A 52,115-nucleotide genomic window follows, 5' to 3' on the forward strand; every position below is an offset into this window, starting at 1 on the left:
CGATCTCCACCCGCGGCGGCATGCTCGTGAGCGCTGCGAAAGTGGGGCGCAGGCTGCCGTCCAGATAGTGGGCGCGAGTCAGCGTGCGCGTGGCCGCGCCGGCGGCCCACGGGACCACGCGCGGGACCCCGTAAGCGTCCAGGCTGATGGACGCGGTGAGCGTGCTCATGCGGGCGTCGGCGCGCTCCCAGCCCGTCAGCGCCGGGTCGAACACTTGATCGGACCACGCCGCGCCCGCCGTCAGCGCGTCGATCTCGGCCACATCCATGTCGTCGATGTGCGCCTGCAGATTGTCCGTGCAGTGCAGCGTCACGACGCCCGTGTCGGGATCGATGCTCGGCGCGTCCACCACGCCTGTGAACCGGCGCACGGGCACGCCGAGCAGCACCGCGTCGATGATCACCGGCCGGCCGACCAGCGCCAGCAGATCGAGCGGACCCGGCTCGGGCCGGTACGACACGTCCGCGAGCCGTGCAGCGCCTTCGGCCGCTGAGATGGCCGCGGGGCCGGTGATGCGGCCCGAGATGTCCTCGCCGGCCAGTGTCACCGCCAACGCCCAGGTGGCGCTCGCATGCGGCAGCGCGATCGCCGGCGGCAGGATGACCAGCCGCAGGACGGCCTGGGCGCGGCCTGCGCCCCCCAGGCGCAGGCGCAGCGGGATGCGGGCGCGACCGGACGGGAATGCGAGTGAGAGCGCGAGCGGCATCGACACCGAGCCCACAGCCCGGAGCCGCAGCCGCAGCGGGATGCGGGCGCTGCCCAGCAGCGGCGCCGGAGCCAGCACCAGCGCCAACGGAATGCGGGCGCGCCCGGTCTGCGGACCGCCGCTCGGGGCAGTCGCGCCAATCGCAGCGGCCGCGATCGCATCGGCGCCGATCGTCATGCTAGCTGCCGACCCACATGAGTCCGGTGCCGATCATGTGGCAGGCCCACTCCCAGTCACCCGTGGTGCTTATCACATTGACAACGATGCCGCCCAGGCCGGCGGCGATCGTCGCCGATAGCCCCGCGCCCCCCGACCCATCTATGACATCGACGGTCGGCGAGCCGCCCACCAGGGTCACATATCCGGTATCGACATCCACCGCCGCTCTTGCAGTGCCGAACCAGCTCCCCCCGGAGTCGTTTCGAGCGACGATGCGGATCTCGCCGATGATGCTGCCGCCCACCCAGTAGTCGCCCCACGAGAACGGCAGCAGGATGTAGGCGGACGGGGTACCTGCGTTCGTAAATGTTTGTTCGCCCGGCAGAACGAATACCCCGCTCGGCAAGCTTGTCATGAATGGCGCCCACGCCTTGACACCCTGCCCGATCGCCACGCCGCCCTCTACGCCCGCAGCAGCTTCATAGCCCACAGCAACCCCAGCGGCGGCCGCTGCCGCGTTCGGGCCGATCGCCACTCCGCCGTCAACCGCAGCGGGAGGCATCCCGGGCCACCCAACCGCGACTCCGCTGACAGCCGGCCGCACGCACGCCACCACAACCTCGGCAGCGAACGCCACCGCATCACCCCCTACAGAGCTCGCGAGTACGTCCAAGCGCATGAGCGTGCCAGCGGCGTACTCAGCGAAGAAGACCTCCCATGTGCCGTCTGCGCCCTGCGCGCGCACGAACACTCTGTCGTCGTCCACGAACCCCGACGCGGCGAACGTCCGGCGTGCATCCCGCGCACCGCCGAGGGTGAATACACCGTCGGCGTACGTTGCGGTTTCTTCGACCAGATCCGCATAGCGCACCACTCTCACACCTCCTCGAACTCGACATCGAACCCCGCGACGCGCTCGAACACATCGAAACGCTCCATCGGCCCGGCGCTGACCACTGTGAGTTGCGGGTAGTAATAGACGCAGTAGCCCGTGGCGCCGGCCACGGGGGCAATGGTGGCCACGCCGGCGGCCACCTCGATACTGGCGCGGACCATGCCCGCGCCCACGGCCGCCAGGGCGAAGGGCGCCACGTCCGCCCGGCGGGCGGCAGGCAGTTCGACCGGGGCGCCCGCGGTCCAGATGCCGCGGGGGGCCACGCAACCCAGGATCAGCGGCGCATCCCAGTCCAGGGCGGCCAGGGGCGCGGGCAGGATGCCGCTGCCTGATACCGTGGTGGAGAGCTTCCGCCAGCGGGACTGCTGCAGGCCGGAGCCGTCCGCCAGGCGTAGCAGGCTGCCGCCGCGGATGGTGGCGTAGGTCTGAGTGAAGCCGGCGGCCGCGAGCGGCAGCGGCATGCCCACAGGGCCGATCAGCAGGGTGCGGGCGGCGATCACCGGCGACTCCCGGTACGCAGCGCCTCACGCTGCAGGGCCGTGGTCAGGTCGCCGGCGCTGATGCCCACCGTGCCGTCCTCGTACACCGTGCGCACGACCACGATCTTTTCTGTGGGAATCGCATCCACGGCCGCCTGCACGGTCGCCAGGGCCTGCTCGGCAGCCGTGGTGTCGGGCTTTATAGTGACCGTTGCGCCGGCGGCGATCTTCTGCAAGCGCGCCTCGAGGTCGGCCAATCCCTTCGCTTGTGCGTCCGCCTGCCTCTGGAGCTCTTCGGCCTGCTGCTTCTTGATTGCCGCCTGCGCCTCCAAGGCGCGGGCCTCGGCCTCGGCCACCTGGTCGAGCATGCGCGCGGCCGTCTCGTCGTCGCCGATGGCATCGGCCGCGGCCGCGGCGCGTTCAAGCATGGCCGTGGCGGCCTGGGCGTGGCGCTGGGCGTCTTCGGCGCGGTTGTCGAGCGCGGCGTTCTGGGCCCACGTGGCCGCACGCCGAGCTTCGTCCAGGGCGTCCTGGGCGCGCCGCTGGTTCGTGGTGTCGCGCTCTTCGTCGGTCAGGCCGCGATCGCGGCGTGCCTGCGCCCGCGCGCCGGCGCCCGACGTGCCCGCCCGGGTCTCGGCAGCCCGCCGCTGCAGCTCGGCGATTTCGACATTGAGGGCACGCACATCGGCGATCACTTCGCTGGCGCGCGTGCGCACGGCCTTCAGCATACCCTCCAGCTGCGGGCCCGCGAGCTGGCCACTCTTGGCCGCTTCCTCGATCTGCCGCGCCAGATGCCCGAATTCCCGCGCCGTGGTGGCTGTGCCCAGTGCGTTACCGAAGGCGCGCTGCAGCAGTGCGCCCGTATCCGCGCCGACGGAGCGCAGGCGGCCGAGCTGGCCAACGAGTACTTCCAGTGCGCCGGCCGATTCGGTGAACTGCGCGCTCATGCCGGTCAGCACCTGTTCGGCATCCAGCCCCAGGCGCTGCAGGGATACCGCGAGCTGCGCATCCAGCGCCCGGCGCAGTTGCGCCGCGCCGGTCTCGCCGCGGTTGAAGGCCATCTCCGCCATCACACCGAATTCCTGCAGTTCCTTTGAGGTGAGCTGCGCCAGGCGCTCGCGCAGGGAGGTATCGATGGCCTCGCCCGTGGCGTAGGCGGAATCCTGCACCTCCTTCAGGTCGCGCAGCAGCGCCTCGATGCCCCCCACGCTGCCCACGTCGGCCTTGGTCAGCATCTTCTGCAGTGCATCGGCGACCGAGGATGCGGCGCCCGGGGCGTCCGTCCCGATCTTGGCGAACGTGCGCTGCAGCTCGGAGAGCTCGAACCGGGCCGCGGCGGCCTCGGTAACGATGGGGCGCGCCCAGTCGGCCCGCCTGGCGATTTCCGCGAGGCGCGCATCGACGGCGCCCAGCATCGCCTGCAGTTCCGCGGCCGGGCCGGTGCCGTCAGCCAGGGACGTGGCCAGCGCCGTGCGCAGGGCGTCCAGATCCTCCTCGGCCAGATCCTTGATCCGGCCGCCGATAGCATCACGGATCTGCTCGCCGGTCAGCTCGGCCTGGGCGGCCAGAGTGCGCAGGCTCCACGCGAGGTTCTCGACGCCGGCTGCGTCGGAGAGATCCGTGTCGGAAACCATCCGCTCGAGCGCCTCGGCCGTCTCGTCGGCCGCATCCCTGGCGAACAGCAGCCTGGTCGCGAGCTCGATCACCATGGAGACGCCCAGCGTCAGGCCGGTGAACTTGAGCAGACCCAGCACTTTGCCCAGCGCGCCAACACCTCGCGCCACGCCAGCCACCGCGGCACCCTGGCGAGTGGCGGCCGCGGCATGCGCATCCACCTGGCCCGCAGCGGTGGCTGCCGCCTGGCCATGGGCGCGAGTCGCCGCCGCAGCGCCGGCCACCTGGGGCGCTGCCGCGGCGGACGCTGCCCCCTGGCGGGCCGTCGCGGCAGCCGTGGCATCGACCGCCTTGCCGGCGGTCACCGCGGCCGCCACATAGCCCCTGACCGCTACCAGGGCACGCGCCCCGAATACCGCTACCAGCACGTTGCCGGCCTGCAGCGCCAAGCCGACTAGGCTATCGAGGTTGTCCTCGACCATCCCGATCAGCTCAACGATGCGCTGCGTCGCACCGCTGGCCCGGTTGGCCTCGCCGATGTAGGCGCTCCACGTGGTCGCCAGCCGGGTCAGCGCATCGGCAACAGTGGTGGGCATGCTGTCCGCCACCGCCTTGTTGGCCTCGACGGTCTGGCGCAGCCCTTCGTTCAGATCCTCGACCGCGAGCTTGCCGGTCGACCCCAGCAGCCGGATCTCTTCCGTGCTCTTGCCCGTGGCAGTCGCGATCGCATCCACGATGGTGGGCGTGGCCGCGAGGATGGACTGCCAGGAGTCGACCTCGACCTTCCCGGTCTGGATGCTCTTGCTGTACGCGTCGACCGCGTTCTTGGCCCGCTCGGCGCTGGCCGCGTTGGTCACGAACAGATAGGACAGCGAGTCCGTGATGTCCAGCGCCTGGCCGGTCGCGTAGCCCAGCCCGCGCAGCGCGTCCGCGGTGCGGATATAGAGCTCCTGCGCCTCGGCCAGTGGGCGGTACGTGGCGCCAGCCGTCTCCAGAAGCCGGCGCTGCACAAGGTCGTACTCTTCGGCGCCATCGGTGGCCTGCTCGATCCGCACGGCCATTTGGCCATAAGCATCGGCCGTCGCGATCGCATCGCCCGCCCAGCCCTTGAGCCGGCTCACGGCGAACACGCCGGCCACGGCCTTGGCGACGCCGGAGAGCTTGGACTGCAGGGTGTCGGACGCGCTACCGAGCCCGGTCAGGTCGCCCTGGGCGCCGCGCGCCTCGCCCCGCATCTTGCCGATGGCACCAGCAGCCAGGTCCGTGCCCGCCTGCAGTGCCCGCAGCTCGCGGGCAGCTTCGGCAAAGCGCGGCGCCATCGCACCACCCTCGGCCGCCAGACGGTCGAACTCGTCGACTAGGCGGTCGATGCCGACACGCTCGATGTCGGCGGCCAGGCCGTCCAGGTCGATCTGGTCAACACCTTCCTGCGCGGCCTGGGCCGCCTCGCCCTGCTCGCGCAAGGCGTCCACCAGGGGCGACAACGCTGGCGCGGCGGCGGCGGCGGCGTCGGTAACCGCCTCGACCGCGTCGGCCGCATCGATCAGCGGCTTGCGGTCATCGACGTCGATATCAACACGGAGGGAGGTGCGCAGATCGTTTGCCATACAAGGATAGAGACAAGATGGCGGCAGGCCACGCCGCCAGGACGTGAATCACATCACAGGGACGGGAATATCGCAGGGTCGAACCGGCCCAGTTCGGCGCAGGCGCCGACGGCCGGCGCTAACCGCGTCACACCGGCAACTCGAAAATCTGCACCAGCGTCTGCAGGTCGCTAATCCGGACCACTTCAGCGAACGCGCCGGCGCCGACCGCGTCCACGACGGCCGCCTGCCGTTCCGTACCGCCTTCATCCGTCACGCACACCGCGACCACCGCAACGACAAATTCCGGCTCCACGACGGCAGAGACATCGCTGTAATAGCCCGAATAGAGCTCATGCCACTGCCCCTGCAGCGGGTCCGAGAACAGCAACGCAGGGGCGGCGGCTGTGCCGGCCGCACGGCACTCCATACCAATGCCCGTCGTCACCATCAGGCTCCAGTCGAAGTTCTCCGGCACCTGCAGCAGCAGCGCTTCCCCTGCGGCGATCTCGAAGCGCTTCCTCACGGCGCCACCGCGTCGTCGAACAGCGTGACGCGGGCGAAGCCGCTATAGTCGTCGTCGCTCTCCAGTTCGGGCACGTACAGCGCCTGGCCGGACAGGGTGAGCGTAGCCTCCTCGGAGCTGATCCAAGAAAAGTCCCCGTCCAGCGACAGGCTGGAGCGTGGAATGATCAGGCGGCCGCGCTGGCCGGCATGGTTGATGCCGTTGAAGATGATGCCGCGCTCGACAGTCGACTGCGAGAAGGCGCGGATATTCACGTTCTCGCCGTAGGTGTAGTCCACCTCCAGCGGTTCCTCGTGATCGACCGGGTGAGCGAGCAGTTTCAGCCGCGCGTGGGCCGCGTCCTCGATCTCGTAGTGGGTGCCCTCCACATAGGTGCTTGGCGAACCCTCCTTGCTGTCCGTGATGACGATGCTGCTGGCCTTGGGGTAACGCAGATTGACGTAGTCGCCAACTGCCAGCTCGGGCAGGACTTCGCCGGTGACCGTGCCGGCCGCCTTGGTCACCGCGGCGCCGAACAGCGCCGCGGCGAGCGTGCGGCCGGAGAACTGGACCATGGACAAGGACACGTTCATGGTCTTGCCGGTCGGGAATTCATCCAGCGTGGCGCGCTGACCGCTGCACGTCTCCTGGATCGTGCGCTTCTCCACAGCCACGCTTGTGGTAAGCGCGGAGTTGCCGCAGCCCACCCGGTAGACGTCCACCAGATAGGCGCTGTCCGCCACGCCACGGGAGAGGTCGAAGGTGCCGATCTGCACCGGCCCCTGGCCGGTCCAGATGATGGGGGTGTTGGGGGTCATGGCTTACTCCTTCTTGCCAGCGGGTTTGTCGGCGGCCGGCTGAGCGGCCTGGGCCTTCTTGATGGCGATCAGCCATTCGGCGCGATCCTGGCGCAGGTCGAGCTCGGTGCCCACGGGGTATTCGCGCCCGCGATGGGTATGGGGTTGCAGCAGTTTCACGCGCATGACTGGCTCCTCGAAAAGCGCGATAGGAATGCGAGCGGCACAAAGGTGCAGCCCTCGAACGTGGCCGGCCCCAGCGATGGCGTCACGCTTTCGAGCCGGCCGTAACCATGCTTCGGCGACCAGCCTTCCAGCGCATCCAGCACCGCATCGCACAAAGGGCTGATCTCCGCCCGGCCCGGCGCGCCGGATTGCATGCTGCGCACGTTGCGCACGGCGGGCACTGCCAGCCAGGTCTGTTCCACCATGGGCAGGCCGCCATTGCCCACCCGCACGTAGCGATGACCGCCGTACACAACCCGCACGCTGGGCTTGGGCAGGCTAGCCTCCGTGGCGCCGGCAATGTCGGCGGTACTGAGCACCGCCACCTGCAGCGCGGCGCGCACCGTATCCTCCAGACGCGCCACGATCAGCGGCTCCAGGCCAAGAAAGGTGGGGTTGCTCACCGCAACCCTCCGCCCGGCCGCCGCTTGAAGAGCGCGTTACCGGGCTGCTGCACCACCTGCGCCAGGTGCGGAGTGGTGGGCGTACCCGGGCGCTCGCCCAGGCTCACCTGCCCATCCGCAATCCCGCGCAGCAGGCGCACGGCGTCCTCGTAGCGCTTGCGCACCTCTTCGGACGACGCATCGTCATAGAGCCGGTAACGGGCGATGTCGCCCGCCAGCCGTCCCAGCAGCGCCGGCACGGGGGTCAGCGGCAGCGGGTAGCGGGTGCCCACGTAGCCGTCGATCTCGGCCACAGCCTCGCCGATGGCGCCCTGCACGCGCTCCACGTCGATGACACCCAACTCGGCGCCCGGCGCGCGCTGTTCAAGCTCGGTCGTGCCGAAGCGGCGGATCATGTCGGCGAAGGTGACGTAGGCCATGGCTCAGTCCAGACCGGAGAGCGGTTCCACCATCAGATCGGGGTCGGCCAGCAGCCGCGCCACCTGGTCCTCGGTGAACTGATCGACACCCACCGTCACCCCCTTCGCCGGCCAGGCCCGGCCGCAGCGGCGGAAGCCGTCGCGGCGGGCACGCACGCGCAGATGGGTGACGATCGGCTCACCCGGTCGAGCATCGTCCTGGCGCTCGCCTTCGGCGGCCACCACAGGGCTGGCCGGGTCGACCTCCAGGACACCCGGCCCGGCGCCGGCCGCAGCCAGCGCCTCGGCGGCGCGGGCCTGCTCCTCGGCGGCAATCTCGGCGGCCACGTCCGCGCCGGCCCCGGACAGCTCCGGGGCCGGCGAGCCACTGCCGCTCGCACTGGTATTGGTGCCGGGGCTACCGCCCCCGGCCGCGGGGGCCGTCGTGCGGCCCTTGCCCTTGCCCGCCATGGCGCTCACGCCAGGTACGGCGACACGATCAACTGCGTCGTGCCGCGGTAGATGTTGGTGGCGCCGGCGGCGTTGCGTTCGGCCTGCAGCAGTTCCGCCGCGGCCGCAGCGTTGCTCATGCCAACCACCAGGTGAGTGGCGGTCACCGCCTTGGGCGTGCCATCCGGGCCGTACTGACTGGCCAGCGCCACGCGCCCCGCCTGGTAGTTATCGGCATCCAGCGCGGCCCTGCTTCCGAACGCGAGTTGGTGGAAGCCGAAGCCGGCGTTGTAGCGGGCGCTGGCGCCGAAGATCAGTTGATTTTCGAAGAAGACGTTGTCGTCATCCGGGCGGGTCTTGTAGACGAACTCGGGCCGCTGGCGCTCCTGGAACACCAGCGGCTTCAGGTAGGTGCGGGAGAGGTCCATCAGGAACCACGGCGCGCCGGCACCCGCCTGCAGATTGCTCCAGCTCGTCTCGTTGCCGTCCTGGCCGTAGCCGACGTGATCGGCGTCGAAGAAGGGCTGGCCGTCGAAGCCGGCCTGGGTAAAGCCCTGGCGCAGCAACGACCAGGTCAACACATCCGGGTGGCGCGCCACGAGTTCGCCCTGCTGGCTGAACTTGAGCGTGTAGATCCCTAGACGATCGTCTTCCACGTGAAAACGATCGACGCCGATGGTGTGCTCCCACGGCTTGTTTTCCAGGTAGGCACCCACGCTCTCCAGGTTGTTGATCACGCGCGGCCCCACCCATTCGCGCATACCGGGCAAGTCTTTCATCCAGCCGTAGTTCTCGGCCTGAGCCTGGCTGGTCACCGTCATCGCGATTTGCTGATAACTCGGCTGCACGGACTCGATACCGCGCACAAATGCGGCGTTGAACCCGGCCTGCAGCGCGCGGAGGTTTTCGGGGGTGAGAATCATGCTCAGGACTCCTCTGTTGAGCGGTTGTTACAGGCCCAGGCCAACCTGGACCCACACGCCAGCGGCATCGACGGCGAAAATCTTGCCGGCGCGGGAACGCTCCTCACCGCCATCGGTGGCACCCACGGTGCGGTCATCGACGATGTAGGCGTCCTCGCCCACCCTCATCTGGGTCACCGGGTCGGCCGTCGAATTCGCATACCGGAAGATGCCGCGGCGCGCCCGGACCACGGCGGCGCCGTTCGCGCCGGCGCTGTTGTCCACGGTCTCCTCGGCGCGCCCGACGGCGATCATCCCCACGAACTCGCTGCCCGGCCCGGCGTAGCCGCCGAAGAGCACAACCAGCGCGCCCTGCTCGATCACCGCGCCGGCCACTACCGGCCACGCGAACACCTCACCCGCGAGCTGCGGGGTATTGACTGCGCTCATTTCGCCACCTCCTTACCCTTCACGTACTCCTCGGGCCTCAGGCCGAGCGCCTTGCACACGCCCAGTTCGGCCGCGGACAGAGAACCCTGCCCGCCGGTGCCGGACGGCTGCTTGTCCTGGGTCTGCATGCCCTTGAGCGCAGCAATGGGCTGCGCCTTGGCGATGTACTCCTTCAGCGCGGCCACGTTGCTCTTGCCCAGGCTCACGGCCCACTCGCGCAGATCCTCGGTGAGCCGCCCGTCGACCATCGCGGCGTCGATCAGCCGGCCGGCCTCGTCGTCATTGATGCGGCCAGCCAAGGCGGCCAGTTGCGACTGCAGGCCCTGCACCGCCTCGATCGGCACGAACTTCGCCGGGTCGGGCGCCGCGCCCTTGAGCGCAGCGATCTCGGCTTGCGCGCCGTCGGCCTTGGTCTTCAGCGCGGCCACGCCGGCCAGCGCGTCGGCCTCGCTCGTCGCCTCGGGCAAGCCGAGGGCAGCGAGCAGCTTCTTGAGCAGCTCCATGGAATCCTCCTTGGGAGTGGTGGTGTAGCGGGCGGACATCGCCGCCAGGATGGGTTCGTCGATGGCGGGCGTATTGGTCAGCGCCACGTGCAGCAGGTCGAGCACCGCGCCGGTCTCCCCGTCGTACGGGAATACCGGGGAGAGGTAGGCGTATTCGTCCGCATCGAGCAGCGCCGTGGCACGGGCGGTCCACTTCACCTCGCCGTACAGGCCGGGCTCGTCGCCGTCCTCGCGCCACACCAGCGTCTTCGGATCGACCCAGCCGGCCGCGGGCGCAGGCTGGCCGTTCTCCGCGGACATGAGGATCTGGTGCTCGTAGTCGATGGGGATGCGGGTGGAGCGGGAAGCGGCGCGCGCTATCACCTGCGCGGCGATCCCCGCATCCATGAACCAGGGGCCGGCGCCGCGCATGGCGCCGCGGGGCGCGTCGAAGCGGCCGGCGGGGAACAGGCGCTGCATGGATTCGCCGCGGCGCACCGCCAGCGCGCAAGCGGCGACGGGCGCAGCGACGGCGGCAGCCAGGGCGGCGACGCGGGGGAGGGGGCGAGGGGCGGATCGGGCTGCCATACCGCCGATGATCGGGCGGTGGGCAGGGCGCAGTCAGGGTGCGGGATCGCACCCGCTCCCCGAGAGGCGGCGCAATATCCAGCGCCGCAACCGGCGGATGCAGCGGGCCGGCCGCGCAAGGACCGGCCCGGGAAGGCCGTTACCGGTGCGTTACCAGCGGCTGGCGGGGGTTGGGATATATGTCGGGATACCCCGCACCCCTAAAACCGCCCCACGGGGCTGTAAACCCACGAGGCATTCTATCCATCCACCAGCCGGCCGAGGTAGCCCTGCAGAACGCCCAGCACCGCCGCCTCGTCCTCGGCCGACAAGCCCAGGAAGGGCCGCGCCGGGATGTCGCCCCAAGGGATGGGTGCGCCGCGGCGGGTGGCGCCGTACTCGCCTTGCTTGGCGCCGAACTGGTGCGTGCCGGCGTAGATGCGGTTGGTGCCGATCTCCACCGCCGTGCCGCCGTCGGCGAGCTGCCAGGTGATGCTCTCGGCCAGCAGCCCGGAGCCCACCAGCGGGCGCTTGGCGCTGACCCTGCCCGCGCCGCGGGCATTGACGCGGCCGTCCTTGCGGGTGTCGCCCTTGCCGATCAGTCCCAGATAGGTGAGCTGGCTGTTCGGCGCCCAGCGGCTGCCGTCCGGCGCCGTGCTGGTGGCGAAGCGCCGGCGGGTGGATTCGGCCAGATCCTCGCCGATCTCCTTCAGCGCGGGGCGCAGCCCGGCCGGGCCGAGGCCGGCGTGGATGCGCCGCAGCGCCTCCACCACGTCGGCGCCGGTGTATTCGATGGTGATCTTGTCGGTTGCCATGGCCCGGGCCTATAGTTGTGGTACGAGGCGGTTGTTTCCAATGGGAATGGTTGGGGGCCGTCAGGTCGCCATGATCCGGTTCGAATCCGGCACCGCCTCTTCTACGGCCGTCCAGTGGCCAAGGGTGTGTAGCGGCTGCCCTGCAGATCGGCCGCATCTATCACACCCCCCGTCCTCACGAAGTTCGAAGTCAACCGCGTGCGCCGCTCGCCGCTGCGCAGCTTGTCGCGGTAGTTGATCCGCACCAGCACCTTCCCGGTGCTGCCCTGCGCGTCGAAGGCGTAAACCAGCGCCGGGTCGGTATTGTCCCAGTAGGGCGTAGCAGTCTCCAGCAGCCGCGACAGGTCGCGCCAGGTCTGCACGGAGAGCGCGCCGCCGCGCGCGGCCTTGACGTCCCGCAGGGCGTGCAGCAGCTCGGTGTCGCGCAACCAGATGTCTGCGGATTCCAGTGCATGGCCCAGCCCGGCCAGCGCAGTGACGGTGGCGGGCGCTACGGCGCCCACCAGGGCGGCTTCGCTGCCGGCCCGCATCGTGGCGGAGACGCGGTCCACCAAGTCGGTCAACGCCAGGCGCTGCTCGGCACGAATGGCCGGCTCCAGCACCTGCCACATTTCGGCGCCGATGGAGGCATCCAGATTGAACAGCTTCTGCCCGACCAGATCCACCAGGGGGGTAGCGGTATTCGCCCCCGGCGCATAGGCCCACCCCCGGTCGATGCCCGCCGGCGCGCCGGTGGATTCCAGCGGCGCGTCCCAGCCGTCCGGCGGCTCGGTGGCGTCGCCCGCGGCCGGCTCGCGCACGGCCACCACGCGGCAGCGGCAGCCCCAGCCGTTGGGCGGGTAGTGGGTCTGCCAGAAAGGGTGGTCGTGCCGCAGCGTGAGCCGGCTATCGCCCCAGCGCTGGTGCTGCGGGCGCGGGCGGGCCACCAGGTCGCTGTGCACGTAGCGCCAGTACGGGCGCACCGTGAGCAGGTCCGGGTCCGTGAGCTGGCGGTGGCGCCCCGCCGCGTAGCTGGTGCGCAGGTTGGTCTCGTAGATCGTGCGCGTGCGCCAGGCCTCGCCGCCCGCCGTGCCTTCGCCGGTCCAGCCGGTCCAGCCGCGGCGCGCGACGATCTCCCGGAAGTCGCGGCGGAACTCGGCCAGTGTGGTGCCCTGGGCGATGGCCTTGTCCACCGCCTGACGCAGGTCATCCAGCAGGTCGGCCTTGGCGGCGCCGGCCACGACGAAGGCGCGGTCGTGCGCGGCCTGCCGGATGTCGTCCCACGCTTGCGTGGGCAGGTTGGTCTTGCGGCGGAAGAACTCCGCCTGCTCGGCGAAGGGGCGGTGCAGGACGTTGGCGAGAGCAGCGGATGCGGGCATGTTATGCGTCAGTTGTCGGCTATCAGGTGTTCGGCGTCAATCCAGCCACGATAGAGGTATCCATGTCCGCTCTCCGGTGTCGTGCCATGTGCAGAGCAACGATTGGCCGTCAGACTCCCCGCCGAGTGTGTATGGCCTCCCCCGCGCAATCTCGCGCAGGAAATAGCATCCTGGCCTTGCGATCATGCTGTTTCCCTGGCCAGCCTTCGCAAGGAATAAGCGTAGGAGTTCAGCAGGCCCGCTGCCTCAAACATCTGACTCCGGATGTCATCCGCCCAGTCGCCGGAATCGAGGATGTATGCGAGTTCATCACAGCGATTCGCCATTTCTCGATGCCGTTCTGCGGCGGTCGTTGCATCATGAATCAATGTGTCCATCTTGCTCTCCGTTTCAATCTCTACGCCGAACCCGGCGCTCAACCCGGACGGCGCGAAGCGCCGCCGGTTAGCTCTGCGTTAGGCCGCAATTTCGGTCACTTCAAAGTCGCCTGACCCCAGCAGAGGGATTTCGTGATCGATGATCGTGATGCCGCCGTTCGCTGCATCCGGCCAGCCTTCATCCCCGGCCAACGTCTCAACTGCGCCACGCTCGTGGTAGCCGTCCAGCAAGTAGCCCAGCAATGGGCCAGCCGCGCGGCGCGCCACGGCCTGGAACGCATCCCCGTCCGACAGATCAAGGATGTAATCGCCCTCGATCCAAAACGCGTTGATTTCCCGCGCCAAATCTTCGGGGATTTTGCCGGTGTCGATTTCCAGCGTGATGCTGGTGTCCATCCCGCTGTCCAACTTGTATCGCTTCTTCATGTCCGTCTCCGTTGTGGATTGCTGCCTAACAATTCATTCAAGCCGACGCCGCTTCGCGGCGCGGCTTAATTCAGGCGTTCGGCATCACGTCATCCATCCCCACCAGCGTCGCCAGCGCGTACCCCTCGGCCATGATCTCCACCAGATGCTCGGTGGGCAGGTCGCCGAACATCTCCAGCAGGCGCTGCTGGATCTGCGCGAGAGTGAGGTCCGGATTGTCCGCGAGCAGTCGCTCGATGTCCGCCAGCCAGTCATCCACCGCGGGCTGCGCCTCGGCCGCCAGGCGCGGCGCGAGCTGGTCGGCGGGGTCGGTGTCGGCGCTGGCCGGCAGCGCCAGGGCAGCCAGCGTGGCAGCACGCTGGCGCCAGGCGCGGGCAGCCGGGCGGGGCGACGCCCCCGCGCGCAACGCGGCCTCGACCCCCGCGGCGGACACCGGCGGGGTGAGCAGTTTCTCGTCGGACTTTGCGGCCGGGATGCGCACGCGGTCGCGCACCCACGGCTCCGGCACCTCGACACCCAGGCCGACCAGGCGCTGCAACCCCATCGAAAACGTGTTGAGCTCGGCGGCATCCTCGCGCAGATCGAACACCCACCGCGGCGCGCGGCGAAAGCTCTCCACGCCACCACCGTTCAACACCGCCATGGGATAAACCAGGTCGCGGGAGAGCGTGTTGGCGCCCGAGCGCGCATCCGCCGTGCGGATGTCCGCGCGTACGTCCCGCTGCAGGTCGGCCACGCCGCTACCCATGCCGGTGGCCTTGGCCTCGGCCGAGAGCACCTGACCGAGGATGCCCTTGCTCTGGGCGCCCTCGGCCCAGGCCACCATGGCCAGGTGCGGCGTGCTCTCCCCGCCGCCGGTCACCTTCTGGATCTCGATCCTCATGCCCTCGGGCATGATGGCGCGGGCGTCATGGCCCAGGCTGGCCACCGCCCGCATCAGACTGGCCTTTTCCTCCGGCGTGGCCGTGGCCATGAACTCACCCAGGATGATGGGCAGGCCGTAGGTTTCCAGGAATTCCGCGAAGTCCCCGATGCTGTACGCCTTGTAGATGAAGGGCCACACCAGCACGCGGTACAGCCCCATGCGGCCGAGATAGCCGGTCTTGGGCTTCCTCGGCTGGTGCATGACCCAGCCCATGGGAATGAGCCGCTCGCCGTCGGCCGAACCGTTGTTCAGCCGCAGCTCGCGGCGCGCCATGTCCGTGCGGAACCAGGTCTGCGGGCGCGGATGGAAGGTGGGCAGCCACTCCCGCCCCCAGCGCTGCCATTCTATTTCGATGGGCGCGAAGCCGTGGCCCACGCCCTCCATCATGGCCAGCAGCAGATCCTCCAGGTCATCCACGGCATTGCGCAGCAGGTCTTCCACCAGGTCCGCCGTGCGCTTTTCCGCGGCGGTCGCGTTACTGGGCGGCTCGATGCGCCAGTCCAGGGTGAGCAGGGCGCCGGCGCGCTTGTCGAACTCGCAGCGCAGGTGCGAATCCCGGTCGTACATGTCGTCGAAGAGCCGGTGCTGCGCCACGATGTCGCCCTGGTCGGCATCGCGCAGGATGCGCGCGGCCTCGGCCGGGGTGAGGCCGTCCAGTTGCGATTCGATGAGCTCGTGCTGCAGGGCGGCGATGCGGGCGGTCTGCGGCTCGCGCAGCATGCCGGTGTCGATGGGGGTGCCGTATTGGTCGAGGATCTTCATGGGGTCGGCTCGTCGTACAGTTGAGGCGCCAGGTTGCGCATGGCGCCGGCCAGGGCCTCGCTCTGGGCGGCTTCGCCCACCATCCTGCTGGCGTGCTGCAATCCGGCGCGGATGCATTGGGCGTACTCCAACCGGCTGAGCGCCGGACGGGAGGCCACTTCCACGGCGAGGTAGGTGCGCCCGTCGATGCGGCCGGCCAGATCGGCCAGCCATTGGCCGATGCGCTGGCGCCAGCCCTGCGGCTGATTGCTGCGGAAACGCCACCAGGTCTCGACGAAGCGCAGATCGTCCATCAGAACATCCTCCGCGACTCGTACCCGCCGAAGTCATCGGCTGGCGGCGCGTTGAAGCCGTCGCCCCGCGGGCGGCCGTGGCGGCCGAGGGACTGGAAGCCGTCCGTGCCCACGGCGCGGGTGGTCGCGACCATCCACAGGATGGCCAGCGCCGACAGTCCGTCGTAGTGGTGCCCGGGCTGGGCCTCGGGCCAGGTGTCCAGCTCGGCCAGCAGCGCCACCAGGCCGGGCGAGAACAGGATGCGCGGCTCCATGGCGTCGGTGATGAAGGGCTCCAGGGCATCGATGCGGCTTTCCTGGTCGCCGACGGCGGTAACGCCCACCAGCGGCACCGGGCATCCGAGGCGGACCGATTCGCGCACGATGTTCTGCCGTTGGGCCTCGAAGGCGGCGTTGTTCTCGAAGCCGACCAGCGTGCAGTTGAACTCGCGCTGCACGCTGATCAGGTCGGCCTCCAGCTTGCTGGGCACGCGCCGCTTGATGGCGGCCTCGATCACGTTGAGTTTCGCGCGGGCTTTGTCATAGCCGCCGATCAGGATCGCCGAGGGGTCGGACGACTGGCCCTTGCCCACCGAGGGGTCGCAGGCGCCGAACATGATCCACTGCCCGCGCACGATCCAGAACTTGTAGCCGGCGAACACCTTGTCCTCGTCGCTGCGCGGATCGCCCTGCAGCTCGGTGTCGAACGCCCGCCTGTTCTTGACGCGCTGGCGCATCAGCCAGTAGAGCGAGCGCACACCCGGCCAGCTGATGACGGCGCCTTCGTCCATCTCGGCGCGGTGCGCCAGGTAGAAGCGCCAGGACGGCAGCTCGGTGTCCGGGGCGAGCTGGCCGCGCTCGGCAAACTCTTCCATCACGGCCTTGTCGTCGTTGAGCATGATCTGGGCGCACTCGTCCCACAGATCCGGATGCGTCGGGAAATGCTCGATGGCGCGGAAGTGATGCACCAGGTGGCCTACGGTGCGCTTGGCGCGGCTGATCGGGTCATCCTTGTTGAGGATGGTGCCCACGCCCACGAACTTCACCGAGCCATCCGGCGGGCCGAGGTAGTCGATGGCCTTCTCCAGCCAGTCCCAGCGGTTGTCGCGCTCGGTCGGGCTCTTGGCCTCTTTGTCGGTGATCAGGTCATCGCCCAGCAGCAGCTTGGGGCGGCTCGCACCGTGGAAGGTGCCGCGGATCGCCTGCTCGGCGCCGAAGGCCTCGAACTTCACGCCGGCGCGGCTGACGAACTCGCCCACCTTCCACTGCGGGCCGCGGCCGCAGGCCTCGGGGAAGTCCAGCGCCAGGGCGGCATTGACCGTCAGTTCGGTCTTGACGACTTCGAGCAGCTTGGTCGGCAGCTTGGTCTCGGCGCCGAGCAGCACCACGTAATCGACGAAGTAGGGCAGCGGCACAACGTCGGCCCAGCCGACATCCTTGCGCACCTCGGCCTTCTGCAGCAGCGCGCGCACGGCCACCCAGCACGGGCCGACCTTGGTGGTGAGGGAGGATTTCGCCTCGCCCCGCGGCGCGATCCACCATTCCTTACAGCCGCCCGGGGCGTCCAGCAGTTGGGGGAAGCGCGTGAAGAAGTGCCGGTGAAAGCTCGATGCCGGCGGGCGGATGTGATGCGGGAAGTAGGTGTGGGCGAAGAACTCGAAGTCTCCGTCGACCAGCACGCGCCGGCGCCGCGCCACACGCGCGGCCGGCGACGGATCGAGGCCGACCTGGTGGGCGGTGATCTCCCGGCGCAGGTCGGCGACCAGGTCGGCGAGGTCATCGCGGAAGTCGCGTTCGGTGGTGGGCTTGGTGGCCATCAGAAGTACTCCGGCCAGCGCGCGGCCAAGACGGCGCGATCGCCGTCCGCCACCTCGTAGAGATAGGCCAGTCGCTCGAAGAGGGTTTCGCCGTCGGTCAACCACACGGTGCCCTCGGCGCATTCAACCAGGTCGTTCAGGGCCGCGAAGATTTCGCTGCGGACTGCACTCAGGCGCCCGCTATCCCTATCCATACGCCTTCACCACTTCCTCACCGAACGCCTCCAGCATCTCGGCCAGCCCCGCCGCGTTACCGGGGTAGCGCGCCTTGGTGAATTCCAGTAGGCGGCGGATCACGTCCAGCGCCACGGCCAGGCGGTCGGTCTCCGGCATCAGGCGCTTGAGCACGGCGGCCATCTTGGTGTGGCTGTCGGCCAGGCTGGCGATCGCCTGCACCTTGGCGAGCGGCTCCATGTTCTCGGCCCCCTGGATGGCCTCGGCCGCGGCCTGCGTCTGCTGCACCATCACCGCCAGCGTCTGGCGCACCACGTCCTCGATGCCGCCGCCGGCGATCATCTGCGCGGATCGGGCCTTGTCCCAGTCGTCGCCGGCGCGGCGCGCCTCGGCCTTCCAGCGCCGGGCGGTGGCCACGGGCACGTCATGCTTCACGGCCGCGATCTCCAGCCCGAGCTGGTCGAAGACGTAGGCCGCGCGCACGGCGCGGCGGGTGTCGTCAGAGTGGGCCATGGCCGGGCTCCCCCGGCATCGCCGCCCGGTCCAGCACCACGTCGCGCCCGCGCTCGGTGAGCGTGGCGGCGTCCCCGGTGCCCAGCACCAGGCCCACGTCGGCCAGCCACAGGATGTCGGCACGGACGCGATCCACGGTGGCCACCTGGCCGTGCACCGCCTCCAGCTCGTCGCGCAGGCGGCGGGCGGTCATGGACTGGCCGGCGCTGAAGAACAGCAGGGAGAGGATGCCGTGGCGGCGGATGCGCTCGGCTTCCCGTTGAGCGAAGGTGCTCACGGCAGCCCCCTTTCCGCCACGCGGTTCATCAGCGCCCGCAGGCTTTCGCCGATGACCTTGAGCGTGCCCTTGATCTCGGCCACGTCCTCGGCCGTGGTATTCACCCGGCTATAGAGCTTGTCCAGGTCTGCATGGGTGGGCGCCTTCTCCACCAGCACGTCCAGCCGCGTGATGCGCGCGGCGTGGTCTTCCAGCTCGCGGTCGATGGCTTCCAGCCGCTCCAGCACGCTCTGCTGCCCGCGCTGCACGTCGGTGCGGTGGGCGGCGAGCTGGTCGCGCAGCATGTCGCCGTATTGCTGCAGCAGGCTGCGGCCCATGGCCCACAGCACGCCACCCACGGCGGAGACTACGGCGGCCAGGAGCGCCACGGTGAGGTAGTTGATTTCGATGATCATGGGGGCGTCTCGGTGGGCGCCTGGATCAGGGCGTTGAGCCGGCGGGCGCATTCGGCGTACCGGGCACCGGCGGCGAGTGCCCAGCGGTAGATGTGGGTATCGGTGGCAACGTGTCCGGCATCGGCTCCACCGCCAGCGGGGGGCAGCTCCACACGGAGACCCGGGGCGCTGTCGAGCAGGCGCAGAGCAGGCTCGCGCAGGCAAGCACGGCCATCGGTAACGGTAGACGTGGCATTCAGGCGCTCCTGGGTGAGTTGGTCGGCGATGCGCCGGGCGGCGGACAGATCGAGGGCGAGGCGGTTTGCGCGGGCCAGCGCCTGGTGCAGCGCCACGCTGTTGGCGTCCGCCAGCGCCACCAGCTCGCGGGCGTGTTCGGCGCGCACCTGCTGCACTCCGGCGCCGCCCAGCTTGTAGCCCGCATAGCACCCGACCGCCGCGGGGGCCAGCACCATCACGAGCGCGATCAGCCAGTCGCGGGTCATCGCGGCGCCCCCTCCATGCACAGGCGGTATTCCTGCGCCCGGCGCCTGGCCAGGCCGCCCAGGCGGCGGCCTCCCGCGTAGATCCAGCGCAGGATTTCCGCGCAGGCGCCCGCGTAGTCCGGGGGGGCTGCGCGCAGCTTCTTCACCAGGGTGGAGCCGCAAAAGGCCGGGCCGCCGATGTTGTAGGCGAGGCTGGCGTAAGCGTCGAATTCGTGCTGGTACAGGGGCACCTCGCCGATGCAGCGGGCGGCCTCGCGGGCGTGCGCCTCGGCGTCCGCCGCCAGGCGCTGCACGGCGCGCACCGGGTCGGTACGCTCTCCCGGGCGCACCCCGGCCGTGGCGCCGAAGCCCACCGTGGGCACGCCCACGGCGTCCCGGTACGCCTCGCCCCGATAGCCCTCGTAGCCGGCCAGCATGGCCACCAGGGCCGCGGAGGCAGTGAGCCCGATGGCGGCCTTACGCACGGCGCACCCATTGCGGCAGATCGAACCGGCAGCCGAAGCGCGGCTCGGGCGACACGTAGCGCCCGGCCTCCATCTTCGCGCAGCGACCGAAGGCCGACACCGCCATCAAGCGGTCATCGGCCGGGCGGGTGAAATGGGCGCAGGTGGCGCAATGGGGGGCGACGCCGGACGGGCGCAGGGCCGCCCCAAGCCCGGCCGCCGCCCCCCCGGGGGGCAGCGCAGACGTGCAAGCGGCAAGCGTGGGGGTCGTCGTCTCCATGCCGGCATGGTGCCGGGCCGAACGAAACCGATCAGGGTGCGGAACCGCACCCGCAATGAAAAGCCCCGCGCGCGGGCGGGGCTGTGGTGCGGGGCGGGTGCCGCCTATTCTGGCATGGGAATGCGCTCCACGGCCTCCTTGGCCGCATCCAGGCAGACCTCCACGGCGGCGAGCAGGTCGGAGGCGCGGTTGGCGTCTTCCATGGTGCAGCCGGGGCCGGGCAGAACCTCCATCAGCAGGCCGGACACGGCGCGGGCGCCGGAGATGCCGCGTTCCAGATCCAGCCAGGCGAGGCGAGCGTCGGTAATGGCCATGGCTCAATCCTCCACGTTGCGTTCGATTCCGCCGGCCAGCTCACCGATGACCGCCAGGATGTCGAGCACGATGGTTTCCGTCAACGCCTCGTCGCACAGGCCGCTGCCTGTCTTGATCACGTCCGCGGCCACAGCCAGCGAACGGATGCGGCCGGCGATGCGGGCGGTGTGCGCCGCCTGCACTTGCAGATCGTAGGCCAGGTTGCCCATCTCACACCTCCTTGGCCGGGGTGGACAGCATGGCGCGGGCCGGGGGCTGCTGCAGCTGGCGGCCGACGTGGTCGAGCGCCTCGGCCAGCGGGCGGTTGCAGGCGGTGTGGCGCAGGCGGTTGCTGAGGCGCTGGTGGTAGTCCGCCAGCCGTTCCTGCTCGACGGCGAGGTGCCGCGCGGCCACGGCGGCGATGAGCGCGGGCGGGCATTCCGGTTCGCCCGCGGCGGGGCTGAACTGGTACTTGGCGTGCACCACCAGGCTGACCGTGGCCCGGCTGATACCCAGGGCACGGCCGATGTCGGCCAGCGACTGCCCGGCCACGAACAGCTCCAGCGCCAGGCGCTCCACCCGGCGCGTGACCAGCAGCCGGCCGCCGCCGGGGAGGCTGACCGGGGTGGGCGCAGGCGCGGGCGCCTGGCCGGCCAGCACCGTCTTGGCCCAGATGCGGAAATCCTTGGCGCGCGGGGTGTTGGCGAACATGCCGAGCAGGACGCAGCCGGTGTCGGAGAAGACGCGCATTTCGCGCATCTGACCCTGCCAACTCAGTTTGAGTTGGCAGGTGTCGCTATCGGTGAACTCATCCGCATGGCGGATGTACAGGTTGCGGATACCCTGAGCGGCGTTGGCCTCGGCGTAACCGAGCGCGCGGCCGACCTGCTCGGAGGTCAGCCAGCGGCGGCCGGCGTGGTCGATGACGGACAGCGGAATGCCGTGGAATTCGGCGGGGATGGTGTGGCTCATGGCGACAGTCCTCAGATGGCAGATTCAACCGCCACCCCGCCGCGAAACGGGGTGGCGACCGGAATGCGGGGTTCGCGGACCGGTCTGAGGGCCGGCAGGGCCGAAGCCCTCCCCACACCCGGCCGCCATGGAGGCTGCGCGAGCGCGTGCGCACAAAAAAGCCGCATCCAAAGGACAGCGGCGCCAGTGCGCCTCAGAATCCGGGCCGCGACGCCCGCGCTGCCGTTGATGCGGCAGCGGGCGTACTTTGCGCCCGTTTTGACACTGGCGTCAATACTGAACCGGGTGCTCATCGGCACCCGGCCAGCCGCTCCGCGGCGAGACGCTGATCATCCCGCGCGTGCCGTATCGGCTCTAGAACCGGCTCGCTGTCACCCAGGCGCATGAAGGTCATGTAAACGTCGATCTCCGCCCTCATACCGGCCAGCAGGGCGGTCTTGACCCCCTTGGTGCAGGTCCAGGGCTCGACAGCCTCCAGTTCGCGGACGATCTGCTGCATATCCTTGACGGGGCCGGACAGGCTGATGCGGCTGGTACTGGCGGCCAGTTGCGCGGCATCCGCCCAGCGGGCCGTCAACCGGTCGATCTGCTCGATGGCGGCCTTTTCCTTGGAGCTGGTATAGAAGCCGTACCCGCCGCCGATCAGCACCAGCGCCAGAATGAAACCCGCAATGATCTTCATGGTGACTCCCCTCTATGTGGATCAATCGAACGCCGACACCCGCTTGCCTGGCGGGCAACGGAAGAAGCTGTCCTGCGCGGCCTTCTTGGCCTTTTCCTGCGCACGGGCGATGTTGTCGGGGTGGCGGTACTCGCCCGCCAGCCGGGCGGCTTCCGCATGCTCCGCCCGCAGCCGGTCGCATTCGTCCGGCTCGGACGCGCGCGCCGGGCGGGCATCCAGCTGCTCCTGGGCGCGGGCCTTCGCTGCGTCCCGGATCGTCTGCCTTTCGATGAGATCGGCCGTACGCCGGTCCGCGGCCGCAGCCTCCTCCGGGTTGAATCCGCCGGCGGCCGGCTTGACGGCAGTCGGCGCCGAGTCCGCATAGCACGGGCGATCCGTGATAACGGTCTTGCCGCCTTCCACGCACTTGTACACCTGCGCCTGGGCGGCCGAGGTCGCCAGCAGCGCGGCGGCGAGGATGATGTAGCGTTTCATGGCGTCCTCCATGTCATGAAGAGCGATGATTCTGCCATTATCACGCCGGCCGCGTCCGTGCCATGCGTCATCAAAACAACCCCATCTGCCCGCGCCAGTCGCCCGCGCGCTCGTCGGGCGCGGCCTGGCGGTCGGCCTCCTTGAGCACTTCGAAGAGGCGGCGGCGCGACAGCCCGGTGGCGCGGCACAGCTCCTCCGCGCCGGCGCCGGCGTCGTACCGGGCGCGTATCCAGCGGTCCCGCGCGGCGGCGAAGGCGGCGCGGCAGTTGGGAATCTCCAGGATGCCGCCCCGGTACTCGGCGTAGATGCGGCGTGCGGCGGCGGCGCCGGTGAGCTCGGCCACCTGGGCATAGCGCGCCTCGTCCCGCGGGCGGCCGGCGGCGGGGCAGTAGATGCGCGCGCCGGGCATCTCCCGCACCAGGGCGAACGCGCCGCGCCAGCCGGCGAGCCGCAGGAGGTTCTTCACGGTGGGCGGCAGGTCGCCTTCCAGAATCTGGAGATCCGCTTTCATGGGGGCTAGTTGCCCGCCTTCTTGAACTGCAACGTGCGGTTGAGGGCGCCGACGATGTTGCGCAGGGCCTTCTCGTCGGCGAAGTCGACGCATTCGGCCCAGCCGTTGCGCTTTGCGATGGCATCCGCGTAGCGCAGGGTGTGCACCTGGCCGGTAACCCGGTGCAGCTCGGCCAGCATGGCATCCACCTTGCCGAGCAAGGCTGCACGCTCGGGCGCGGGGGTGACGCGCTTGCGGCCCTGGTAGCCCTGCTGGCCGCGGTTCAGATGGTCGAGCACGGCGTTGAGGTCGGCCAGGGTGCAGTCGGTGAGGCTGCGGTGGCGGCCGGTGACCTGGTAGATGACGGCGCGGCGGGCGTCGTCATCCAGGCCGGCGGCCTTGCAGGCGGCGAAGATGGCACGCTTGCGCGCGGCGATCTGGGCGGCGAGGGGGGCGGATGCGGCCATGTCAGCTTTCCTCCGGGATGTCACCACGGCTGGCACCGCAGTGCAGGCACCAATAGCCCGTATCAGCTTCGGGGCACAGCAGCCAGCGGTGTTCGCACTGTTCCCGCTGCACGCGCTGCTCGATGTTCTCAAGCCGCCGGATGGCGTCGTCGTTCAGATACCGGCGGATGTCGGAGAGCTTGAGGACGATATAGCGCCGCTCCCGGATAAATCGTTCCGGCATCACACACCTCCCGCCAGCACGCGCTGTTGCACGTGCAGCGGCACGCCGCGGTCGGCCATGAGGACGCGCACCTTCTCGTGCTCGGGGTTGGTGCGCAGGATGGCCCGCATGTCCTCGACGAACTGGCGCAGCAGCCAGTCCGTGCGCCGGCAGCGGGCGGGGGCCTGGCGGTACAGGCTGGTATGGGCGTCGATTTCGCGTTTCATGGTGTCACTCCTCGTCGATGGGCATCAGCCACAGCAGCGCGCGGTGCAGGATGGCGATCAAGGTCTCGGCTATCGGGCGCATGGCGGCCTCCGCTGGGTGGGGTGGGACTCGGCTTGCCGGATGGCCCGCGGGGCAGGCCATCGAGCCAGGCGGGTCTAGGGGTTGATGGCGTCGGTGAGGGCCTTGGCGGGGGCGAACTTGACGACGACGCGGGCCGGGATCTGCACCGGCTCGCCGGTCTGGGGATTGCGGCCGGTGCGCGTGATGCGGGCGGAGAGCTTGAGCTTGCCCAGGCCGGGCAGCGTGGCATCGCGGCCGCCGGTGGCCAGGTGCTCGACGATGGCATCGGCCTGCACCTCCAGCACGCGGCGCGCCTGGGTCTCGACTTCGCGCCCATCGGAGAGGCGGTAACGGAAGGGGTTATTCATCACGCCACCTCCTTGCTCTTCGCCTTCGCCTTGCCCTTGCGCTCCTTCGGCTTGTCGTCGTCGCCCTGGCGGCGGATGGCGTCGGCGATCAGGGCCTGGGCGAGCTTCTCCACGTCGGCGGCGCCGATGGTGATGAAGGGGTTGTCCGCGCCGCTGATGCGGTTGATGCCGAGCTTCTGGTGCGCGGCGGCGGGCAGTTGCGCCAGGGCGTCGGCGACCAGGGTTTCTTCGGTGCGGATGAGCAGGTCGGCCTGGGCGGGCAGCAGCGCGCGGATGCGCTTGATGAGGGCCGCGTCGTCGCCCCAGTCGAGGGAGTCTTCCGCCTTGCGGTAGCCGGCGCGCACGCCGTTGACGCTGACGCTGCGGGGTTTCTCGAAGAGCTGCGGGGCGCCTTCCAGCAGGCTCATGAGGGCGCGGTGGGCGGCGGCTTCTTCTTCCGCGGCGGCGTCCATGCCGGCGCGGTGACGGTCGTAGATGGGCTGGATGGCGGCCTTGATTTCGTCATGGCACAGGGCCGCTCGGGCCGTGGTGGCGGTGTGGGCCACGGCGAGGCGGTCGACGGCGGCGCGGATCTGGTCGAGGGTAACGGGGGGGGTCATGGGTCAGGCTCCGATGCGGGTGAGAGGGTGGTCGGCGCCGGGCGCGATGGCGGCGCGGCCGGCGGGGGTGATGCGGTAGCGGTTGGTGCGGGTGGGGCCGGTGCGGCCGGCGCGCTCCACCAGGCCGGCGGCGACGAGGGTGGCGAGTACCCAGCCCCATTGCCCGGTGGTGACATCCGGCCGCAGTGCGGCGAGGCGCGGGGCGTCGAGCTGGCCCGCGTGGTCGAGCGCCCCCAGGGCGATGCGCCGCAGGTGGTTGGCGCTGGCCGCGCTGCGGGCGCGGCGCTTGTCGCGCTCGCGGCTGCGGGCGTTTTCCGCTGGCGGCGGCGGGGCGGCCGCGGCTTCAAGCGCGGCCATGAGGCCGGCGAGCTGGCCGGAGAGGCTGAAGGGGCCGGAGAGGTGGCCGAGGGGGCGGGCAGTCATTGGGCGGCGCCTCCCTGCTGCTGGGCGTACCCGGCCAGCAGCAGGGCGAGGCGGGCGACGGCCTCACGCGGGAGCTGGGTGAGCACGGCGCCGTCGAGGATGTCGAGCGCGCCGTCATCCCACAGCGCGAAGCGGATGGTCATGTCGGGGCAGGCGGCTCCGCTCAGGGAGAGGTCCGTGGCCGGATCGGCGTCGGGGGCGGGCTCGATGCGGTGCGCCGCGTCCGGCTCACCGGCGCCGGCGGCCGGGTCGTAGTAGCAGCAGACCTGACCGCGGCGGCCAGGGCGCTGGATAGTGGCCAGATCGCCGGCCGATACCAGCCTCGCGAGGGTGCGCGAGACGGTGGCCTGGGTCACGCCCAGCATGTCGCCGATGGATTTCGCGCTGATGCCATGGTCGGCGGTGAGGCCGGCGACGATCTGGCGGATGTGGTCGCTCAGCTGGCCGGGCAGCCGGCGCGAGGCGGAGGCGGTCATGGTGGTCCCCTGAGTGGATGCGGGATCGCTGGATACGCCAGCGGCGGAGCCCGCGCGCGCCATCGGCCTGGCCGGCTCGTGAGCCGGCGCGACCGGCCCCTCTTGACCCGCAGGGGCGACCTGCGGTGCTGCATCGGGGGGGGCGGCCGGCTTGCTCAGGTCCGGCCGCGGGTCGCGCTGCGGGTCCGGGGCGGCGGGGAAGCGCCGCGGGCGGACATCCGCGGGGAAGAGCGCGCTGTGTCTGTTGCCCGTCCAGCTGCCGGTCTCGACGTGAATGCCGGTGGGCCAGATGGCGAGCCACATCTCGTCGTCACCGGCGCGCTGGATGCGGGCGGTGGCAATGGCGCGGTGGCGCTGCAGGCGGTCCAGGGCGGCGTCCAGGGTGCCGGGCTCGATGCCCAGCGCCCGGCCCACGTCGGCGGCGCGGGCGGGGGCCTTGCTGGTGGCGCGCTCGATGTGCCGCAGGATGCGGGCGGTGAGCGAGTGCCGGTCCGGGGCGGGGTGCGGGGCGTTCACAGCACCACCCGGCACGGCAGGCCACGGTCGGCGGCGTAGTTGAGCAGGCGCAGGGCGTCGCGGGCAGCGGCGTCCACCCCCCTAGCGGAGACATAGACTTCGGCCCGACTCTCCCCGTCCCCACGCACGACCATCCAGGCACGGTCCGACGGGCCGAATTCGAGCACGGCAGTCACCAGCCGCACCAGGGCATCGAGCAGTTCCGGCGCCATGGCGTTGAGGGTTTCGGCGGGCGCGCTCACGACTGCCCCTCCAGCCAAACGAGGCGCACGCCGTCCAGCACGAGCAGCACGTACACGCCGTGGGCGCCGGTGATGCGGGTGCAGCCGTGCACGGAGGCCGTCAGAACGCGCAACAGGTTGCCGCTGGGGCGGGCGATCCGCACGGCCGTGTGCCCGGCGACGGGCCAGCGGCCAACAAGCTCTTCGTCCAGGACGGTGGCGCCCCAGGAGCGCAGCTTGCGCACGGTGGCGTTGAGCCGGGACAGGCGGTCCAGGGTGTCGGCGTTGAGCACGCGGGGCGGGCGGTGGGCGGCCAGGGGGATGACGATATCGGCGTTCACAGGGTGTCCTCCAGTTGAGCCAGGCCGGGCAGTTCCACCGGAAGCCCGGCTTCGGCGGCGTAAGCGAGGGTGGCGACGGCGTTTCCGATGGCCTCCCGCAGGGCGTCCTTCGGCGTGATGTCGCCCAGGTCGATGCCGTGCTCGCGGCGGTAGTCCTCGTCCTGCTGGACGAGGGCCAGCACCACGGCGCAGAGGTCGGAGAGGATCTCCGGGGCCATGGCGAGCAGCACGCCCAGGGCGAGGCCGCCGGGCTGGACGTTGGCGACGGTGCCGCCGTCGCCATCCACGATGTAGCCGGGCAGGGTCGGGTCGGTGTTGGGGCGGTAGCCCCACGTCAGGCACGGCAAGGGTTGAACAGGGGCAGTCATGCGGTTTCCTCCGGGCGATGGGGGCAGCTCTGGCATGCCTTCCAGAAGCGCATCGCCAGGGGGTTGTGGGTGGGGGCCGCGCCGAGCGCCAGGCGCCGGCATTCGCTGCGCGGCTGGGGCTGGTTGGATGCGGGGCATTCGGCCACTACGTGCAGGCGGTCGATGACCCGGGCGATGAAGGCCGGCGGCACGTGGGGCCGCAGGCCGTTGAGCGCCTGGCTGACGTAGGCGCGGGAGACCCCCAGGCAGCGGGCAACGCGGGTGACACCGCCGCGGCCACCGGCCTGGTTGGCGTCCGCCACGGCCTGGTGCAGCAGGGTCTTCCAGTCGACGGCAGGGGTGGGATCGTTACCGGCCATGATCGGCATCCTCCTCGGTAACGGCGGGCGCCCACACCACGGCCAGCAGGTTAGGGTCGAAGACCACGCGGGTGCGGCACACCATGGGCGGCTTGGGGCCGGTGTTGCGGTCCGGCCGCAGGCGGTAGCGGGCGGGCACGCCGCCGCGGCCGGTGCCGTGGCCCCGCTGGGTGCATTCCAGGTAGCCGGCGGTGGCGAGCGTCTGCAGGTAGTCCTCGGCGGCGCGCAGTGCCACGGTGGCGGTGCTGCTGCTGGCGTGGGCGGCCAGTTCCCGGGCGTTGGTGTCGCCGTTGCCCAGCATGCGCAGCGTGCGCCACATCTGTTCCTGGGCCAGCCCCTGGGTGACGCGGCTGCCGTCCTTGCGCACGCGGGGGGCTTCGATGCCTTCGTCGCGCGCCAGGCGGTAGCGCTTGCGGCCGCGGGGCCCGGGTTCGATTTCCGCAAGCTGGACGATGCCGGCGCGCTGCAGGCATACAACGTAGGTGCGGGTGGTGGCCGCATCCACGGTGCCGCCCAGCTCCCGGTTGATCCGGGTGGTATCGACGATGTCGTCGATGCACCAAAGCTCGCGGCCGCCGCGATCGCGGATGGCCGCCCAGATGCGCTGGCGCGGGGAGAGGCCGCCGCGCAGTTCGGTGACGGGCTTACGCGGCATGGTCGGCCTCGCCGATCATGATGCATACGAATAGCTGCATCTCACACCCCCCTGCGCGGCGCGTCGCCGGTATAGAGCGGGCGATCGCCCCAGGTGCCGAGGTCGACCGCGCCCCAGCCTTCCACCGCGGCGGCCTCGGCGATGGCGGCGAGGTTCACCGCCACCCGGCGCACGCTGCCGCCGGACAACTTCACCAGGCGCTCCAGCAGATCGCCGCGCACAGCCACGTCCGGGCAGTAGATCGGCACCAGGGCGGCGGCGTCGGTCAGGCTCACCGGCTGCGCCGGAATCCAGCTCAGCACGCGGCTGTGGAAGCGCTCCCACTTCTTGAGCTTTTGCGGCAGCAGCTCCTCGCCCAGCAGCAGGATGGGCGCGGCGCCGCCGCCCTCGTGCAGGTCGCGCACCAGCTCGACCATGGAATCCGAGCGCACGCAGTAGTCGAACTCGTCGATGATCAGCATGCGGCCGCTGGCGGCGAGCTGGGTGCACGCCTGGTCGAGCATGGCCGGGATGGTGCCGTGGGGCTTGATGCTCATCTCGATCAGCACCTTTTCCAGCAGCGTCTTGCGCGTCCAGGCGCTGCGCATCTGCACGAAGTAGGCGCGGGTCTCGTTGGCCACGGCGTTGGCGGCCGTGGTCTTGCCGTAGCCGGCCGGGCCGTACAGCGCAGCCAACCCCGGCAGGCCGGCGGTGCGGATGGTGAGGCGCTCGACCGCGATGCGGACGAGTTCCAGGTTGTGGATCTGGGCGGTCTGGGTCATGATCGGCGTGCCTTGTTTCCTGTGGTGGGTTTCGGGGCTGGCCGGCTGCTTGTGCCATCAAGCGCGCCGGCCGTTTTCATTCAGCCGACCTTGCGCAGGAACATCCGTCCCTGCGCAGAGGTCAGCCAGCTCTTCATGAAGCGGAAATCAACGTCCGCCAGGGGGTCACCGCGCTCGAAGGCTTCCTTCAGGGCGCGCCACTCGGCGTAGTTCTCCGCCGCGCTGCGCTCGGAGCGGGACTTCCGGATGGCCGGCGCAAGCTCGGTCACTTCGGCCGCCGCTGTCGGCAGGCGGGTGGCGGACACCACCCGGCCGCCGATCACCATCTGCCCCGCCACTGCGGGGGCGCGTGCGTCTGCGCGGGCTGCCTGGCCGGCCGCGTCGATGGCGGCTGTGGTGTGCGCCGGCCCGCGGACCGGCATGGTGGCCAGCTTTCCGGCACTCGCCGCACGCTCGCGCAGGATCTCGGCCACGATTTCCTTGGCACCCGCCTTGCGGGCGGTACGCTTGAGGACGGCTTTTTCTTCCCGCACCACACGCCGCTGCACGGCCTTGGCCGCGGCGGCGATCTCGGCCGGGGAAATACCGGTCAGATCGGGGCAGACCGCCACGCAAACAAAGGTGCCTTCGTCGTCAAACACGAACACCCGGCCCACGTCAGCCACGTCCTGGCGCACCGCGAAACGCGCGCCCACGTTGTAGGCGCCGAGCTCCGGCGCGATGTAGTCATGGCGGTTGATGCGGATGCCCTTCTTTTGGAGGCTGAAGTAGCCGTCCCGTCCTGCGAGCGGCATCAGCAGCACGTCCAGCACGCGCTCGTCTGCGATGCGCGCCACGGGCTCAGACCAGCTCGCAGCCACCTCGAAAGGTGTGCGGCCGTCTAGCCCGGCGTGCGGGTTGTGCGCATAGACGTTGTCGGTCCACTCGTCGCAGAAGGCCTGAAATTCGGTGGCCGTCATGCGCACTTCGAGTACGCCGTCTTTCTGGAATAGGCGCTCGCTGAACGAGGCGCGGGCCTCCAGTTCCTTGCGCTCGGCCACGTTGTGGCCGATGTAGCCCGGCAGCAACTCCACCAGGTCGTGATTGAAGGTCTTAAAGAAGCGCTCGATGTGGGGTTTCTGCCAGCCCGAGAACGGCGCACACAGTTCTGGATCGGTGCCGATGGCATGAAAGAGCGTCTGCAGGTAATGAGCGCAGTAGTCCGAGCCGTTGTCGTGCTTCACGCGCTCGACCCACCCCCAGTCCGTCAGCGCACGGCGCACCAGTGAGCCGATGGCGGCCGATTTGCTGGTCTTCGCCACGAGCAGCTTTCCGCGGCGGGTGAACACATCCAGCGCGCCCAGCACCGCATAACGCGCCGTGCCCGAGGCCGCGTCCGGGTCTAGCAGCAGCACGTCGCCCGGCGTGGAATCCAGCTCCCAGCGGTAGTTCGGGCGCACTACGTCCTCAGACGCGTCCCCGAAGGCCAACATCTGCTGATTCTTCCACCTGTCCGGGTTGCGCAGCGCCAGGTACGCGCTGGCGCGCTCCTTCAGCCAGGCCAAGCGGAAGCGGCGGATCGCATCCACGTCGGGACGCGCCAGCAGTCCCTCGGCCTGCGCCGCCTTGAGGCTGGCGGTAACGGGGGCGAGCCGTGTGCCAAAACGCGCGCTGATCGCCTCGGCAATCCGCTGATCCTTCACATGGGGGAACTCCACCAGGAGGCCCACCACCAACTCACGGATCTCCGGCTGGTCCTCGATCTTGCCGTGGCCCGCCTTATCCCGGCCGTCCTTCTCGTCCAGCAGCGCCGCCAGCCCCGTGGCGGCAAAACCATCGACCCAGCGCCGCAGGTTGCGCCCGGAGAGCTTGCGCACGGACTCGCAGGTATCCGGCGAGCACGCCGCGCCGGCCGTGGCGCAGTAGCTGGCCGCGAACCCGTTGAGCGCCTTGTTGCCGTGGCGCTGCCCCTCGGCGGCGATCCAGCGCTGGTACGCCTGCACGATCTCCAGCCGTGCCTGCATGCGCTTGACTTGGTTGGCGGTGAGCTTCGGCCACCGCCGCAGGATTTCGATGCCGGCGCTCCGGCGGTTCAGGAGGGCGTCCACCCGCACCTGCTCGGCCGCCGTGGCCAGTTCGGCCCCTTTGAGCCTGCCGGCGCGAGCGACTTCTTCCAGCATCCTCTGCGCCGCCTCGCAGTCGGCCGCTTGGCCGGCGGCCACCGCCGCGTGCTGGATGCGCGTGGCGCGCGCCTTGACGGCTTTCTGCACGCCCTTCGGCAGAGCGGCCGAGTCGTACAGGCGACGACTGCCACCGCGCACAATCTCGGTCTCGAAGGGCCAGGCCTCACGCGCTGCGCGCTGCGCGACCGCCTGTTTCGACACACCCAGAGCATCCGCGACCTCGGCCAGTGTCACGCGCGTACTCATGCCTGCTCTCCCAGCAGCTTCTTCAGCGCCCGCTCCTGACGGGCCAGTTCGTCACGCATCTGCGCCACCCGGCCCAGTTGCGCCTCCAGCGCCTCGCGCCCAACGGACAGGCGCGCCCCGCGCAGATCGGCATACCAAGCGCCCAGCTCGTGGGTTTCGAGCGCCGCCTCGAAGGCAGGGGCGTACTCAAACGGGAAGCGCCAGGCGTCGCGGCTCTCGGCCGTCCAGGAGTCGAGCTGATGCTTGCTGATGTGGTCGCCCGTCAGCTCGCTCATGCGTGCGGCCACGTCGTGGCGGGACAGCGGACTGCGCTTGAGCAGGTCCGACAGCAGCCCGCGCAGCGCCGGCCCCACGGCCAGCGCGCCGGGGATCGGGCGCACCGGCGCCGGCACCTCGAACAGATCCGGCGTCAGCAGGTCGGCCGCGCGGCGCATCTCAGTTGCCCGCCCAATGCTTGGCACGGCGACCCCGGGAGCGAGCAACCCAGCGGCGGGATTCAGCCAGCCCACGGACTTCACGGATGCGGCACTCGAACCCTGCGCCCACGAAATAGCCGCCATACAGACCGCGATGGACCCCATGACGTCACGCAGTCGGTTGTAGCGCCGCAGGCCGACCCGGTATCGATGCACGCGGCCGTCCGCTCGGGTGATCGTCACAATGGCGCCACCGGTGATGCGGCGAGCTTTGACCGCGTCGAGCGCGGCGGGAGTAGTGGCCGTGCTCATGTCTACGCCGCCTCCCTGCTATTGCCATTGCGTTGGCAACCCAGCGCGGTAGACTGGGCACTCCTGCGCATGCCGCGCAGCCCGCGCAGGCGGGGCGTGCCGTCCTTGAAATACCGGCTCGGCCAAATCCGCTGCACGGGCACGCCGATCGCCTCGGCGATGCGCTTCTCGTTCAGCGGGTAGCTGCGCAGGAAGGTGTGGGAAAGCGGAGAAGACGAAGACAGGCCGTGATGCGCCGCCAGGGCGCGCAGCGTCCATCCCTTCTTCTCCAGAGCGGCCTTAATGTCGGCCGGGTGCCAGTCCTGTTGGCTGGCTTTTTTCGCGGATGCGGTTGCCATCGTTCGCAGTTCTTGGTCGGGTTGCGATGGATGGCATTTAATACGTTGAAACGTGCCATGTCAACCGGTTTGACGTGCTTTATGCTTTCAGCGACTCGCAAAAAGCGAGGTTTGACGTGTTTTTTATTTTCAATCAGGTGGTTACATGAAGCGTCAACAGAAAAACGAGTTGACGCTTTCGGTTGACGCTTTCTCCATCGAAAGCGTCAACCTGTCGGTACCTGCCATTGGGGAGCGAATCAAGGTAGCTCGGAAGGCTGTCGGCCTGACGCAGGACCGCTTGGCAGCGCTCGCTGGAGCCACGTCTAAACGTGGCCTCCAGGACAATGAAGCTGGGAAGGGGATGCCTGGCGGTCAGATGATCGGCGCAATGGTGCGTGCCGGCATAAACGCCAACTGGCTGCTGACCGGCGAAGGTCCAATGCTGCTCTCCGAACTCGATGAAGCGGCCGCTTGGCGCGCCCGGGCCGAGCAGCTGCAGGTCGCCCTCAATGCGGCGGCCCAGGCCGCGCCCCTCAACGAAGCGGCCATGCGCGCCATCATCATCGGCGTACTCGAAGACCCCCGCTACAGCGCAGCCGAGGCGGACTGCATCGCCGCCCGCGCGGTCCAGCTCTATCGCAGGGCGCTCGACGACAACCTAATTACCGCCACCGGCGTGGGAGAGGGCAAGAATAAGGCGGCTTGAGGGCTGTTTTACGGAGGCCCGGCGTACCTAGCGTGGCGGCATACTCCCCTGCATGGGGAGCGAAGACGACCAGCAGATGGACTGGCTCAGGCGCTGGGTACGCCGACAGTCTGATGACGACGACCCGCCGCGCGGTAACGGCGCCACCGTGCTATTCCGCCTCACCACCCTCCACGCCGCCGCCGGCCAACTCCGACGCTACGACGACCAGGCCGACAACGACTCCGCCGCAGCGCTGTTCGACCTGCATCCGATCTGTGCCGTTTTCAGTGCAAAACTGACTGGACTGCGCCCGTTTTTCGCGAATTGTGCCAGATTGGTTTTCGGGCACGCCGACGCCCTGAAACCCGCGCGCCCCAAGGCGTTCCGGGTTATCTCACAGAATCCTGGGTTGTGACAAAACGATCACCCCCCCACAAGAGCACCGGCGCATTACCGAAAAACCCCACCTGTGCCAGCAACTGCGTGAAGCGTCCGGCCAGCGGTTCGCGGCGCAGCAGGGGATCGGCCGGGATGCCGAGCAGGTGGACGCGGGTGCCGACCGTCTGGGCGGTGATCTCGGCGTTGGACAGCGGTTCGCCGTCTGCGGTGAGCCAGGCCAGGGTGTCCGGCGCCGCGGCGAGCGGGGCGTCCTTGTCCGTGCGCCAGGCGAGCAGGTTCTCGTTCTGGGCGATCACGGCGACGTCCGCCGTGTCGTCGTGCAGAATCACACGGCTCATATCGAACCCGCCGCCTTCGCGGGTGGCGACCGCGGTGATGGGGCCGCTCGCCAGCACCACGAGTCGGCCGCCGAGCGCATCGCGCACGGCCGCAATCGGGTCGCTGCCGATCGCCTTGGCCCGGCGCAGCGCGGCACCGACCCGGATGGCGCGGCTCACCGAGCCGGCCACGCAGGCCCCCGCCAACTGCCCTATCTGCAGCGCCCAGGTGGAGAATGCGCCTTCTTCACCGAAGGCCGTCGTTTCCACCAGGCCGCGCACCAGAGCGTCGGCATCGGCCGGCGTGGGCGTGTCCAGTACCGCTTCCACGGCATTCGTGCCTTCCGCCGGTTCGTTGGCAAGCACCAGCGGATTGGGCGGTGCGGCGAAGTTGTAGGCCGCCAGGCCGAGCGTTGGCAGGGCGCGGCCGGCGCTGTCGGCATCGACCAGCGGCAACCCGAGCTGAGCGGCGACCAATGCCGGGATGATGCTGTTCATTGCGCCGGTCTCGCCCGGCAGCACGGCGAGCAACTGCCGGCCGCTGGCGGCGGCCAGACGGGTGAATGCCTGGCGTGGCGCGGTGGTGAAGGCGGGGCCGTGGGTCGCGGCGGCCGGCGCGCCAATGCCGGCCACCACGCCGGCCCACAGCGTGGCGGGCAGCTCGGACAGGGCGTTCAGCCGCACCGGCCTGCCGAGCTGTTCGATGTAGTCGATGAGCGGTTTGGCGCCGGCCCGTGGGCCGCCGCCCCCGCCGCCGAGCAGGGCGGCGCCGGTCAATAGATCGTGAAGTGCGATGGAATCGAGAGTCTTGTCGTTCATTGGATGTCATACTCCAAACATGTGTTCGAGTTCCCGGTGATGCCGGCGAGTATCCGGCTATCATCCTACACGCCGTCGCACGGACAGACCATGACCGATGACGTACACATGATTCCACGCAGGCTGCGCCGTACCCGCCTGATCCACGCGCTGAGACGCCGTTTCCCGGTGGTCGAGAGCCTGTGGCAGCGCTTTCCGGACAACATCTTCATCATCCGCTGCGAGCCGGACGGCCGTTTTCTCATCGAAGCGATCAGCCCGGCGCTCGAGCGGCTGATCGGCGTGCCCGACGCCGAGGCAGCGGGCAGGCCGATCGAGCAGATCGTGCCGCCCATCTACCTGGACAGCGTGCTGTCCCGCTACCGCGAATGCGTGGCGAACGGCATTCCGCTGAGCTACGAGGAAACCGGCGCCCCCGAAGGGACCGAGCCGCGGCATTGGCTCACGCTGATGGTGCCCGCGGCCGACACGGCCGGACGGGTGGAGTACATCCTCGGCATCTCGCGCGACATCACCGCGATCCGCCATGCCGAAGAGGTGCTCCGGCGCAGCAACGAAGATCTGGAACGGCGCGTCGCGGAACGTACCGCCGCACTGGAACTGGCCAATGCGCGCCTGATGGAACTGGCCACGCGCGACGGCCTGACGGGCCTGCACAACCGCCGCCACTTCTTCGAACTGGCCGAGCGCGAACTGGCGCGCGCGCGGCGCAACGGGCTGCAGTTGTCCATCGTCATGCTGGATCTGGACTACTTCAAGCTGATCAACGACAGTTATGGCCATGCCGCCGGCGACCACGCGCTGCGCGAGGTGGCGGGGCTGTTTGCGCTGGTGCTGCGCGAAACCGACATCGTGGGGCGCTACGGCGGCGAGGAGTTCGCCATGCTGCTGCCCGATACCTCGCGCGAGGAAGCCAGGCAGGTCGCCGAGCGCCTGCGCGCGGTGGTGGCCGGGCACGTGGTCGACTGGCGCGGAGAGCCCATCCATTGTTCCGCAAGCCTGGGCGTCGCCCATGTGGACGGCGGCGACGTCCCGACCCTGGACGCGTTGCTCGAACGCGCGGACGGCGCGCTGCTGCGTGCCAAGAACGGTGGCCGCAACCGGTTGGTGATGTCGATCTGAGTGCCGGCCGGGAAACGCCTCAGCGGATGTTCTCGGACTGGAAGAGCACTGCCTGGTCGCCGACGAAGGTCACGCTGATGTAGCTCTTGTCGTCGCCCCAGGTGCAACTGCGCGCGGCCAGCAGGTCACTGCACTTGTCCGGCTTGCCGAGGATGCCACGCACGTCCTCGTAGGCCATGCCGGGCTTGAGCCGGCTGTAGTTGTCGGCTGTGACCTTGCTGCAGGCGGCCAGCGGCAGGGCCAGGGCGGCGAACAGCAACAGGTGTGCGGCGCGATTCATGGGCGGGCTCCGGGGCGATGGACGGCATTATGCCGCCGATCGGTGCCGCCGGCACCGTGCGGCGGCAGGGCAGCGTAAACTCGCCCCTTTCCGGTTGCGGTGCCGCCATGGGATCAGCCGATTCGAGCAGGGCCTCGTTCCACTACGCGATCGCGCTTGCCGGCTTGCTCCTGGCACTGGCGGGCGCGCCGGCAGGGGCGGTGCCGCGCGTGGCCGTCGACATCGGCCATACCGAGCAGGCGCCGGGGGCGACGAGCGCGCGCGGGCGCAGCGAACTCTCCTTCAACCGGGAACTGGCGCTGCATCTGGTGGAGGCCCTGCGCATGCGTGGGCTGGGGGCGGTGCTGATCAACGCGGACGGGCGCATCGGCTCCCTGCGTGAGCGCCCGCAGCGGGCGGCCGAGGCGGGGGCGGATTTCCTCGTCTCCATCCACCACGATTCGGTGGGCGAGCATGAACTCGTCCAGTGGTACTGGCAGGGGCGGGAGGCGTTCTACAGCGACCGCTGGGCCGGCCATTCCCTGTTCGTGTCGCGGGACAATCCCGCCACGGCGCGCAGCGTGCTGTGCGCGCGGGCCATGGGGGCACGCCTGCAGCGCATGGGTTTCGTGCCCACGCATAAGAACGGCCGGCGGCGGGCGTATGCGGATCACGCGCTGGCGGTGCATCACTACGACGAACTGGCGGTGCTGCGCCATGCCGCGATGCCCGCCGTGCTGTTCGAGGCCGGCGTGATCCGCCACCGGGACGAGGAACTGCTGCTCGCTGATCCGGCGTACCAGGCACGCATGGCCGATGGGCTGGCGACCGCCATTGCGGCCTGCCTGCTCGCGGGCGAACCGGCGGAGGACGAGGCTGCCGCCGATGCGCGCGGCGCGGATCGGCGGTCGGCGCCCGGCGGGAATTGAGCGTTCAGACGAGGCCGGCTGCGCCGGCCATGCCGCCGGCGAGGATCAGCCAGATCGGCGCGAGGCGGGTCTTGAGCATGGCCACCACGGTCAGCGCCATCAGTGCGAGCGCGCCGTAACGCTGGGTCGGCTCGGCGAGGAAGGGCCGCGCCAGCACCCAGGCGGTGGCGAGCAGCAGGCCGATGGTCACCGGTGCCAGGCCGCCGGTGAAAGCGCGCACGCCGGGCGTGTCGCGGCGCGCCCGGCCCCAGCGGCTGGCGCTGAGCGACAGCACGGTGGACGGCAGCAGGATGCCGACGATGGCGAGCGCCGCGCCGGCCAGTCCGGCGATCTGGTAGCCCAGCACCGGCACGAAGAGCACGTTGGGGCCGGGCGCGGCCTGGGCCAGCGCGACCGAGGCGGTGAATTCCGTGTCGTTCAGCCAGCCCCGTTCGCCGACCAGGTAGCGGTGCATCTCGGGGGCGGTGGATACCGCACCGCCGATGGACAGCAGCGACAGCAGGAGCAGGTGCAGGAAGAGGTCGGCCAGGTTGGCCGCGGTCAGCGTGCCCGTCATGGCTGCGCCTCGCGCCACAGATACCAGCGTGCGGTGCACCAGCCCAGTCCGCCGAGGCCGAAGATCACCCATGCCAGCGGCAGGCGCAGCACCGCCACCGCGACGAGGGTGGCGAGCACGAACAACGCACAGGCCGGCGCGCCCATCGGATTTCTGCGCAGTCCGCCGATCAGCTTGAAGGCCATCGCCACCATCAGCCCGGCGGCCACGGCGCCCATGCCGCGCAGCGCGCCGGCCACCTGGGGATGGGCGGCCAGGTGGGCATGGCCGGCGGCGAGCGCCAGCACGATGGCGAGCGGCGCGGCCAGCATGCCGGCAATGGCCGCCAGCGCGCCGGGCAGGCCGAAGAAGCGGTCCCCCAGCATCAGCGACAGGTTGACGACGTTGGGGCCGGGCAGCAGTTGCGCCACCGAATAGGCGTCGAGGAATTCCTCCCGCGTAAGCCAGCCCTTGCGGTCCACCAGTTCGCGCTGGGCCACCGCCAGCACGCCGCCGAAACCCTGCAGGGCGAGTGCGGTGAAGGTGAGGAAGACTTCGAGCAGGGAGGCGGGAACGGCGCGTGCGGCGGGCGGTTCGGCAGGGGGCATGAAGGCGGCAGGCGGCGGGGACGAGGGGCGCCAGATTACCACGGCGACCGGGAGCGGCCGGGCGTCCTCCGCGCGCAGCGCGCGGCGGGGAACACCCACCGTCGTCGAACGATTCCCGGGTTCAGCCGGTCGGCCGCAGGCGATGTCCGCAGTTGCCGCAGAAGGCATCCTCGCTGTCGATGCCAGCACCGCAGGCCGGGCAGGCGGGCTCGTCGGTGGAGGCGGGTAGCGGCGGCGAATTCTCGCCGTCCTGGACCGTGGTCGTTCCGGCGGCGTCCGCGGGGAGTCCCGGTTCGGTGGGCGGCGGTTCGGCCGGGCCGAGGTCCAACGGTGCCGCGCTTGCCGCGGACGCGGCCTCCGCCTTGCGTTCGGCGGCTGCGGTGCGCGCGGCTTCGGCGCGCCGGCGCACTTCCTCCTGTGCCTCGCGGGCGCGTCGTTCGGCTTCGTGCTTGAGTCGCGCGGCCTGTTCGCGCGCCTTGCGCACGCCTTCCGCGAGGGCGGCGTCCGCCTCGCTGAAGTCCATGTCGGCGGTGAGGTGGAGGTAGATGTGGCAACTGCCGAGAATGGTCGCGGCGAATATCGCGGCGCCGACGAGGCCATACACCAGCCCGCCGCCGATCATGCCGGCGATGGCCGGGCCGCTGCCCGCGCCACCGGCCCGGCCGAGCAGGCTGCCGAAGCCGGCACCGAAATCCAGGACGGAGGCGCTCAGGCCGGAAACGAAAAGGACCCCGTAGGACGCTGCGCCGAACAGCACCAGACTGAGCACGAAGACCAGCACCGCCAGCAGGATGACCGAGACGACGGCCTGTGCCGGCTTGCGGCTGATCAGTGCGTACAGCCTGGCGATGGCCTGGCGCAACGTGGCGCCGCTCCACAGCGCCGGTCCGACGAGCACGAAGAACGGAAACCAGGCGGCGAAATAGAACGCCGACATCAGCGCGAGCAGCGGGAACAGCACGGCGTAGAGCGCCACGCCCAGCACCGGGATCCTGCACAGGAGCAGCAGCAGGGTCACGGCCAGGCTGAACAGGGCGGTGAGCACCACTGCGCCGACGGCGAGCAGCAGGAAGCGCAGCGCGCAGTGGAAGCCGTCCACCAGCGCCGGGCGCAGGCCGCGCGGGGTGCCGCCCGCGGCCTGGTCCCACAGCAGCACGCCGGCAGCGCCGATGCCGATGTCGAGCACGCCCAGGCCGACCAGGGTGGCGAACAGGGTCAGCAGGATGTTGCCGCGTGCGGCGCCCGCGCTGCCGAGGCCGGTGAGCAGCACGAACAGTGCCGCCGTGGCGGCGAGCAGCGCCAGGGCGCGCCAGTTGCGCCAGGCGTCGCCGGCGCGCAGCAGGAGGTCGAGCAGGCCGCTGGCCTGCCGGGTGGGGGAGGCTTCGCTCATCGTACTACGGATCCTTGTCGGGATTGGCGGAGGGTTCGGGGGGAAGTCACTGGGCGTCCTGGCCGCTGGTGGCACATTCGGACACGGTGTTCCAGCGTTCCTTGCAGTAGGTCCAGCGCACCTTCTCGCGGCAGGGGATGCGGGCCAGGAAGTTGAGCTGTTCGCACCGGTCCAGTTCGTGGCGCAAGTCCGTCAGCCACTCGCTCTCGCCGGCGGGCGCAGGTGGCGGCGCCTGTGTGGGCCGAGGGGCTGGATCGGCCGGTTCATGGGGCGCGCGGGCCGGCGCAGGCGGGGCTTTCCCTGCCGGTTCGGCGACACGCGGGGCCGATTCGGAGGCCGTCGGTGCGTCTGCTTGCGCAGGCGGCGCAGCGGCCGGAGCGGGTGGCGTGTCGGCCGCCGCCCCGGTGGCTGTCGGAGCGGGCGATTCAGGTGCGGGTACCGTGCGGTAGACGTAGTAGCCGACGCCGGCGGAGAGCAGCGCGATGGCGGCCACGATGGCGGGCAGTGGTTTGCGCCGGCGGACCGTGGGGGAAGCGGATGGCGGCAGGTGGGCCTTCGCCTCCAGGGCGGTGCCGCAGGCGGTGCAGAACGAGGCGGTGGCGCGGTTCTCGTGACCGCACTGGCTGCACTTCATCGGGAGGCTCCGTTGCAGGCTTGGCTCGCCGTGTCTGCATGTGGAACGTCGCCGAAGGCGTAGGACTCCATCGACAGGGCACCGTACAGGATCTCGCCCCGCAGCACGGTGGCCGGCAGCGGCGGCTGTGCGGCGCCGAAAGCCACCGGCAGGGGCAGGAAGTGCTCGGTGGTCGGGTGCGCCCGGCGGGCATGGGGGGCTTCGTCCAGTGCGGCGGCGAGCCGCCCGCGGTCGCCCGCGACAACGGCGTCGCGAATCCAGCCTTCGAATTCCCGCGCATAGGCGAGGACTTCCGTCTGCCCCATGCGGAACTCGTAGAGATTGTGGGTGAGGCTGCCGGAACCGACGATCAGCACCCCTTCCTCCGCCAGCGGGGCCAGCGCCGCACCGTAGGCCAGCGCGCTCTCCGGCGTCAGCGAGGCGGGCAGGGAAACCTGGAACACCGGCACGTCGGCCTGGGGATAGAGATGCCTCAGCGGCACCCAGGCGCCGTGGTCCAGCCCGCGCTGCGGATCAGCCTGGGCGGGCCAGCCGGCGGCGTTCAGCAGGTCGATGGCGCGCTGCGCGAATTCGGGATGGCCGGGTGCCGGGTATTGCAGTTCGTACAGCGGGGCGGGGAAGCCGCCGAAGTCGTGGATGGTCTCCGGGCGGGCGGTGGTGGCCACGCGCGGGCGCACGGTCATCCAGTGGGGCGACACCACCAGTATCGCCCGCGGGCGCGGCAGCCGGGCCGCGAAGGCGGCGAGCTGCGCGCCGGCGAGTCCGGGTTCGAGCGCGTAGGTGGGGGCGCCGTGGGAGACGAACAGGGTGGGCAGGCGGTTCATGGGTGGGGTTCTCCTCGGGTGGCGCCACGGGCTGCTGCACGCTCGCCCATGATCCAGGTTTCGGTGATGCAGCGGTCGTCGCCCAGCATCATCAGCACGAACAGGCGTTCGGCCAGGGTTTCGGCTTGGGCCACGCGGCGCGCCAGCAGCGGGGTGGCGGCCGGGTCGATGACGATGAAGTCGGCCTCGCGCCCGGCTGCGAAGCTGCCGATGCGGTCGTCCAGCCAGAGGCTGCGGGCGCCGCCCAGGGTGGCGAGGTAGAAGGCACGCTCGGCCGGGAGGTTCTGGCCGTTCATCTGCAGCACCTTGTAGGCTTCGTTGAGGGTGGCGAGCATGGAGAAGCTGGTGCCGCCGCCCACGTCCGTGCCCAGGCCGACGCGCACGCCCAGGGCGTCGGCGCGGGCCAGGTCGAAGAGTCCGGAGCCGAGGAAGAGGTTGGAGGTGGGGCAGAAGCTCATGGCGCTGCCGGTGGCCGCCATGCGCGCCCGGTCGGCGTCGTCCAGCCAGATGCAGTGGGCGTAGACGCTGCGGGGACCGAGCTGGCCGTAGCGCTCGTAGACGTCCAGGTAGCTGCGGGCGTGGGGGTAGAGGCGGGCCACCCAGTCCACCTCGCCCCGGTTCTCGGCCACGTGGGACTGCAGGTACACGCCCGGATGTTCGGCGAACAGGCGTCCGGCGGCCTGCATCTGCTCGGGCGTGGAGGTGGGGGCGAAGCGCGGGGTGACGGCGTAGAGCAGGCGGTCGCGGCCGTGCCAGCGTTCGATCAGCGCCCGCGACTCCCGGTAGCCGGATTCCGCCGTGTCGCGCAGGAAGTCCGGGCAGTGGCGGTCCATCAGCACCTTGCCGGCGATCAGGCGCATGCGGCGCGCCTGCGCGGCTTCGAACAGGGCATCCACCGAGGCCGGATGCACGGTGGCGAAGACCATGGCCGTGGTGGTGCCGTTCCTCAACAGTTCGTCGCAGAAGAAGCCGGCGACCTCCGCCGCGTGGACCGGATCGGCGAAGCGGCCTTCGGCCGGGAAGGTGTATTTCTCCAGCCACGCCAGCAGTTGCTCGCCGTGGCTGGCGATGACGTCGGTCTGAGCGTAGTGGATGTGGGTGTCCACGAAGCCCGGCATGATCAGCCTGCCGCTGCGGTCCTCCACCGGCGTACCGGCCGGCAGGCGGGGGAGGAGGTCGGCGGCGGGGCCGCATTCGGCCACCCGGCCGTCCCGCAGGATCAGCAGGCCGTCGGGGAAGTGTTCGGTGGCGGCCGGGCCGCGCTCGGCCGGGTCCGCCAGGAAGTGGACGATCTCCCCGCGCACCGCGCGGAGGGCGGGATCAGCCATGCTCGTGCCCCTGCCCACCGGCCGGGCTCAGCGGGCGTTCGGCAGCCGGGACGCCACGCCCTGCACGAAGAAGTCCATCTTGCCGAGGGCCACGTCATCCATGACCGCACCGGCGGACAGGCGTTCCTTGCCGGCCTGGTCCACGATAGGGCCAGTGAAGGGGTGGAAACCGCCCGTGCGCAGCTTGTCCTGCAGCGCCGCCACCTCATCCCGCACCGGGGCGGGGATGGCCGGATTCAGCGGCGCCAGGCGCACCATGTCGTCCTTGAAGCCGCCCCACACGCCGGCCGGCTTCCAGGTGCCGGCCAGCACCTCGTTCACCGTCTTCGTGTAGAAGTCGCCCCAGTGGTGGGTAGTGGCGGTCAGGTGGGCTTTGGGGCCGTACTTCGACATGTCCGAGTGGTAGCCGAAGGCATGCACGCCGCGCTCCTCGGCGGCCTGCACCACGGCGGTGGAATCGGTGTGCTGGGTGACGATGTCGGCGCCCTGGCTGATCAGCGTCATGGCCGCTTCCCGCTCCTTGCCCGGGTCGTACCAGGCATTCACCCAGATCACCCGCACCTCCACGTCGGGGTTCACGCTCTTTGCCCCCAGCGTGAAGGCGTTGATCCCCTGCAGCACCTCGGGGATCGGGAAGGCGGCCACGTAGCCCAGTACCTTCGATTTGCTCATGCGCCCGGCGATGACGCCGGTGAGGTAACGCCCTTCGTAGAAACGGGCGTTGTAGTGGCCGAAGTTCTTCCCCGACTTGTAGCCAGTGGCGTGCAGGAAGGTGACCTGGGGGAACTGGCGCGCCACGCGCTCCACGTAGTTCATGTAGCCGAAGCTGGTGGCGAACACGATCCTGTGGCCGCTGGCGGCGAATTCGCGGATGACCCGTTCCGCATCCGCACCCTCGGCCACGTTTTCCACGTACTTGGTCTGCACCTTGCTGCCCAGCGCGGCTTCCAGTTCCTTGCGCGCCAGGTCGTGCTGGAAGGTCCAGCCGGCGTCGCCGATGGGGCTCACGTAGACGAAGCCGATGCGGGTGGCCTCCTGGGCGAGCAGGCTGCCGGGCAGGGCAGCGGCGAGCGCGGCGGCGCTGGCGGACAACAGGAACTGGCGGCGGTCGGTCATGGGAGGTCTCCGGAAGTGGATGGATGGAATCAGGCGTCCGGCCGGTAAGGCTTGCCCAGGGACGCGGGCGAGTTCAGGCGGATGGTATTCGGATTGCGCGAGATGATCACCAGCACGACGATGGTGGCCCAATAGGGCAGCGAGGACAGGAACTGGGCCGGGAAGTCGAGTTGCAGCCCGGAGCCCTGGATGAAGAGCTGGGTGATCATGACCCCGCCGAACAGGTAGGCGCCCACCAGCACGCGCAGGGGCCGCCAGGTGGCGAACACCACCAGCGCCAGCGCGATCCAGCCGCGCCCGGCGACCAGACCCTCGGCCCACATGGGCGTGTAGAACACGGACAGGAAGGCGCCGCCGATGCCGGCCATGGCGCCGCCGAAGAGCACCGCCAGGTAGCGGATGCGGATCACGGGGTGGCCGATGGCGTGGGCGGCGGCCGGCGCCTCGCCCACCGCCCGCAGCACCAGCCCGGCGCGGCTCCTGGCCAGGAACCACAGCACCGCCCAGAACAGCGCCCAGGAGAAATACACCAGCGCCTGCTGGTTGTAGAGCGCCTCGCCGATCAGCGGGATGTCGGCGATGAAGGGGATGCGGATGGGCGGCACCGCCGGCAGCGCCACCGACTCGAAGGGCTTGCCCACGAAGGCCGACAGCCCCACGCCGAAGATCGCCACCGCCAGCCCCGCGGCCACCTGGTTGGCCTGCAGCGTCAAGGCGAGGAAGGCGAACACCAGCGCCACCGCCAGCCCTGCGCCCATGCCGGCGAGCACGCCCAGCCAGGGGCTGCCGCTGGCGTGGGTGGCGGCGAAGGCGGCCACCGCGCCCATGGCCATCATGCCTTCCGCGCCCAGGTTCAGCACCCCGGCGCGTTCGCTCACCAGCAGGCCCAGGGCGACGATGACCAGCGGGGTGCCGGCCACCACGGTGGCGAACAGCATGGAGGTGAACAGCGCGCCGTCCATGCCGTACCTATGCCGCCGCCCGGCCGACGCGCAGCCGGTGGTGGATGAACACGTCCGAGCCCAGCAGGAAGAACAGCAGCAAACCCTGGAAGACCAGGGAGATGGAACCGGGCAGGTTCATGTACTGCTGGGCCTGTTCTCCGCCGATGAAGAGCAGGGCCATGAGCAGGCTGGCGAGCAGGATGCCGAAGGCGTGCAGGCGCCCCACGAAGGCCACGATGATGGCGGCGAAGCCGTAGCCCAGGCCGACCTTGTCGGTGAGCTGGCCCATGGGGCCGGCCACTTCCATCATGCCGGCCACGCCCGCCGCCGCGCCGCCGGCGAGCAGGCCGATCCACACCGTGCGGCGGGTGGAGAAGCCGGCGTAGCGCGCGGCGTCCGCCGCCTCGCCGGCCACCCGCATCCGGAAGCCCGGGTAGCTGCGGTTCATGAACACGTAGCCCGCGGCCAGCACTGCGAGCCCGAACGGGAAGCCCAGGTGCAGGCGGGTGCCCTCGAGGACGACGGGCAGCAGCGCGGCGTCGTGGAACATGGCGGTCTGCGGGAAACCGAAACCCATGGGGTCCCGCCAGGGGCCGAACACCAGCCAGGACACGAACAACTGGGCCACATACACCAGCATCAGCGACACGAGGATCTCGTTGGCGTTGAAGCGGGTCCGCAGCAGGGCCGGGATCGCCGCCCACAGGGCGCCGGCCGCGGCGCCGGCGGCCAGCATGGCGGGCAGGATCAGCGCGCTGTCGGACTCGGCGAAGTACAGCGCCACGCCGCTGGCGCCCACGGTGCCGAGCATGAACTGGCCTTCCGCGCCGATGTTCCACACGTTGGCGCGAAAGCCCACCGCCAGGCCGATGGCGCACAGCATCAGCGGCGTGGCCTTGAGCAGCAGCTCGGAGACGCCGTAGAGGTCCTTCACCGGATGGACGAGGAAGTAGCGCAGGCCCTCCAGCGGGTCCTTGTCGAGCAGCCAGAAGATCGCCAGCCCGGCCAGCAGCGTGAGCGCGGCGGCCAGCAGCGGCGAGCACCAGCGCATCAGGTACGAGGGTTCCGCGCGCGCCTCAAGCCGCAGCACGGCCCGTCTCCGTTGCCGAACCGTCGGCGCCCGGCCACAGGCCGCTCATCCACAGGCCGATGTTCTCCACGCCGGTCTCGGCCGCCGGCCGCGCGGGCGAGAGCCGGCCCTGGGCCATGACCGCGATGCGGTCGCAGATTTCGAACAGCTCGTCCAGTTCCTCGGACACCACCAGCACCGCGCAGCCCCGGTTGCGCAGGTCGATGATGGCCTGGCGGATGAAGGCCGCCGCGCCCACGTCCACGCCCCAGGTGGGCTGGGCGCAGACGAAAACCCTGGGCGCCTGCAGCATCTCGCGGCCGACGATGAACTTCTGCAGGTTGCCGCCGGAGAGGGACTCGGCCTCCACCTGCGGCCCGCCGCACCTGACGTCGAAGCGGGCAATGCACTCGGCGGCGAACCGCCGCGCCCGGCCGAAGGCGACGAAGCCGGCGTGCACCAGCCTGGCGTTGCGCGCCGCGGTCAGCACGGCATTGTCGGTGAGCGACATGGACGGCACGGTGCCGCGCCCCAGGCGCTCTTCCGGCACGAAGCACAGCCCGAGCCGGCGCCGGCGGCCGGCGCTCAGGCGGCCGGCCTCCACGCCGCAGATCTGCACCGGGAATTTCTCCGCGATGATGTCCTCGCCCGAGATCGCCCGCAGCAGTTCCTGCTGGCCGTTGCCCGAGACGCCGGCGATGCCGACGATCTCGCCCGCATGCACGTCCAGGTGGATGTCCTTCAGGTCGGTGCCGAAGGGGTCGTCGCTGGCGTGGGAGAGTCCCGCCAGGCGCAGGCGCACTTCGCCGCCGGCCGCGGCCGGGCCGTGCTCGCACACCGGCAGGTCGCGGCCTGTCATCAGCCGCGCCATGGACTGGGGGGTTTCCTCCGCCGGCCGGCAGTGGCCGCTGACCCGCCCGCCGCGCAGCACGGTGGCGGTGTGGCAGAGCGCCTGGATCTCGTCCAGCTTGTGGCTGATGTAGAGGATGGAACAGCCTTCCGCCGCGAGCTGGCGCAGGGTATCGAAGAGCTTCTCCACCGCCTGCGGGGTCAGCACGGACGTGGGCTCGTCCATGATCAGCAGCTTCGGGTTCTGCAGCAGGCAGCGGACGATCTCCACCCGCTGGCGCTCGCCCACGGACAGGGCATGGACGTGGCGGCGCGGGTCCACCGGCAGGCCGTAATGCTGCGAAACTTCCTCGATGCGGCGCGCCAGTTCGCTCAGCGGCGGCTTGCCGGGCAGGGCCAGCGCCACGTTCTCGGCCACGGTGAGGGTCTCGAACAGGGAGAAATGCTGGAACACCATGCCGATGCCCAGCGCGCGCGCCTGGGCGGGGTTCGCCACCTCAACGCGCTCGCCTTCCCACCACATCTCGCCGGCGCTCGGGCGGGCGGCGCCGTAGATGATCTTCATCAGCGTGGACTTGCCGGCGCCGTTCTCGCCCAGCACGGCGTGGATTTCGCCCGCCTCCACGGCGAGGGCGATGCCGTCGTTGGCGACCACGGTGGGATAGACCTTGCGGATGCCGGCCAGCCGGAGGCGGGGCGGGGCGGGGGGATTCATCGTGTCCGGCAACTCCCGGTTCTGCCTGTTGTTCTTGCGCGGGCCACGGGTGCCGGCCGCTCAGGCGCGGATATTACCCCGATGGCGAGGGCAGCGCAGGGGGAAGCGGGGAGGTGCTTTCAGGCCGGCAGGTACAGGCGGCTCTGGCGCGGGACGTGGCGGGCGAGGAAATCCATCTGGTCGGCGAGGATGTTGCGGTTGCAGAGGATCAGGTACTCGGCCTTGTTGGGTACGTAGGGCGCATAGAGCAGCGGCATGCGGGCCTGTTCCGGGGTGCGCCCGCTCTTCTTCTGGTTGCACGGCCGGCAGGCGGTGACGACGTTCATCCACACGTCGCGCCCGCCCTGGGAGATGGGGTGCACGTGGTCGCGGGTGAGGGTGGCGATGCTGAAGTGGTCGCCGCAGTACGCGCAGATCTGGCGGTCGCGGTGGAAGAGTTCGCGGTTGTTCAGGTGGGGCACCTGCTGCAGCGTGCCGGGTTTCAGCGCCCGGCCCTTGATGGCGATGATGCTGTTGGCGGTGATTTCCGAGCGCTGCCCGGTGGCGCGGCACAGGCCGCCGCGGATGCGGAACTGGCGGTCGCCGATGGCCCAGGCCACCAGGTCACGGGCGTAGTAGTGGCAGGCCGCCTGCCAGCTCACCCAGCGGTGGGGCAGGCCATGTACGTCCAGCGTGAGGATCCACGGCAGCCGTTCCGCCACGAGCAGGTCTGCGGCATCGAGCTGCATGAGGGCTGGATCGCTGGCGATACTGTCGACGTACACGAAAGTCTCCCGCACACGCTGCCCGGCCACGCCGGTCGCGTGGCCCGGGACTGCGCAATCAGAACAGATTCCCGGGCGCGGATGCAAGCGCACCGGGACTACTGTATTTCGAGCGCCGCGCCGGGCTGCGGGTTCAACGCGGGGAGCTGTGCCCGGATGGCGGCGGAATGGTCCCGACGTGGAATTGCCAGCGTCCGCGTCGGCGGTCTTCGTAGTAGTGCTTCAGCGTCTGCTCTACGGAACGGAAGGCGATGTCGCCCCAGGGGATGTCCGCTTCGTCGAACAGCGCCACTTCGAGCGATTCCTCGCCGGGGCCGAAATCGACGTCGAGCAGGCGGGCGCGGTAGATGATGTGCACCTGACTGATGTGGGGGATGTCGAACAGCGTGTACAGCTCGCCGATCTCGATGCGTGCGCAGGCTTCTTCCAGTGTTTCGCGTGCCGCGGCCTGGGCGGTGGTCTCGCAGTTCTCCATGAAGCCTGCCGGCAGCGTCCAGTAGCCGTGGCGCGGCTCGATGGCGCGACGGCACAGCAGGATGCGGCCTTCCCATTCGGGCAGCGCGCCCACCACCATCTTGGGATTCAGATAGTGGATGCTGCCGCAGGCCGGGCACACGTGGCGCGGCAGGGTGTCGCCCGGGGGAACGCGCAGATCGACCGCCGTACCGCAGTTGGAGCAGAACTTCATGGAAACCGGATCGGGGTGGAAACGCCCCGATTCTAGCGCGCAGCGAGTATCGGCGGACGGTTCATGCAGATGCCGCCTCCCTCCAGGGAATGCTTCCCAGGGAGTGGGCGCGCAGGGTAAAGTCGTGGCGCAATTTGCGCCGAACGTCGTATTGCGGCGCAACACCGGAATCCCCCACTCGATGCCCCACGCTTTCGATTCGAGCCGTTACGAGAAACTCAAGGCCTCCGGCGACCTGCCTTCGCCGCGCGGCGTCGCCCTGGCCATCATCCGCCTGACCCAGCGCGACGAGGTCTCGATGGCGGAACTGGCACATGTCATCAAGGGCGATCCCGCCTTCGTCGGGCGGCTGATCAAGGCGGCCAACGGCATCGTGGCCCTGACCCGCCGGCCGGTGGTGTCGGTGCAGGAGGCACTGATGGTGCTCGGCCTGCCGGCCGTGCGCAACATGGCGCTGGGGTTTTCGCTGCTGTCCAATTACCGGCGCGGGGCCTGCAAGGGCTTTCAGTACGATGCCTTCTGGTCGCGCTCGCTGGCGGCCGCGCTGGCCGTGCAGGTGCTGGCGCAGCGCAACCGGGCCGGTGCGCCGGACGAACTGTTCAGTCTGGGCCTGCTCTCCGATGTGGGCGAACTGGCGCTGGCCACCATCTATCCCGCCGAATACGCCCAGGTGCTCGCGGAGGCGCGGCGCTACCGGGAACTGCGCCTGACCGACCTGGAGCATCGCGCGTTCGCCATGACGCATACCGACCTGGCGGTGGCGATGCTCGCCGACTGGGGCTTGCCCAAGGTGCTGATCGAGCCGGTCAGGCTGTTCGAAACGCCAGAGCGCTCGCCCAGCACGCCGGGAACGCGCGATTTCGCCCTGCTGTACACGCTGGTGGCCGGGCGCCTGATCGCCGACCTGTGCTGCGCCCAGGAAGCCGACCGGCCGGCACTGCTGGCGCGCCTGGTCGAGACCGCCGCCGCCATCGACATCGGCACCGAAGAACTCGCCTCGGCCGGCGGGCACATCGTGATGCTGTGGCGCGACTGGGTTGTCTCGCTCGAACTGCCCGCCGGCACGCCCCCCGACTTTGCGCAACTGCTCGTGAAGGGCGGGGCGGGGCGTGCAGCGGGCGCCCAGCCCGACGCCGCGGAAAGCGGGGCGTCCGCCGCCGACCCGGCCGCGGTGCCCGACGAGGCGCCGGACAGCACGGTGCGTGTGCTGATCGTCGAGGACGATCCGGCGGTGCGGGCGCAACTGCGCAGCGTGCTGCAGGAATCGACCTTCACCGTGTATGAGGCGGCGGACGGCCGCAGCGGCATGGAAATGGCGCTGGAAATCCAGCCCCACCTGCTGCTGAGCGACTGCGCGATGCCGCAGATGAGCGGCATGGATCTGATCCGCGCGCTGCGCGCCACGCGCATCGGCCGCAACGTCTACATCCTGCTGCTCACCGACATGGACGAGAGCGGGCGCCTGATCGAGGCCTTCGAGGCCGGGGTGGACGACTTCGTCGGCAAGCCGCTCGAGCCGCGCCTGCTGGCGGCGCGCCTGCGCGCCGGCTTGCGCGTGGTGCGCCTGCAGCAGGAACTCGAACGCGAGCGCGAGGAGATCCGCCGTTTCGCCGCGGAACTCGCGGTCAGCAACCGGCGCCTGCAGGAGGTCGCGCTGACCGACGCCCTCACCGGTTTCCCCAACCGGCGCTACGCCATCGACCGCATCCAGCAGGAATGGCTGGCGTCGAGCCGCAGCGGGCGGCCGCTGTCGTGCATGATCATCGACATCGACGCCTTCAAGCAGATCAACGACACCCACGGCCACGACGCGGGCGACGCCGTGCTGCGCGCCGCCGCCGACGCCCTGCGCGGGGCGCTGCGCGGGCAGGACGTGATCTGCCGCACCGGCGGCGACGAATTCCTGGTGATCTGCCCCGAAACCGACCTGAGCGCGGCGCTGGCCTGCGGCGAGCGCCTGCGCAGCGCGGTGGACAGCCTGGGCATGGACGCCGGCGGCCGGTGCCCGAAGGTGAGCATCAGCGTCGGCGTGGCGGTGCGCGACGGCGGCATGGGGGATGTGGACGCGCTGATGAAACGTGCCGACGAGGGCGTCTACCTGGCCAAGCAGCGCGGGCGCAACCGCACCGAGGCCATCCAGCAGGTGGGGCGCTGAGCATCATGGGACGAATGCGCGCCGAGGCGGCCTTGCACGGTGAAGCGCCGATACGCGTCCTGATCGTCGACGATTCCGAGGACGATGCCTACCTGCTGCGCACCGAACTGGCGCGGCGCGGCCTCGTGGTCGATTGCCGCCGTGTCGATAGCGCGCTGGACATGGCCGCCGCGCTCGCCGGGCAGGACTGGGACCTCATCCTCTCCGACCACGACATGCCGGGTTTCGACGCGCTCGCCGCGCTCGACGTGCTCAAGCGCAGCGGCCAGGACATCCCCTTCATCATCCATTCGGGGCAGATCGCCGACCGCGACGCCGTCTCGGCCATGTACGACGGGGTGGACGACTACATCTGCAAGGGCGACTACGAACGCCTGGTGCCGGTGATCGAGCGCGAGATGCGCGGCCTGCGCGCGCGCCGCGCGGTGCGCCACGCGGACACGCGCATCCAGCAACTGGCCTACTTCGACGGCCTGTCGGCGCTGCCCAACCACCACCTGTTCTGCAACAAGGTCGGCGACGCCATCCGCGAGCACCGCGAACGGGGCAGGGTGCCGGCCGGCGCCGTGCTGGTGGTGGACCTGGACCGCTTCCTGCGCATCAATGCGAGCTTCGGCTACGAGGCCGGCAACGACCTGCTGCGCCAGGTGGGCCAGCGGCTGCGCGCCGGGCTGGGGCCGGAGGTCGTGCTCGCCCGCCTCGGCGGCGACGAGTTCGGCGTGTTCCTGCCCGGCGTCAACGACCGCGGCAGTGTGGAGATGCTGGCGCGCTGGATCGTGAAGAGCTTCGACGAACCGCTGCTCAAGGATCGCGTGGAACTCTTCCTCACCGCCAGCGTGGGCATCGCCATGATCCCCTCCGACGGCGAGGCGGTGCTCGACCTGTTGATGAACGCGGAGACGGCGCTCGGCCAGGTCAAGCGCGCCGGTGGCAACGACCTGCGCTTCTACGAACGCACGATGAACGCCGCCTCGGCCGAACGCCTGGCCATGGAAGCGGACCTGCGCCACGCGGTGGAGCGGGGCGAACTGCTGATCGAATACCAGCCGGTGATCAGCGCGCGCCACCTGCGCCCGGTCGGCGCCGAGGCCCTGGTGCGCTGGCTGCACCCCCGCCTCGGGCGGCTGCCGCCGGACCGCTTCATCCCGCTCGCCGACGAAACCGGCCTGATCGCCGAACTGGGCGCCTGGGTGCTGTGCGAGGCCGCCCGCCAGGCCCGCGCCTGGCTGGATGCGGGCCACGAGCGGGTACGCGTGTCGGTGAACGTGTCGGCGGTGCAGTTCTCCCAGCCGCGCCTGCTCGAGGTGGTGGCCGACGCGCTGCGGCGCAGCGCACTGCCGCCGGCATGCCTGGTGCTCGAAATCACCGAGACTTCGCTGATGGCCGACGTGGAATCGGCGGCCGGCATGCTGCGTGCGCTCAAGAACATGGGCGTGCAGGTGGCGGTGGACGACTTCGGCACCGGCTACTCCTCCCTGTCCTACCTGAAACGCCTGCCGATAGACATCATCAAGATCGACAAGTCCTTCGTCCGCGAACTGTGCGAGAACGACGACGACGCCGCCATCGTGCGCGCGATCATCGCGCTGGCCGGCAGCCTGCGGCTGGCGACCATC

Annotated in this window: 70 protein-coding genes (2 of these 70 running past the window's edge); 6 read left to right on the plus strand and 64 right to left on the minus strand. The window is 70.1% G+C overall.

Annotation, left to right across the window (positions count from 1 at the left end):
• From E6O51_RS11765 to E6O51_RS12000, 50 genes are all read right to left on the minus strand, one after another.
• Positions 1 to 883: the 5' portion of a hypothetical protein gene (locus E6O51_RS11765; protein WP_168735249.1), read on the minus strand. The gene continues 1,115 nt to the left of window position 1, outside the view; the window shows 883 of its 1,998 coding nt (coding positions 1–883); its start codon is at positions 881 to 883; its stop codon lies beyond the left edge, outside the window.
• A 1-nt stretch (position 884) separates the two neighbouring features.
• Positions 885 to 1,739, minus strand: coding sequence for a hypothetical protein (locus E6O51_RS11775; RefSeq protein ID WP_136385176.1), 855 nt, complete (start codon positions 1,737 to 1,739; stop codon positions 885 to 887).
• Positions 1,740 to 1,741: 2 nt separating this feature from the next.
• The gene (locus tag E6O51_RS11780) at positions 1,742 to 2,260 is read right to left on the minus strand and encodes a hypothetical protein (protein ID WP_136385177.1); all 519 of its coding nucleotides are present in this window, start codon (positions 2,258 to 2,260) and stop codon (positions 1,742 to 1,744) included.
• Complete coding sequence (locus E6O51_RS11785; RefSeq protein ID WP_136385178.1) at positions 2,257 to 5,460, minus strand: tape measure protein; 3,204 nt, start codon at positions 5,458 to 5,460, stop codon at positions 2,257 to 2,259. Before E6O51_RS11785 ends, E6O51_RS11780 begins: the two co-directional genes overlap by 4 nt.
• A gap of 127 nt (positions 5,461 to 5,587) precedes the next feature.
• Positions 5,588 to 5,965, minus strand: coding sequence for a hypothetical protein (locus tag E6O51_RS11790; protein ID WP_136385179.1), 378 nt, complete (start codon positions 5,963 to 5,965; stop codon positions 5,588 to 5,590).
• Positions 5,962 to 6,762, minus strand: coding sequence for a phage tail tube protein (locus E6O51_RS11795; RefSeq protein ID WP_136385180.1), 801 nt, complete (start codon positions 6,760 to 6,762; stop codon positions 5,962 to 5,964). Before E6O51_RS11795 ends, E6O51_RS11790 begins: the two co-directional genes overlap by 4 nt.
• Positions 6,763 to 6,765: 3 nt before the next feature.
• Positions 6,766 to 6,927, minus strand: a complete 162-nt coding sequence (locus E6O51_RS21850) for a DUF7210 family protein (RefSeq protein ID WP_168735250.1) — start codon at positions 6,925 to 6,927, stop codon at positions 6,766 to 6,768.
• Entirely contained in the window at positions 6,918 to 7,370 is a 453-nt protein-coding gene (locus tag E6O51_RS11800; protein ID WP_136385181.1) for a phage tail terminator protein, read from the minus strand. Before E6O51_RS11800 ends, E6O51_RS21850 begins: the two co-directional genes overlap by 10 nt.
• Entirely contained in the window at positions 7,367 to 7,789 is a 423-nt protein-coding gene (locus tag E6O51_RS11805; RefSeq protein WP_136385182.1) for a gp436 family protein, read from the minus strand. The genes E6O51_RS11800 and E6O51_RS11805 overlap by 4 nt, the downstream gene beginning before the upstream one ends.
• Before the next feature lie 3 nt (positions 7,790 to 7,792).
• Complete coding sequence (locus tag E6O51_RS11810) at positions 7,793 to 8,239, minus strand: HI1506-related protein (RefSeq protein ID WP_136385183.1); 447 nt, start codon at positions 8,237 to 8,239, stop codon at positions 7,793 to 7,795.
• 5 nt (positions 8,240 to 8,244) lie between these two features.
• The gene (locus E6O51_RS11815; protein WP_136385184.1) at positions 8,245 to 9,141 is read right to left on the minus strand and encodes a Mu-like prophage major head subunit gpT family protein; all 897 of its coding nucleotides are present in this window, start codon (positions 9,139 to 9,141) and stop codon (positions 8,245 to 8,247) included.
• 27 nt (positions 9,142 to 9,168) lie between these two features.
• Positions 9,169 to 9,570: a hypothetical protein gene (locus tag E6O51_RS11820; protein ID WP_136385185.1), complete on the minus strand. Its 402-nt coding sequence runs from the start codon at positions 9,568 to 9,570 to the stop codon at positions 9,169 to 9,171.
• A complete protein-coding gene (locus E6O51_RS11825) occupies positions 9,567 to 10,640 on the minus strand; it encodes a phage protease (protein ID WP_230976773.1) in 1,074 nt (357 codons plus the stop codon). The genes E6O51_RS11820 and E6O51_RS11825 overlap by 4 nt, the downstream gene beginning before the upstream one ends.
• Positions 10,641 to 10,879: 239 nt before the next feature.
• Positions 10,880 to 11,434 (minus strand): phage virion morphogenesis protein, encoded by a 555-nt coding sequence (locus E6O51_RS11830; protein ID WP_136385186.1) that lies wholly within the window; start codon positions 11,432 to 11,434, stop codon positions 10,880 to 10,882.
• Between the two features lie 101 nt (positions 11,435 to 11,535).
• The gene (locus E6O51_RS11835) at positions 11,536 to 12,792 is read right to left on the minus strand and encodes a phage head morphogenesis protein (protein ID WP_136385187.1); all 1,257 of its coding nucleotides are present in this window, start codon (positions 12,790 to 12,792) and stop codon (positions 11,536 to 11,538) included.
• Between the two features lie 182 nt (positions 12,793 to 12,974).
• On the minus strand, positions 12,975 to 13,169 hold the full coding sequence (locus E6O51_RS11840; protein WP_136385188.1) for a hypothetical protein: 195 nt from the start codon (positions 13,167 to 13,169) through the stop codon (positions 12,975 to 12,977).
• Between the two features lie 78 nt (positions 13,170 to 13,247).
• Positions 13,248 to 13,595, minus strand: coding sequence for a DUF2528 family protein (locus E6O51_RS11845; protein ID WP_136385189.1), 348 nt, complete (start codon positions 13,593 to 13,595; stop codon positions 13,248 to 13,250).
• A gap of 70 nt (positions 13,596 to 13,665) precedes the next feature.
• Positions 13,666 to 15,282, minus strand: a complete 1,617-nt coding sequence (locus E6O51_RS11850; protein WP_168735251.1) for a DUF935 domain-containing protein — start codon at positions 15,280 to 15,282, stop codon at positions 13,666 to 13,668.
• The gene (locus E6O51_RS21855; RefSeq protein WP_168735252.1) at positions 15,279 to 15,575 is read right to left on the minus strand and encodes a hypothetical protein; all 297 of its coding nucleotides are present in this window, start codon (positions 15,573 to 15,575) and stop codon (positions 15,279 to 15,281) included. Before E6O51_RS21855 ends, E6O51_RS11850 begins: the two co-directional genes overlap by 4 nt.
• Positions 15,575 to 17,371, minus strand: a complete 1,797-nt coding sequence (locus E6O51_RS11855; protein ID WP_136385191.1) for a hypothetical protein — start codon at positions 17,369 to 17,371, stop codon at positions 15,575 to 15,577. Before E6O51_RS11855 ends, E6O51_RS21855 begins: the two co-directional genes overlap by 1 nt.
• On the minus strand, positions 17,371 to 17,565 hold the full coding sequence (locus E6O51_RS11860) for a hypothetical protein (protein WP_136385192.1): 195 nt from the start codon (positions 17,563 to 17,565) through the stop codon (positions 17,371 to 17,373). Before E6O51_RS11860 ends, E6O51_RS11855 begins: the two co-directional genes overlap by 1 nt.
• Positions 17,558 to 18,058: a DUF1804 family protein gene (locus E6O51_RS11865; RefSeq protein WP_136385193.1), complete on the minus strand. Its 501-nt coding sequence runs from the start codon at positions 18,056 to 18,058 to the stop codon at positions 17,558 to 17,560. Before E6O51_RS11865 ends, E6O51_RS11860 begins: the two co-directional genes overlap by 8 nt.
• Positions 18,045 to 18,335: a hypothetical protein gene (locus tag E6O51_RS11870; protein WP_136385194.1), complete on the minus strand. Its 291-nt coding sequence runs from the start codon at positions 18,333 to 18,335 to the stop codon at positions 18,045 to 18,047. The genes E6O51_RS11865 and E6O51_RS11870 overlap by 14 nt, the downstream gene beginning before the upstream one ends.
• The gene (locus E6O51_RS11875) at positions 18,332 to 18,730 is read right to left on the minus strand and encodes a hypothetical protein (protein ID WP_136385195.1); all 399 of its coding nucleotides are present in this window, start codon (positions 18,728 to 18,730) and stop codon (positions 18,332 to 18,334) included. Before E6O51_RS11875 ends, E6O51_RS11870 begins: the two co-directional genes overlap by 4 nt.
• Positions 18,727 to 19,212, minus strand: a complete 486-nt coding sequence (locus E6O51_RS11880; RefSeq protein WP_136385196.1) for a hypothetical protein — start codon at positions 19,210 to 19,212, stop codon at positions 18,727 to 18,729. Before E6O51_RS11880 ends, E6O51_RS11875 begins: the two co-directional genes overlap by 4 nt.
• On the minus strand, positions 19,209 to 19,676 hold the full coding sequence (locus E6O51_RS11885; RefSeq protein WP_211091390.1) for a glycoside hydrolase family protein: 468 nt from the start codon (positions 19,674 to 19,676) through the stop codon (positions 19,209 to 19,211). Before E6O51_RS11885 ends, E6O51_RS11880 begins: the two co-directional genes overlap by 4 nt.
• Positions 19,669 to 19,935 (minus strand): hypothetical protein, encoded by a 267-nt coding sequence (locus tag E6O51_RS11890; RefSeq protein ID WP_136385197.1) that lies wholly within the window; start codon positions 19,933 to 19,935, stop codon positions 19,669 to 19,671. Before E6O51_RS11890 ends, E6O51_RS11885 begins: the two co-directional genes overlap by 8 nt.
• 104 nt (positions 19,936 to 20,039) lie before the next feature.
• On the minus strand, positions 20,040 to 20,249 hold the full coding sequence (locus E6O51_RS11895; RefSeq protein ID WP_136385198.1) for a hypothetical protein: 210 nt from the start codon (positions 20,247 to 20,249) through the stop codon (positions 20,040 to 20,042).
• 3 nt (positions 20,250 to 20,252) lie between these two features.
• Positions 20,253 to 20,459, minus strand: a complete 207-nt coding sequence (locus E6O51_RS11900; protein ID WP_136385199.1) for a hypothetical protein — start codon at positions 20,457 to 20,459, stop codon at positions 20,253 to 20,255.
• A 1-nt stretch (position 20,460) separates the two neighbouring features.
• Positions 20,461 to 21,201, minus strand: a complete 741-nt coding sequence (locus E6O51_RS11905; protein WP_136385200.1) for a hypothetical protein — start codon at positions 21,199 to 21,201, stop codon at positions 20,461 to 20,463.
• Positions 21,202 to 21,490: 289 nt separating this feature from the next.
• Positions 21,491 to 21,883 (minus strand): hypothetical protein, encoded by a 393-nt coding sequence (locus E6O51_RS11910; protein ID WP_136385201.1) that lies wholly within the window; start codon positions 21,881 to 21,883, stop codon positions 21,491 to 21,493.
• A gap of 21 nt (positions 21,884 to 21,904) precedes the next feature.
• Positions 21,905 to 22,357 carry a DUF4124 domain-containing protein gene (locus tag E6O51_RS11915; protein ID WP_168735253.1) on the minus strand — a complete coding sequence of 151 codons (453 nt, stop codon included), beginning with the start codon at positions 22,355 to 22,357 and terminating at the stop codon, positions 21,905 to 21,907.
• A gap of 70 nt (positions 22,358 to 22,427) precedes the next feature.
• A complete protein-coding gene (locus tag E6O51_RS11920; RefSeq protein ID WP_168735254.1) occupies positions 22,428 to 22,868 on the minus strand; it encodes a Mor transcription activator family protein in 441 nt (146 codons plus the stop codon).
• A 5-nt stretch (positions 22,869 to 22,873) separates the two neighbouring features.
• The gene (locus E6O51_RS11925; RefSeq protein WP_136385204.1) at positions 22,874 to 23,314 is read right to left on the minus strand and encodes a phage protein GemA/Gp16 family protein; all 441 of its coding nucleotides are present in this window, start codon (positions 23,312 to 23,314) and stop codon (positions 22,874 to 22,876) included.
• Position 23,315: 1 nt separating this feature from the next.
• Complete coding sequence (locus tag E6O51_RS11930) at positions 23,316 to 23,537, minus strand: hypothetical protein (protein WP_136385205.1); 222 nt, start codon at positions 23,535 to 23,537, stop codon at positions 23,316 to 23,318.
• On the minus strand, positions 23,537 to 23,743 hold the full coding sequence (locus tag E6O51_RS11935) for a hypothetical protein (protein WP_136385206.1): 207 nt from the start codon (positions 23,741 to 23,743) through the stop codon (positions 23,537 to 23,539). The genes E6O51_RS11930 and E6O51_RS11935 overlap by 1 nt, the downstream gene beginning before the upstream one ends.
• 4 nt (positions 23,744 to 23,747) lie before the next feature.
• Positions 23,748 to 23,885, minus strand: coding sequence for a hypothetical protein (locus tag E6O51_RS21860; protein ID WP_168735255.1), 138 nt, complete (start codon positions 23,883 to 23,885; stop codon positions 23,748 to 23,750).
• A 14-nt stretch (positions 23,886 to 23,899) separates the two neighbouring features.
• On the minus strand, positions 23,900 to 24,172 hold the full coding sequence (locus E6O51_RS11940) for an HU family DNA-binding protein (RefSeq protein WP_136385207.1): 273 nt from the start codon (positions 24,170 to 24,172) through the stop codon (positions 23,900 to 23,902).
• Positions 24,172 to 24,771, minus strand: a complete 600-nt coding sequence (locus E6O51_RS11945) for a hypothetical protein (protein ID WP_136385208.1) — start codon at positions 24,769 to 24,771, stop codon at positions 24,172 to 24,174. Before E6O51_RS11945 ends, E6O51_RS11940 begins: the two co-directional genes overlap by 1 nt.
• 3 nt (positions 24,772 to 24,774) lie before the next feature.
• Positions 24,775 to 25,194 (minus strand): hypothetical protein, encoded by a 420-nt coding sequence (locus tag E6O51_RS11950; protein WP_136385209.1) that lies wholly within the window; start codon positions 25,192 to 25,194, stop codon positions 24,775 to 24,777.
• Entirely contained in the window at positions 25,191 to 26,186 is a 996-nt protein-coding gene (locus tag E6O51_RS11955; protein WP_136385210.1) for a winged helix-turn-helix domain-containing protein, read from the minus strand. Before E6O51_RS11955 ends, E6O51_RS11950 begins: the two co-directional genes overlap by 4 nt.
• Positions 26,183 to 26,428 carry a hypothetical protein gene (locus tag E6O51_RS11960; protein WP_136385211.1) on the minus strand — a complete coding sequence of 82 codons (246 nt, stop codon included), beginning with the start codon at positions 26,426 to 26,428 and terminating at the stop codon, positions 26,183 to 26,185. Before E6O51_RS11960 ends, E6O51_RS11955 begins: the two co-directional genes overlap by 4 nt.
• Positions 26,425 to 26,748, minus strand: coding sequence for a hypothetical protein (locus E6O51_RS11965; RefSeq protein WP_136385212.1), 324 nt, complete (start codon positions 26,746 to 26,748; stop codon positions 26,425 to 26,427). Before E6O51_RS11965 ends, E6O51_RS11960 begins: the two co-directional genes overlap by 4 nt.
• On the minus strand, positions 26,745 to 27,116 hold the full coding sequence (locus E6O51_RS11970; protein ID WP_136385213.1) for a hypothetical protein: 372 nt from the start codon (positions 27,114 to 27,116) through the stop codon (positions 26,745 to 26,747). Before E6O51_RS11970 ends, E6O51_RS11965 begins: the two co-directional genes overlap by 4 nt.
• Positions 27,113 to 27,475: a helix-turn-helix domain-containing protein gene (locus E6O51_RS11975; RefSeq protein ID WP_136385214.1), complete on the minus strand. Its 363-nt coding sequence runs from the start codon at positions 27,473 to 27,475 to the stop codon at positions 27,113 to 27,115. The genes E6O51_RS11970 and E6O51_RS11975 overlap by 4 nt, the downstream gene beginning before the upstream one ends.
• A complete protein-coding gene (locus E6O51_RS11980; protein WP_136385215.1) occupies positions 27,465 to 28,130 on the minus strand; it encodes a hypothetical protein in 666 nt (221 codons plus the stop codon). Before E6O51_RS11980 ends, E6O51_RS11975 begins: the two co-directional genes overlap by 11 nt.
• 41 nt (positions 28,131 to 28,171) lie before the next feature.
• Positions 28,172 to 28,891, minus strand: coding sequence for an AAA family ATPase (locus E6O51_RS11985; protein ID WP_136385216.1), 720 nt, complete (start codon positions 28,889 to 28,891; stop codon positions 28,172 to 28,174).
• Positions 28,892 to 28,971: 80 nt separating this feature from the next.
• Entirely contained in the window at positions 28,972 to 31,299 is a 2,328-nt protein-coding gene (locus E6O51_RS11990) for a Mu transposase C-terminal domain-containing protein (protein WP_136385217.1), read from the minus strand.
• On the minus strand, positions 31,296 to 31,733 hold the full coding sequence (locus E6O51_RS11995) for a hypothetical protein (protein ID WP_136385218.1): 438 nt from the start codon (positions 31,731 to 31,733) through the stop codon (positions 31,296 to 31,298). The genes E6O51_RS11990 and E6O51_RS11995 overlap by 4 nt, the downstream gene beginning before the upstream one ends.
• Before the next feature lie 296 nt (positions 31,734 to 32,029).
• Positions 32,030 to 32,365 (minus strand): helix-turn-helix domain-containing protein, encoded by a 336-nt coding sequence (locus E6O51_RS12000; protein ID WP_136385219.1) that lies wholly within the window; start codon positions 32,363 to 32,365, stop codon positions 32,030 to 32,032.
• A gap of 145 nt (positions 32,366 to 32,510) precedes the next feature.
• On the opposite strand from E6O51_RS12000, the gene E6O51_RS12005 reads away from it, so the two are divergent.
• Positions 32,511 to 33,053, plus strand: a complete 543-nt coding sequence (locus E6O51_RS12005; protein ID WP_136385220.1) for a helix-turn-helix domain-containing protein — start codon at positions 32,511 to 32,513, stop codon at positions 33,051 to 33,053.
• Positions 33,054 to 33,105: 52 nt separating this feature from the next.
• Positions 33,106 to 33,450, plus strand: coding sequence for a hypothetical protein (locus E6O51_RS12010; RefSeq protein ID WP_136385221.1), 345 nt, complete (start codon positions 33,106 to 33,108; stop codon positions 33,448 to 33,450).
• Here the strand turns inward: E6O51_RS12010 and E6O51_RS12015 are convergent.
• Entirely contained in the window at positions 33,425 to 34,570 is a 1,146-nt protein-coding gene (locus E6O51_RS12015; RefSeq protein WP_136385222.1) for a DUF917 domain-containing protein, read from the minus strand. The genes E6O51_RS12010 and E6O51_RS12015 overlap by 26 nt on opposite strands.
• Before the next feature lie 90 nt (positions 34,571 to 34,660).
• On the opposite strand from E6O51_RS12015, the gene E6O51_RS12020 reads away from it, so the two are divergent.
• Positions 34,661 to 35,692 carry a GGDEF domain-containing protein gene (locus E6O51_RS12020; protein WP_168735257.1) on the plus strand — a complete coding sequence of 344 codons (1,032 nt, stop codon included), beginning with the start codon at positions 34,661 to 34,663 and terminating at the stop codon, positions 35,690 to 35,692.
• A gap of 19 nt (positions 35,693 to 35,711) precedes the next feature.
• On the opposite strand, the gene E6O51_RS12025 is transcribed toward E6O51_RS12020, so the two are convergent.
• Entirely contained in the window at positions 35,712 to 35,972 is a 261-nt protein-coding gene (locus E6O51_RS12025) for a hypothetical protein (RefSeq protein ID WP_136385224.1), read from the minus strand.
• Between the two features lie 107 nt (positions 35,973 to 36,079).
• Between E6O51_RS12025 and E6O51_RS12030 the strand changes: the two genes are divergently transcribed.
• Entirely contained in the window at positions 36,080 to 36,880 is an 801-nt protein-coding gene (locus E6O51_RS12030) for an N-acetylmuramoyl-L-alanine amidase family protein (RefSeq protein ID WP_136385225.1), read from the plus strand.
• A gap of 4 nt (positions 36,881 to 36,884) precedes the next feature.
• Here E6O51_RS12030 and E6O51_RS12035 read toward each other — a convergent pair whose 3' ends face one another.
• The 12 genes from E6O51_RS12035 to E6O51_RS12090 form a co-directional block, all read right to left on the minus strand.
• Entirely contained in the window at positions 36,885 to 37,436 is a 552-nt protein-coding gene (locus tag E6O51_RS12035; protein WP_136385226.1) for a chromate transporter, read from the minus strand.
• Entirely contained in the window at positions 37,433 to 38,023 is a 591-nt protein-coding gene (locus E6O51_RS12040; protein WP_136385227.1) for a chromate transporter, read from the minus strand. Before E6O51_RS12040 ends, E6O51_RS12035 begins: the two co-directional genes overlap by 4 nt.
• A gap of 121 nt (positions 38,024 to 38,144) precedes the next feature.
• A complete protein-coding gene (locus E6O51_RS12045) occupies positions 38,145 to 39,413 on the minus strand; it encodes a zinc ribbon domain-containing protein (protein WP_136385228.1) in 1,269 nt (422 codons plus the stop codon).
• 46 nt (positions 39,414 to 39,459) lie between these two features.
• Positions 39,460 to 40,047, minus strand: a complete 588-nt coding sequence (locus E6O51_RS22385) for a zinc-ribbon domain-containing protein (protein WP_136385229.1) — start codon at positions 40,045 to 40,047, stop codon at positions 39,460 to 39,462.
• Positions 40,044 to 40,871, minus strand: a complete 828-nt coding sequence (locus tag E6O51_RS12055; RefSeq protein ID WP_136385230.1) for a DODA-type extradiol aromatic ring-opening family dioxygenase — start codon at positions 40,869 to 40,871, stop codon at positions 40,044 to 40,046. Before E6O51_RS12055 ends, E6O51_RS22385 begins: the two co-directional genes overlap by 4 nt.
• Positions 40,868 to 42,199, minus strand: coding sequence for a guanine deaminase (guaD, locus tag E6O51_RS12060; RefSeq protein ID WP_136385231.1), 1,332 nt, complete (start codon positions 42,197 to 42,199; stop codon positions 40,868 to 40,870). The genes E6O51_RS12055 and guaD overlap by 4 nt, the downstream gene beginning before the upstream one ends.
• 27 nt (positions 42,200 to 42,226) lie before the next feature.
• The gene (locus E6O51_RS12065) at positions 42,227 to 43,315 is read right to left on the minus strand and encodes a BMP family ABC transporter substrate-binding protein (protein WP_136385232.1); all 1,089 of its coding nucleotides are present in this window, start codon (positions 43,313 to 43,315) and stop codon (positions 42,227 to 42,229) included.
• Positions 43,316 to 43,344: 29 nt separating this feature from the next.
• Complete coding sequence (locus E6O51_RS12070; RefSeq protein ID WP_136385233.1) at positions 43,345 to 44,277, minus strand: ABC transporter permease; 933 nt, start codon at positions 44,275 to 44,277, stop codon at positions 43,345 to 43,347.
• Between the two features lie 7 nt (positions 44,278 to 44,284).
• Complete coding sequence (locus E6O51_RS12075) at positions 44,285 to 45,349, minus strand: ABC transporter permease (RefSeq protein WP_136385234.1); 1,065 nt, start codon at positions 45,347 to 45,349, stop codon at positions 44,285 to 44,287.
• Positions 45,336 to 46,892, minus strand: a complete 1,557-nt coding sequence (locus E6O51_RS12080) for an ABC transporter ATP-binding protein (RefSeq protein WP_136385235.1) — start codon at positions 46,890 to 46,892, stop codon at positions 45,336 to 45,338. The genes E6O51_RS12075 and E6O51_RS12080 overlap by 14 nt, the downstream gene beginning before the upstream one ends.
• 119 nt (positions 46,893 to 47,011) lie before the next feature.
• On the minus strand, positions 47,012 to 47,656 hold the full coding sequence (locus E6O51_RS12085; protein WP_230976774.1) for an HNH endonuclease: 645 nt from the start codon (positions 47,654 to 47,656) through the stop codon (positions 47,012 to 47,014).
• Between the two features lie 133 nt (positions 47,657 to 47,789).
• Complete coding sequence (locus E6O51_RS12090; protein ID WP_136385236.1) at positions 47,790 to 48,344, minus strand: NUDIX hydrolase; 555 nt, start codon at positions 48,342 to 48,344, stop codon at positions 47,790 to 47,792.
• Between the two features lie 181 nt (positions 48,345 to 48,525).
• On the opposite strand from E6O51_RS12090, the gene E6O51_RS12095 reads away from it, so the two are divergent.
• Positions 48,526 to 50,499 (plus strand): diguanylate cyclase, encoded by a 1,974-nt coding sequence (locus E6O51_RS12095; RefSeq protein WP_136385237.1) that lies wholly within the window; start codon positions 48,526 to 48,528, stop codon positions 50,497 to 50,499.
• Positions 50,500 to 50,504: 5 nt separating this feature from the next.
• On the plus strand, positions 50,505 to 52,115 hold the 5' portion of the coding sequence (locus E6O51_RS12100; RefSeq protein WP_136385238.1) for a putative bifunctional diguanylate cyclase/phosphodiesterase. The gene runs 114 nt beyond the window's last position; the window shows 1,611 of its 1,725 coding nt (coding positions 1–1,611); it begins with the start codon at positions 50,505 to 50,507; its stop codon lies beyond the right edge, outside the window.

Source organism: Pseudothauera rhizosphaerae, assembly GCF_004801305.1.
In the GTDB taxonomy this organism is placed as follows: Bacteria; Pseudomonadota; Gammaproteobacteria; order Burkholderiales; family Rhodocyclaceae; genus Pseudothauera; species Pseudothauera rhizosphaerae.

Excerpts from the sequence above, each read along its gene's own strand:
- E6O51_RS11785 (WP_136385178.1), bottom strand. The coding sequence starts at position 5,460 with ATGGCAAACGATCTGCGCACCTCCCTCCGTGTTGATATCGACGTCGAT.
- E6O51_RS11795 (WP_136385180.1), bottom strand. The coding sequence starts at position 6,762 with ATGACCCCCAACACCCCCATCATCTGGACCGGCCAGGGGCCGGTGCAG.
- E6O51_RS21850 (WP_168735250.1), bottom strand. The coding sequence starts at position 6,927 with ATGCGCGTGAAACTGCTGCAACCCCATACCCATCGCGGGCGCGAATAC.
- E6O51_RS11805 (WP_136385182.1), bottom strand. The coding sequence starts at position 7,789 with ATGGCCTACGTCACCTTCGCCGACATGATCCGCCGCTTCGGCACGACC.
- E6O51_RS11810 (WP_136385183.1), bottom strand. The coding sequence starts at position 8,239 with ATGGCGGGCAAGGGCAAGGGCCGCACGACGGCCCCCGCGGCCGGGGGC.
- E6O51_RS11815 (WP_136385184.1), bottom strand. The coding sequence starts at position 9,141 with ATGATTCTCACCCCCGAAAACCTCCGCGCGCTGCAGGCCGGGTTCAAC.
- E6O51_RS11820 (WP_136385185.1), bottom strand. The coding sequence starts at position 9,570 with ATGAGCGCAGTCAATACCCCGCAGCTCGCGGGTGAGGTGTTCGCGTGG.
- E6O51_RS11825 (WP_230976773.1), bottom strand. The coding sequence starts at position 10,640 with ATGGCAGCCCGATCCGCCCCTCGCCCCCTCCCCCGCGTCGCCGCCCTG.
- E6O51_RS11830 (WP_136385186.1), bottom strand. The coding sequence starts at position 11,434 with ATGGCAACCGACAAGATCACCATCGAATACACCGGCGCCGACGTGGTG.
- E6O51_RS11835 (WP_136385187.1), bottom strand. The coding sequence starts at position 12,792 with ATGCCCGCATCCGCTGCTCTCGCCAACGTCCTGCACCGCCCCTTCGCC.
- E6O51_RS11840 (WP_136385188.1), bottom strand. The coding sequence starts at position 13,169 with ATGGACACATTGATTCATGATGCAACGACCGCCGCAGAACGGCATCGA.
- E6O51_RS11845 (WP_136385189.1), bottom strand. The coding sequence starts at position 13,595 with ATGAAGAAGCGATACAAGTTGGACAGCGGGATGGACACCAGCATCACG.
- E6O51_RS11850 (WP_168735251.1), bottom strand. The coding sequence starts at position 15,282 with ATGAAGATCCTCGACCAATACGGCACCCCCATCGACACCGGCATGCTG.
- E6O51_RS21855 (WP_168735252.1), bottom strand. The coding sequence starts at position 15,575 with ATGGACGATCTGCGCTTCGTCGAGACCTGGTGGCGTTTCCGCAGCAAT.
- E6O51_RS11855 (WP_136385191.1), bottom strand. The coding sequence starts at position 17,371 with ATGGCCACCAAGCCCACCACCGAACGCGACTTCCGCGATGACCTCGCC.
- E6O51_RS11860 (WP_136385192.1), bottom strand. The coding sequence starts at position 17,565 with ATGGATAGGGATAGCGGGCGCCTGAGTGCAGTCCGCAGCGAAATCTTC.
- E6O51_RS11865 (WP_136385193.1), bottom strand. The coding sequence starts at position 18,058 with ATGGCCCACTCTGACGACACCCGCCGCGCCGTGCGCGCGGCCTACGTC.
- E6O51_RS11875 (WP_136385195.1), bottom strand. The coding sequence starts at position 18,730 with ATGATCATCGAAATCAACTACCTCACCGTGGCGCTCCTGGCCGCCGTA.
- E6O51_RS11880 (WP_136385196.1), bottom strand. The coding sequence starts at position 19,212 with ATGACCCGCGACTGGCTGATCGCGCTCGTGATGGTGCTGGCCCCCGCG.
- E6O51_RS11890 (WP_136385197.1), bottom strand. The coding sequence starts at position 19,935 with ATGGAGACGACGACCCCCACGCTTGCCGCTTGCACGTCTGCGCTGCCC.
- E6O51_RS11895 (WP_136385198.1), bottom strand. The coding sequence starts at position 20,249 with ATGGCCATTACCGACGCTCGCCTCGCCTGGCTGGATCTGGAACGCGGC.
- E6O51_RS11900 (WP_136385199.1), bottom strand. The coding sequence starts at position 20,459 with ATGGGCAACCTGGCCTACGATCTGCAAGTGCAGGCGGCGCACACCGCC.
- E6O51_RS11905 (WP_136385200.1), bottom strand. The coding sequence starts at position 21,201 with ATGAGCCACACCATCCCCGCCGAATTCCACGGCATTCCGCTGTCCGTC.
- E6O51_RS11910 (WP_136385201.1), bottom strand. The coding sequence starts at position 21,883 with ATGAAGATCATTGCGGGTTTCATTCTGGCGCTGGTGCTGATCGGCGGC.
- E6O51_RS11915 (WP_168735253.1), bottom strand. The coding sequence starts at position 22,357 with ATGAAACGCTACATCATCCTCGCCGCCGCGCTGCTGGCGACCTCGGCC.
- E6O51_RS11920 (WP_168735254.1), bottom strand. The coding sequence starts at position 22,868 with ATGAAAGCGGATCTCCAGATTCTGGAAGGCGACCTGCCGCCCACCGTG.
- E6O51_RS11925 (WP_136385204.1), bottom strand. The coding sequence starts at position 23,314 with ATGGCCGCATCCGCCCCCCTCGCCGCCCAGATCGCCGCGCGCAAGCGT.
- E6O51_RS11930 (WP_136385205.1), bottom strand. The coding sequence starts at position 23,537 with ATGCCGGAACGATTTATCCGGGAGCGGCGCTATATCGTCCTCAAGCTC.
- E6O51_RS11935 (WP_136385206.1), bottom strand. The coding sequence starts at position 23,743 with ATGAAACGCGAAATCGACGCCCATACCAGCCTGTACCGCCAGGCCCCC.
- E6O51_RS21860 (WP_168735255.1), bottom strand. The coding sequence starts at position 23,885 with ATGGCCTGCCCCGCGGGCCATCCGGCAAGCCGAGTCCCACCCCACCCA.
- E6O51_RS11940 (WP_136385207.1), bottom strand. The coding sequence starts at position 24,172 with ATGAATAACCCCTTCCGTTACCGCCTCTCCGATGGGCGCGAAGTCGAG.
- E6O51_RS11945 (WP_136385208.1), bottom strand. The coding sequence starts at position 24,771 with ATGACCCCCCCCGTTACCCTCGACCAGATCCGCGCCGCCGTCGACCGC.
- E6O51_RS11950 (WP_136385209.1), bottom strand. The coding sequence starts at position 25,194 with ATGACTGCCCGCCCCCTCGGCCACCTCTCCGGCCCCTTCAGCCTCTCC.
- E6O51_RS11970 (WP_136385213.1), bottom strand. The coding sequence starts at position 27,116 with ATGACTGCCCCTGTTCAACCCTTGCCGTGCCTGACGTGGGGCTACCGC.
- E6O51_RS11975 (WP_136385214.1), bottom strand. The coding sequence starts at position 27,475 with ATGGCCGGTAACGATCCCACCCCTGCCGTCGACTGGAAGACCCTGCTG.
- E6O51_RS11980 (WP_136385215.1), bottom strand. The coding sequence starts at position 28,130 with ATGCCGCGTAAGCCCGTCACCGAACTGCGCGGCGGCCTCTCCCCGCGC.
- E6O51_RS11985 (WP_136385216.1), bottom strand. The coding sequence starts at position 28,891 with ATGACCCAGACCGCCCAGATCCACAACCTGGAACTCGTCCGCATCGCG.
- E6O51_RS11990 (WP_136385217.1), bottom strand. The coding sequence starts at position 31,299 with ATGAGTACGCGCGTGACACTGGCCGAGGTCGCGGATGCTCTGGGTGTG.
- E6O51_RS11995 (WP_136385218.1), bottom strand. The coding sequence starts at position 31,733 with ATGCGCCGCGCGGCCGACCTGCTGACGCCGGATCTGTTCGAGGTGCCG.
- E6O51_RS12000 (WP_136385219.1), bottom strand. The coding sequence starts at position 32,365 with ATGGCAACCGCATCCGCGAAAAAAGCCAGCCAACAGGACTGGCACCCG.
- E6O51_RS12005 (WP_136385220.1), top strand. The coding sequence starts at position 32,511 with ATGAAGCGTCAACAGAAAAACGAGTTGACGCTTTCGGTTGACGCTTTC.
- E6O51_RS12010 (WP_136385221.1), top strand. The coding sequence starts at position 33,106 with ATGGGGAGCGAAGACGACCAGCAGATGGACTGGCTCAGGCGCTGGGTA.
- E6O51_RS12015 (WP_136385222.1), bottom strand. The coding sequence starts at position 34,570 with ATGAACGACAAGACTCTCGATTCCATCGCACTTCACGATCTATTGACC.
- E6O51_RS12020 (WP_168735257.1), top strand. The coding sequence starts at position 34,661 with ATGACCGATGACGTACACATGATTCCACGCAGGCTGCGCCGTACCCGC.
- E6O51_RS12025 (WP_136385224.1), bottom strand. The coding sequence starts at position 35,972 with ATGAATCGCGCCGCACACCTGTTGCTGTTCGCCGCCCTGGCCCTGCCG.
- E6O51_RS12030 (WP_136385225.1), top strand. The coding sequence starts at position 36,080 with ATGGGATCAGCCGATTCGAGCAGGGCCTCGTTCCACTACGCGATCGCG.
- E6O51_RS12035 (WP_136385226.1), bottom strand. The coding sequence starts at position 37,436 with ATGACGGGCACGCTGACCGCGGCCAACCTGGCCGACCTCTTCCTGCAC.
- E6O51_RS12040 (WP_136385227.1), bottom strand. The coding sequence starts at position 38,023 with ATGCCCCCTGCCGAACCGCCCGCCGCACGCGCCGTTCCCGCCTCCCTG.
- E6O51_RS12045 (WP_136385228.1), bottom strand. The coding sequence starts at position 39,413 with ATGAGCGAAGCCTCCCCCACCCGGCAGGCCAGCGGCCTGCTCGACCTC.
- E6O51_RS22385 (WP_136385229.1), bottom strand. The coding sequence starts at position 40,047 with ATGAAGTGCAGCCAGTGCGGTCACGAGAACCGCGCCACCGCCTCGTTC.
- E6O51_RS12055 (WP_136385230.1), bottom strand. The coding sequence starts at position 40,871 with ATGAACCGCCTGCCCACCCTGTTCGTCTCCCACGGCGCCCCCACCTAC.
- guaD (WP_136385231.1), bottom strand. The coding sequence starts at position 42,199 with ATGGCTGATCCCGCCCTCCGCGCGGTGCGCGGGGAGATCGTCCACTTC.
- E6O51_RS12065 (WP_136385232.1), bottom strand. The coding sequence starts at position 43,315 with ATGACCGACCGCCGCCAGTTCCTGTTGTCCGCCAGCGCCGCCGCGCTC.
- E6O51_RS12070 (WP_136385233.1), bottom strand. The coding sequence starts at position 44,277 with ATGGACGGCGCGCTGTTCACCTCCATGCTGTTCGCCACCGTGGTGGCC.
- E6O51_RS12080 (WP_136385235.1), bottom strand. The coding sequence starts at position 46,892 with ATGAATCCCCCCGCCCCGCCCCGCCTCCGGCTGGCCGGCATCCGCAAG.
- E6O51_RS12090 (WP_136385236.1), bottom strand. The coding sequence starts at position 48,344 with ATGAAGTTCTGCTCCAACTGCGGTACGGCGGTCGATCTGCGCGTTCCC.
- E6O51_RS12095 (WP_136385237.1), top strand. The coding sequence starts at position 48,526 with ATGCCCCACGCTTTCGATTCGAGCCGTTACGAGAAACTCAAGGCCTCC.